46 protein-coding genes are annotated in these 45,100 nt (G+C 70.0%); 33 read left to right on the top strand and 13 right to left on the bottom strand.

Annotated elements, in window-relative coordinates; translation table 11 throughout:
- From infB to ON26_RS31695, 6 genes are all read left to right on the top strand, one after another.
- Positions 1-1,846, top strand: a 1,846-nt coding sequence (gene infB / locus ON26_RS18060) for a translation initiation factor IF-2 (RefSeq protein WP_218000598.1), incomplete at its 5' end; no start/stop codon positions are given.
- Positions 1,847-1,932: 86 nt separating this feature from the next.
- Positions 1,933-2,223, top strand: coding sequence for a DUF503 domain-containing protein (locus tag ON26_RS18055; RefSeq protein ID WP_040797336.1), 291 nt, complete (start codon positions 1,933-1,935; stop codon positions 2,221-2,223).
- 52 nt (positions 2,224-2,275) lie between these two features.
- Entirely contained in the window at positions 2,276-2,719 is a 444-nt protein-coding gene (gene rbfA / locus ON26_RS18050; protein WP_040797335.1) for a 30S ribosome-binding factor RbfA, read from the top strand.
- Positions 2,720-2,729: 10 nt separating this feature from the next.
- Positions 2,730-3,740, top strand: a complete 1,011-nt coding sequence (locus ON26_RS18045; RefSeq protein WP_040797334.1) for a DHH family phosphoesterase — start codon at positions 2,730-2,732, stop codon at positions 3,738-3,740.
- A gap of 93 nt (positions 3,741-3,833) precedes the next feature.
- Positions 3,834-5,177 carry an MATE family efflux transporter gene (locus ON26_RS18040; protein WP_040797366.1) on the top strand — a complete coding sequence of 448 codons (1,344 nt, stop codon included), beginning with the start codon at positions 3,834-3,836 and terminating at the stop codon, positions 5,175-5,177.
- A gap of 171 nt (positions 5,178-5,348) precedes the next feature.
- Positions 5,349-6,266 (top strand): cupin-like domain-containing protein, encoded by a 918-nt coding sequence (locus tag ON26_RS31695; protein ID WP_051027193.1) that lies wholly within the window; start codon positions 5,349-5,351, stop codon positions 6,264-6,266.
- A 28-nt stretch (positions 6,267-6,294) separates the two neighbouring features.
- Here the strand turns inward: ON26_RS31695 and grpE are convergent, their stop codons facing one another.
- Positions 6,295-6,927, bottom strand: a complete 633-nt coding sequence (grpE, locus tag ON26_RS18030; RefSeq protein WP_083884175.1) for a nucleotide exchange factor GrpE — start codon at positions 6,925-6,927, stop codon at positions 6,295-6,297.
- Between the two features lie 101 nt (positions 6,928-7,028).
- On the opposite strand from grpE, the gene ON26_RS18025 reads away from it, so the two are divergent.
- The gene (locus ON26_RS18025; protein WP_040797333.1) at positions 7,029-8,711 is read left to right on the top strand and encodes an Hsp70 family protein; all 1,683 of its coding nucleotides are present in this window, start codon (positions 7,029-7,031) and stop codon (positions 8,709-8,711) included.
- Positions 8,712-8,716: 5 nt separating this feature from the next.
- Positions 8,717-11,389, top strand: a complete 2,673-nt coding sequence (locus ON26_RS18020; RefSeq protein WP_051027192.1) for a SaeA-related protein — start codon at positions 8,717-8,719, stop codon at positions 11,387-11,389.
- Between the two features lie 66 nt (positions 11,390-11,455).
- Here the strand turns inward: ON26_RS18020 and ON26_RS18015 are convergent, their stop codons facing one another.
- Both ON26_RS18015 and ON26_RS18010 read right to left on the bottom strand, forming a co-directional pair.
- Positions 11,456-12,040, bottom strand: a complete 585-nt coding sequence (locus ON26_RS18015) for a TetR/AcrR family transcriptional regulator (RefSeq protein WP_040797362.1) — start codon at positions 12,038-12,040, stop codon at positions 11,456-11,458.
- 46 nt (positions 12,041-12,086) lie between these two features.
- On the bottom strand, positions 12,087-13,046 hold the full coding sequence (locus ON26_RS18010) for an oxygenase MpaB family protein (protein ID WP_040797332.1): 960 nt from the start codon (positions 13,044-13,046) through the stop codon (positions 12,087-12,089).
- 156 nt (positions 13,047-13,202) lie between these two features.
- Here ON26_RS18010 and ON26_RS18005 point away from each other — a divergent pair, with 156 nt between their 5' ends.
- From ON26_RS18005 to truB, 3 genes are read left to right on the top strand one after another with little or no spacing between them, the layout of a single operon-like run.
- On the top strand, positions 13,203-14,159 hold the full coding sequence (locus ON26_RS18005) for a metallophosphoesterase family protein (RefSeq protein ID WP_085999041.1): 957 nt from the start codon (positions 13,203-13,205) through the stop codon (positions 14,157-14,159).
- A gap of 46 nt (positions 14,160-14,205) precedes the next feature.
- On the top strand, positions 14,206-14,892 hold the full coding sequence (gene npt / locus ON26_RS18000) for a 4'-phosphopantetheinyl transferase Npt (RefSeq protein WP_040797330.1): 687 nt from the start codon (positions 14,206-14,208) through the stop codon (positions 14,890-14,892).
- Positions 14,892-15,830, top strand: a complete 939-nt coding sequence (gene truB, locus ON26_RS17995; protein WP_040797329.1) for a tRNA pseudouridine(55) synthase TruB — start codon at positions 14,892-14,894, stop codon at positions 15,828-15,830. The genes npt and truB overlap by 1 nt, the downstream gene beginning before the upstream one ends.
- Positions 15,831-15,840: 10 nt before the next feature.
- Here truB and ON26_RS17990 read toward each other — a convergent pair whose 3' ends face one another.
- Complete coding sequence (locus ON26_RS17990; protein ID WP_040797361.1) at positions 15,841-16,644, bottom strand: metal-dependent transcriptional regulator; 804 nt, start codon at positions 16,642-16,644, stop codon at positions 15,841-15,843.
- 132 nt (positions 16,645-16,776) lie between these two features.
- Here ON26_RS17990 and ON26_RS17985 point away from each other — a divergent pair, with 132 nt between their 5' ends.
- The 5 genes from ON26_RS17985 to ON26_RS17965 all read left to right on the top strand — a co-directional run bounded on the left by ON26_RS17985 (position 16,777) and on the right by ON26_RS17965 (position 22,759).
- The gene (locus tag ON26_RS17985; protein WP_040797328.1) at positions 16,777-17,736 is read left to right on the top strand and encodes a bifunctional riboflavin kinase/FAD synthetase; all 960 of its coding nucleotides are present in this window, start codon (positions 16,777-16,779) and stop codon (positions 17,734-17,736) included.
- A 135-nt stretch (positions 17,737-17,871) separates the two neighbouring features.
- Positions 17,872-18,141: a 30S ribosomal protein S15 gene (rpsO, locus tag ON26_RS17980; protein ID WP_040797327.1), complete on the top strand. Its 270-nt coding sequence runs from the start codon at positions 17,872-17,874 to the stop codon at positions 18,139-18,141.
- Between the two features lie 390 nt (positions 18,142-18,531).
- A complete protein-coding gene (locus ON26_RS17975) occupies positions 18,532-20,811 on the top strand; it encodes a polyribonucleotide nucleotidyltransferase (RefSeq protein WP_040797326.1) in 2,280 nt (759 codons plus the stop codon).
- A 62-nt stretch (positions 20,812-20,873) separates the two neighbouring features.
- On the top strand, positions 20,874-22,187 hold the full coding sequence (locus tag ON26_RS17970; protein WP_040797360.1) for a M16 family metallopeptidase: 1,314 nt from the start codon (positions 20,874-20,876) through the stop codon (positions 22,185-22,187).
- Positions 22,188-22,330: 143 nt separating this feature from the next.
- A complete protein-coding gene (locus ON26_RS17965) occupies positions 22,331-22,759 on the top strand; it encodes a hypothetical protein (RefSeq protein ID WP_157171931.1) in 429 nt (142 codons plus the stop codon).
- Positions 22,760-22,779: 20 nt separating this feature from the next.
- Here the strand turns inward: ON26_RS17965 and ON26_RS17960 are convergent, their stop codons facing one another.
- The gene (locus tag ON26_RS17960; RefSeq protein ID WP_040797324.1) at positions 22,780-23,103 is read right to left on the bottom strand and encodes an ArsR/SmtB family transcription factor; all 324 of its coding nucleotides are present in this window, start codon (positions 23,101-23,103) and stop codon (positions 22,780-22,782) included.
- An 85-nt stretch (positions 23,104-23,188) separates the two neighbouring features.
- On the opposite strand from ON26_RS17960, the gene ON26_RS17955 reads away from it, so the two are divergent.
- From ON26_RS17955 to ON26_RS17915, 9 genes are all read left to right on the top strand, one after another.
- Positions 23,189-24,388: an MFS transporter gene (locus tag ON26_RS17955; protein ID WP_040797323.1), complete on the top strand. Its 1,200-nt coding sequence runs from the start codon at positions 23,189-23,191 to the stop codon at positions 24,386-24,388.
- Between the two features lie 103 nt (positions 24,389-24,491).
- Positions 24,492-25,598 carry an alcohol dehydrogenase catalytic domain-containing protein gene (locus ON26_RS17950; protein ID WP_040797322.1) on the top strand — a complete coding sequence of 369 codons (1,107 nt, stop codon included), beginning with the start codon at positions 24,492-24,494 and terminating at the stop codon, positions 25,596-25,598.
- A 122-nt stretch (positions 25,599-25,720) separates the two neighbouring features.
- Complete coding sequence (gene dapB / locus ON26_RS17945) at positions 25,721-26,467, top strand: 4-hydroxy-tetrahydrodipicolinate reductase (RefSeq protein ID WP_040797321.1); 747 nt, start codon at positions 25,721-25,723, stop codon at positions 26,465-26,467.
- 58 nt (positions 26,468-26,525) lie between these two features.
- Entirely contained in the window at positions 26,526-27,023 is a 498-nt protein-coding gene (locus ON26_RS17940; protein ID WP_051027191.1) for a hypothetical protein, read from the top strand.
- Positions 27,024-27,028: 5 nt separating this feature from the next.
- A complete protein-coding gene (locus ON26_RS17935) occupies positions 27,029-27,481 on the top strand; it encodes a flavodoxin family protein (protein WP_040797320.1) in 453 nt (150 codons plus the stop codon).
- 95 nt (positions 27,482-27,576) lie between these two features.
- A complete protein-coding gene (locus tag ON26_RS17930; protein WP_040797319.1) occupies positions 27,577-28,254 on the top strand; it encodes a DNA-binding response regulator in 678 nt (225 codons plus the stop codon).
- Positions 28,218-29,609: a sensor histidine kinase gene (locus tag ON26_RS17925; RefSeq protein WP_174375411.1), complete on the top strand. Its 1,392-nt coding sequence runs from the start codon at positions 28,218-28,220 to the stop codon at positions 29,607-29,609. Before ON26_RS17930 ends, ON26_RS17925 begins: the two co-directional genes overlap by 37 nt.
- Positions 29,606-30,622 (top strand): DUF8320 family protein, encoded by a 1,017-nt coding sequence (locus ON26_RS17920; protein ID WP_040797318.1) that lies wholly within the window; start codon positions 29,606-29,608, stop codon positions 30,620-30,622. Before ON26_RS17925 ends, ON26_RS17920 begins: the two co-directional genes overlap by 4 nt.
- A 75-nt stretch (positions 30,623-30,697) precedes the next feature.
- Positions 30,698-31,942 carry a winged helix-turn-helix domain-containing protein gene (locus ON26_RS17915; protein WP_040797317.1) on the top strand — a complete coding sequence of 415 codons (1,245 nt, stop codon included), beginning with the start codon at positions 30,698-30,700 and terminating at the stop codon, positions 31,940-31,942.
- Here the strand turns inward: ON26_RS17915 and ON26_RS17910 are convergent.
- Positions 31,906-32,391, bottom strand: a complete 486-nt coding sequence (locus tag ON26_RS17910) for a toxin-antitoxin system HicB family antitoxin (RefSeq protein WP_040797316.1) — start codon at positions 32,389-32,391, stop codon at positions 31,906-31,908. The genes ON26_RS17915 and ON26_RS17910 overlap by 37 nt on opposite strands.
- 147 nt (positions 32,392-32,538) lie before the next feature.
- Here ON26_RS17910 and dapA point away from each other — a divergent pair, with 147 nt between their 5' ends.
- Both dapA and ON26_RS17900 read left to right on the top strand, forming a co-directional pair.
- Positions 32,539-33,447 carry a 4-hydroxy-tetrahydrodipicolinate synthase gene (gene dapA, locus ON26_RS17905; protein ID WP_040797315.1) on the top strand — a complete coding sequence of 303 codons (909 nt, stop codon included), beginning with the start codon at positions 32,539-32,541 and terminating at the stop codon, positions 33,445-33,447.
- Positions 33,444-35,516 (top strand): ribonuclease J, encoded by a 2,073-nt coding sequence (locus ON26_RS17900; RefSeq protein ID WP_040797314.1) that lies wholly within the window; start codon positions 33,444-33,446, stop codon positions 35,514-35,516. Before dapA ends, ON26_RS17900 begins: the two co-directional genes overlap by 4 nt.
- A gap of 105 nt (positions 35,517-35,621) precedes the next feature.
- Here the strand turns inward: ON26_RS17900 and ON26_RS17895 are convergent, their stop codons facing one another.
- Together ON26_RS17895 and ON26_RS17890 are read right to left on the bottom strand one after the other, a co-directional pair.
- A complete protein-coding gene (locus ON26_RS17895; RefSeq protein WP_051027190.1) occupies positions 35,622-36,185 on the bottom strand; it encodes a WKL family lipoprotein in 564 nt (187 codons plus the stop codon).
- A gap of 85 nt (positions 36,186-36,270) precedes the next feature.
- On the bottom strand, positions 36,271-36,591 hold the full coding sequence (locus ON26_RS17890) for a DUF4189 domain-containing protein (protein WP_218000597.1): 321 nt from the start codon (positions 36,589-36,591) through the stop codon (positions 36,271-36,273).
- A gap of 192 nt (positions 36,592-36,783) precedes the next feature.
- Between ON26_RS17890 and ON26_RS17885 the strand changes: the two genes are divergently transcribed.
- Positions 36,784-37,407 carry a TIGR03085 family metal-binding protein gene (locus ON26_RS17885; RefSeq protein WP_040797312.1) on the top strand — a complete coding sequence of 208 codons (624 nt, stop codon included), beginning with the start codon at positions 36,784-36,786 and terminating at the stop codon, positions 37,405-37,407.
- Between the two features lie 134 nt (positions 37,408-37,541).
- On the opposite strand, the gene ON26_RS34625 is transcribed toward ON26_RS17885, so the two are convergent.
- Positions 37,542-37,760, bottom strand: a complete 219-nt coding sequence (locus ON26_RS34625) for a hypothetical protein (RefSeq protein WP_040797311.1) — start codon at positions 37,758-37,760, stop codon at positions 37,542-37,544.
- A 46-nt stretch (positions 37,761-37,806) separates the two neighbouring features.
- On the opposite strand from ON26_RS34625, the gene ON26_RS17875 reads away from it, so the two are divergent.
- Positions 37,807-40,209, top strand: coding sequence for an FtsK/SpoIIIE family DNA translocase (locus ON26_RS17875; protein ID WP_040797310.1), 2,403 nt, complete (start codon positions 37,807-37,809; stop codon positions 40,207-40,209).
- A gap of 19 nt (positions 40,210-40,228) precedes the next feature.
- Here the strand turns inward: ON26_RS17875 and ON26_RS17870 are convergent, their stop codons facing one another.
- The gene (locus ON26_RS17870; protein WP_040797309.1) at positions 40,229-40,912 is read right to left on the bottom strand and encodes a GAP family protein; all 684 of its coding nucleotides are present in this window, start codon (positions 40,910-40,912) and stop codon (positions 40,229-40,231) included.
- A 211-nt stretch (positions 40,913-41,123) separates the two neighbouring features.
- On the opposite strand from ON26_RS17870, the gene ON26_RS17865 reads away from it, so the two are divergent.
- Complete coding sequence (locus ON26_RS17865; RefSeq protein ID WP_040797308.1) at positions 41,124-42,140, top strand: TerC family protein; 1,017 nt, start codon at positions 41,124-41,126, stop codon at positions 42,138-42,140.
- A gap of 71 nt (positions 42,141-42,211) precedes the next feature.
- On the opposite strand, the gene ON26_RS17860 is transcribed toward ON26_RS17865, so the two are convergent.
- Together ON26_RS17860 and ON26_RS17855 are read right to left on the bottom strand one after the other, a co-directional pair.
- Positions 42,212-42,496 (bottom strand): YciI family protein, encoded by a 285-nt coding sequence (locus ON26_RS17860; protein ID WP_040797307.1) that lies wholly within the window; start codon positions 42,494-42,496, stop codon positions 42,212-42,214.
- Between the two features lie 78 nt (positions 42,497-42,574).
- Positions 42,575-43,141, bottom strand: coding sequence for an amino-acid N-acetyltransferase (locus ON26_RS17855; protein ID WP_085999037.1), 567 nt, complete (start codon positions 43,139-43,141; stop codon positions 42,575-42,577).
- Positions 43,142-43,308: 167 nt separating this feature from the next.
- Here ON26_RS17855 and pgsA point away from each other — a divergent pair, with 167 nt between their 5' ends.
- Together pgsA and ON26_RS17845 are read left to right on the top strand one after the other, a co-directional pair.
- Entirely contained in the window at positions 43,309-43,971 is a 663-nt protein-coding gene (pgsA, locus tag ON26_RS17850) for a CDP-diacylglycerol--glycerol-3-phosphate 3-phosphatidyltransferase (protein WP_051027198.1), read from the top strand.
- Positions 43,968-44,459 (top strand): CinA family protein, encoded by a 492-nt coding sequence (locus ON26_RS17845; protein ID WP_040797355.1) that lies wholly within the window; start codon positions 43,968-43,970, stop codon positions 44,457-44,459. The genes pgsA and ON26_RS17845 overlap by 4 nt, the downstream gene beginning before the upstream one ends.
- 9 nt (positions 44,460-44,468) lie before the next feature.
- Here ON26_RS17845 and ON26_RS34225 read toward each other — a convergent pair whose 3' ends face one another.
- Positions 44,469-44,609 (bottom strand): hypothetical protein, encoded by a 141-nt coding sequence (locus ON26_RS34225; protein ID WP_157171930.1) that lies wholly within the window; start codon positions 44,607-44,609, stop codon positions 44,469-44,471.
- Between ON26_RS34225 and ON26_RS17840 the strand changes: the two genes are divergently transcribed.
- Positions 44,587-45,021, top strand: a complete 435-nt coding sequence (locus ON26_RS17840) for a helix-turn-helix domain-containing protein (RefSeq protein ID WP_040797354.1) — start codon at positions 44,587-44,589, stop codon at positions 45,019-45,021. The two genes, ON26_RS34225 and ON26_RS17840, sit on opposite strands and share 23 nt — an antisense overlap.
- The last annotated feature ends 79 nt before the right edge of the window (positions 45,022-45,100 follow it).

Raw genomic sequence — 45,100 nt, 5'->3', positions numbered from 1 at the left:
GGAATACGACTCGATGCAGGCCCCGTCGGTCGGCGGCGTTCGGCTGCCGCGCGGCAACGGCGAGGTCATCCGCCTCGCTCGCGGCGCGTCGCTGTCGGACTTCGCGGAGAAGATCGACGCGAACCCGGCCGCTCTCGTGCAGGCGCTGTTCAACCTCGGCGAGATGGTCACCGCGACCCAGTCGGTCAACGACGAGACCCTCGAGCTGCTCGGCGGCGAGATGAACTACGTCGTCCAGGTCGTCAGCCCGGAGGACGAGGACCGCGAGCTCCTGGAGAGCTTCGACCTCACCTACGGCGAGGACGAGGGCGACGAGGAGGACCTGCAGATCCGTCCGCCGGTGGTCACCGTCATGGGTCACGTCGACCACGGCAAGACCCGCCTGCTCGACACGATCCGCAAGGCCAACGTCCGCGAGGGCGAGGCCGGTGGCATCACCCAGCACATCGGCGCCTACCAGGTGCTCACCCACCTCGGTGACGACGATCGCCTGATCACCTTCATCGACACCCCGGGTCACGAGGCGTTCACCGCCATGCGTGCCCGTGGCGCGAAGGCCACCGACATCGCGATCCTGGTGGTCGCCGCCGACGACGGCGTCATGCCGCAGACGGTGGAGGCCATCAACCACGCGCAGGCGGCCGATGTGCCGATCGTCGTGGCGGTCAACAAGATCGACAAGGAAGGCGCGAACCCGGAGAAGATCCGCCAGCAGCTCACCGAATACGGGCTGGTGGCCGAGGAATACGGTGGCGACACCATGTTCGTCGACATCTCCGCCAAGCAGGGCACCAATATCGAGGCGCTGCTGGAAGCGGTCCTGCTGACCGCCGACGCGGCACTGGACCTGCGCGCCAACCCGAACATGGATGCCCAGGGCGTGGCCATCGAAGCCCACCTCGACCGCGGTCGCGGTCCGGTGGCGACGGTGCTCATCCAGCGCGGCACCCTGCGGGTCGGCGACTCGATCGTGGCGGGCGACGCCTACGGTCGCGTGCGCCGCATGGTCGACGAGCACGGCGACGACGTCGAGGCGGCCCTGCCGTCGCGGCCCGTCCAGGTGGTCGGCTTCACCTCGGTGCCCGGCGCCGGCGACAACCTGCTGGTCGTCGACGAGGACCGCATCGCCCGCCAGATCGCCGACCGGCGCAATGCGCGCAAGCGCAACGCCCTGGCCGCGCGCAGCCGCAAGCGGATCAGCCTGGAAGATCTGGATGCCGCGCTGAAGGAGACTTCGGAGCTCAACCTGATCCTCAAGGGCGACAACTCCGGTACCGTCGAGGCCCTCGAAGAGGCCCTCATGGGTATCGAGGTCGGCGACGAGGTGCGTCTGCGCGTCATCGACCGCGGTGTCGGTGGCGTCACCGAGACCAACGTCAACCTGGCCTCGGCGTCGAACGCGATCATCATCGGGTTCAACGTGCGCGCCGAGGGCAAGGCGACCGAGCTGGCCAACCGCGAAGGCGTGGACATCCGGTACTACTCGGTGATCTACCAGGCCATCGACGAGATCGAGAAGGCCCTCAAGGGCATGCTCAAGCCGATCTACGAAGAGGTCGAGTTGGGTCGCGCCGAGATCCGTGCCATCTTCCGCTCCTCGAAGGTCGGCAATATCGCCGGCTGCATGGTGCTGTCGGGTTCGGTCAAGCGCAATGCCAAGGCCCGCCTGCTGCGCGACAACGTGGTGGTGGCCGAGACGGTCACGATCTCCTCGCTCAAGCGCGAGAAGGACGACGCCACCGAGGTCCGCGAAGGCTACGAGTGCGGTATGACGTTGACCTACAACGACATCAAGGAAGGCGACATCATCGAGGCCTACGAGCTGCGCGAGAAGCCGCGCGACTGACGCCTCGACCGACCATGCCGCGCGGTGCGCGCCCCTGACCGGGTGCGCACCGCGCGGTGCGGTCGCCGGCACTGGAAGGTGTATGGGTGTACCTGGGTGCACTGGAGTTCGACATTCTGCTCGGCGACGTGCACTCCTTGAAGGAGAAGCGTTCGGTCATCCGGCCGGTGCTCGCCGAGCTGCAACGATTCGGTGTGAGTACCACCGAGGGCGGGGACCACGACAGGTATCGGCGCACCTTACTCGGGGTGGCGATGGTCAGCCCTGATATGAATCACCTCAGCGCGGTACTCGACAAATGCGAGCGGCATGTCGCCGCTCGTCCGGAATTGGAGTTGCTGGCAGTACGCCGCCGGGTCTTCGGCCCGGAGGACTAGCCGGCCGATTTTTCAACGATAGTCTTTTCATCGATAGTGAGGAGGAAAAGCCATGGTGGACCAAGCCAGGGCACGCCGACTCGCGAAGCGGATCTCCTCGATCGTGGCGACCGCGATCGAGTACGAAGTCAAGGACCCGCGGCTGCGTTTCGTGACGATCACCGACGCCAAGGTCACCGGTGATCTGCGCGAGGCCACGGTGTACTACACGGTGATGGGCGAGACCATCGACGCCGAGCCCGATTACGCGGCCGCGGCCGCCGGGCTGGAGAAGGCCAAGGGCGTGCTGCGCTCGAAGGTGGGCGCGGGTACCGGCGTGAAGTTCACCCCCACACTGGCTTTCGTGCTCGACCGGGTGCCCGACGCCGCGCGCGAGATGGAAGAGCTGCTCGCGCGGGCCCGCGCCTCCGACGAGGCGGCCGCGCGTGCGGCCGCCAACGCGAAACCCGCGGGCGATGCCGACCCCTACAAGGTCGATCGCGACGAGGACGAGTGACACTGCGCGCATGACGATCAGCGCCGACGGTCCTATCGACACCGAGTTGCGCGCGGCGGTAGCGGCATTGGACGCCGCGAAGACGGTTGCCGTGGTCAGCCACGTACAACCCGACGCCGACACCATCGGCAGCGGACTCGCGCTTGGGCTGGTGTTGCGCAGGCGTGGGGTGGATGTGCGGGTGTCGTTCGCCGATCCGGTCGAGTTGCCCGCGTCCATGCGCACCCTGCCGGGGGTGGATCTGCTGGTGCCGCCGGCGCAGGTGCCCCGTGAAGCGGATGTGGTGGTCGCGGTCGACTGCGCGAGCGCGAGCCGCATGGGTGTTCTCATCGAGCTGCTGACACGGGCACGGACCTCGATCGTGATCGACCATCACCGATCCAACACCTGCTTCGGTGCGATCAACGTGGTCGATGCCGGCGCGGAGTCCACCGCGGGGCTGATCGCCCGGGTGCTCGACGCCTGGGGCGAACCCATCGACGCCGAGGTGGCGCACTGCCTGTATGCCGGGCTGGTCACCGACACCGGATCGTTCCGCTGGGTACGACCCGGCACGCACGCGCTTGCCGAACGGTTGCTTGCCACCGGAATCGACGGCGCAGAGATCACCCGCGGACTACTCGACACCCATCCGTTCGCCTGGCTGCCCATGCTCTCCCGAGTGCTGGCGACCGCCAGGCTGGAGCCGCAGGTCCGCGACGGCGTCGGGCTGGCCTATGTGGTCATCGGTCGTGACGATGTGCTGGGCGTGCGCCCGGAAGAGGTCGAGAGCGTCGTCGACATCGTGCGCACGGCCGCCGAGGCCGGGATCGCGGCGGTGTTCAAGGAATCACGCACCGTCGAGAACCGCTGGACGGTCTCGCTGCGTTCGCGCAATTCCGGTCCAGGCGCCGACGACGGCGTGGATGTCGCCGAGGTGGCGACCGTGCTCGGAGGAGGCGGGCATCGCTTCGCCGCCGGGTACGCGACCGAGGGACATCCGCAGGACATCGTCGCGGCGCTGCTGGAAGCGCTCGGCTGAGCGAGGGCGTACTCGACCGTGAACTCGCCGCAAGGACCGTCGTCCGGGGAGCCTTCCTCGGCGACCGCACCGAAGCACAGTCGCGAGGACGCGATCGCCGACCCGGCCGCCGCGGGGCCGCGCCGCATTCTCGGCCTGGCCGTGCCGACGCTGGGCGTGCTCGTGGCCGAGCCGCTCTACCTGTTGTTCGATCTGGCGGTGGTCGGTCGTCTCGGGGCGCTCGCACTCGCGGGACTCGCGGTCGGCGGATTGATTCTCGCGCAGGTGAGCACGCAGCTGACCTTCCTGTCCTACGGCACCACCGCGCGTTCCGCGCGCAGGCACGGTGCCGGCGATCGGAACGGGGCCGTGGCGGAGGGCGTTCAGGCGACCTGGCTGGCGATCGGCGCAGGACTGTCGATCCTGGCGGTGATGCAGGCGGCGGCCCGCCCGGTGGCCGACGTGATCGCCGGTGGCGGCGCGGTGGCGGCCGAGGCGCTGCCCTGGCTGCGGATCGCGTTGTTCGGTGTGCCGCTGATCCTCATCGCCATGGCGGGCAACGGATGGATGCGCGGCGTGCAGCAGACACGCCGCCCGCTGGTCTTCGTGGTGGCGGGCCTGGGCTGCTCGGCGGTGCTGTGCCCGGTGCTGGTGCACGGGCTGTTGGGCGCCCCGCGAATGGAATTGGCGGGGTCGGCGGTGGCGAATGTCGCCGGGCAGGTGGTCACCGCCGCGCTGTTCCTCTCCGCGCTCGCGCGCGAACAGGTCGCGCGGGCACCGCACTGGCCGATGATGCGCGCCCAACTCGTGCTCGGCCGGGATCTGATCCTGCGCAGCCTGTCCTTTCAGGCATGTTTCGTCTCGGCCGCGGCGGTCGCGGCCCGGTTCGGCGCGGCTTCGGTGGCGGCACACCAATTGGTGCTGCAGCTGTGGAGCTTCCTCGCGCTCGCCCTGGACGCCCTTGCCATCGCCGCGCAGACTCTCGTCGGCGCGGCCTTGGGTGGCGGAGACGCGGCCGGAGCGAAGCGTCTTGCCGGTCGGGTCACCCGGTGGTCGGAAGTGTTCGCGCTGGTGCTGGCCGTGGTGTTCGCGGCGGGCTACGCGGTGATCCCCACGCTGTTCACCACGGACGCGGATGTGCTGGACCGGACTTCGGTGGCATGGTGGTTCTTCGTCGCCCTCATTCCCGTCGCCGGCGTCGTATTCGCGCTCGACGGGGTGCTGCTGGGCGCGGGCGACGCCGCCTTTCTGCGCAACGCCACGCTCGCGGCGGCGGTCGCCGGATTCCTGCCGGTCATCTGGTTGTCGTTGGCATTCGACTGGGGGATCGCCGGGATCTGGTCGGGCCTGGGCATTTTCATGGTGCTGCGGTTGGCCGCGGTCTGTGGGCGCACGGTGTCCGGCGGTTGGCTCCGGGTCGGCGCGGAGGTGCCCGCGAAGGCGGGCGCACGGTCCTGAATCACTGTGCGCGGCCGGTACCGCCGCGCCGCGCTATCGCGTCGCTTTGCCGATTCTCGCTGTACAGACACCATTTCTGTTGTATCGATTGAGACAGTCAGCAGCGATACCGTGAGGAGAAGACCGCGCTCGATCGGGCGCGGTGCGACGTGTCTACGCGGAAGTGGTGAGATGACGGACAAGGGGTACGACGAGCGGCCGTTGACATTGGCACCGATTCTCGGCGCCAGTTTCGCACTGTATGTGGCGCGTTCGGTGCGTGATCGGGTGCGGCCGCGCAAGGGCGGAACGGCGGGCAGGCCGGTTCCCGCGCATCCGGATCTGGAACTGGCCGAGGTCTTCGACCGCAAGACCCCGGTCGTCATCCGCGAGGTGGCGGGCGGCTGGCCGGTGTTCGAGGACTACCAGCCGCAGCGGCTGCGTGAGAAGTACCGCACCGAGAAGGTGTACGCGCTGACGAGCACCACGAATGTCTTCACCCAGGAGACCTCGCCGGTGGAGTTGCTCGAATACGGCGACGTGATCGACGCGGTCTTCGACACCCCGCGGCCGGACAAGAAGTACTACTCGCGTGCCGCCGCCAACCCGCGGCCGCTGGCCGAGCAGTTGCCCGCCACCGTCGGCAGCCGCACCCAGAGCACCGCGGCCAGCAGTGTGTGGATGGGACAGGCGGGCAATCTCACCCCGCTGCACAACGACCCCTGGCACGGCCTGCTCATCCAGCTGCACGGCCGCAAGCGGGTCCGGCTCTTTCCGCCGGACGAGTACCGCAATGTGTACGGCCGGGTGCCGCTGAAGGTCGACGACCCGTACACCGGACTGCCCGACGAGTTCGATCCGGACACCGCCGCACTGCCCCGTCTGCGCGAGGCCGAGTCCTACGACGTGGTCCTGGATTCCGGCGACGTCCTCTACATCCCGATGTTCTGGTGGCATCAGGTCGAATCGCTGGACGCCTCGATCTCCTATGTCGCGCGCTACAACCCGAACTACTTCGAGTTCATGCGCGCGGCGTTCTTCCCGATGGCGGCGCGCGGCGTGCTGCGCATCGTCGCGGGGATCACCGGGAAGTTCTTGCGGTCCTCATGATCCGCCGGTCCGCCGGCCGCCCGCGCCGCTAGGTCGCGGCGGGCCGGTGGCGGCGGACCACCACACTCGCCGGCCGGACCGAGCGGTCACCGACCTGTAGACCGGGCGCGAGCAGCGCGTCCACCGTGCGGTCCGCCGCGGCGTCGGTGGTGCTCACCACGTCGGTGGCCGACATCGTGCGCGCGTCGAAAGCGGCACCCGGAGCCGGGGCGACGAGAGCGGCGCCCCGGCCGGTGAGAAGTCGTTCCAACCGGCTCGCCAGCGCGGTGAACGCGCCGCGGTCGCGATCGGATTCGGCCGTGCGCGCGCAGGTGACCGTATCGCCGTGCAGGGCGAACAGTTCGGTGACCAACGGCAGATCGGCGCCCGCGCGGGCCCTGCGGTCGCGCGCCTTCGCCTCGTCGGCCAGCCGCTCGATCGTGGCGGCCTGCCGGGCGACGATGCGGGACAGATCCTCGACGCGCTCGGCCAGCTTCGCCAGGGCCGCCGCGGTGTCGTCCGTTGCGCGGGTGCCGGACTCCGGTTCTGCTCCGTTGCCGGGGACCACGTCGGTCCGGGGCTCGGGCGCGGTGTTGGTTCGGTTTTCGCTGTCGATGGTGGATTCCCCCTGTTCAGGAGTGCGGTCGCGCGCGTCTTCGGTGCGCTGCCCGGGTTCCGTCATGGGGGCACCATAGCCCGGCCGGGCGAATCGTCGCGGGGGCAGTGGAATTCGCGCGGTGAGGCCGTCGGGACTGTCGGCGGGTACTGCTAGCATCACCACACATGGGGGTCTACGGCATCGACCTGGGCACAACGAACTCGGCAATCGCGCGGATCGACGCCGACGGCCGGCCCGAAGTGCTGATCGGCATGAACGGGGAACCGACGGTTCCTTCTGTCGTGCTGTTCGCATCCGCATTCGATCATCTCGTCGGCGAGGGTGCCCGGCGCCAGGCCCGGCTTGACCCCGAGCACGTGTGCGCGCTGGTCAAGCGCCGCATGGGCGACGCGGACTGGCGCTTCACCGCGCACGGTCAGATGTGGTCCGCCCCCGCGGTCTCGGCGCTGATCCTCAAGAGCCTGGCCGCCGACGCGGAGTTCTCCGGTGGCGAACCGGTGCGGCGCGCGGTCATCACCGTGCCCGCCTACTTCGGCGACGAAGAGCGCAAGGCGACCATCCAGGCGGGCACCTATGCCGGCTTCGACGTCGCGGGCGTGCTGTCCGAGCCGATCGCCGCCGCCTTCTCCTACGGCTTCGGCAAGCTCGACGGCAGCATCGACATCGGCAAGTCCGGCGCCAGGGAGACGGTGCTCGTCTACGACCTCGGCGGCGGCACTTTCGACGCCACCGTCATAGAACTCGCCGACCGCCGCATCTCGGTGCTCGCCGTGGAAGGTGATCACCAACTCGGCGGGGCCGACTGGGACGAGCGCATCGCCCTGCAGTTGTCGCAGCGGTTCTGCGCCGAGCATCCCGACGCCGAGGACCCGCTGGACGATTCGGCCGGTTCCCAGATGTTGGTGCTCGCCGCCGAACGTGCCAAGCACGATCTCAGCGATGCCGAGAGCACCGAAGTGGTCGTCGCGCACGACGGCCGTCGCTCGGTGATCACCCTGACGCGCGCCGAACTCGAGGCGATGACCGGCTCGCTCATGCGCCGCACCGTCGACCTCACCCGCGACTGCCTGGCCGAGGCAGCCAAACGCGGTGTCGCGCAGGTCGACCGGTTGCTGCTGGTGGGCGGTTCGTCCCGGATGCCGATGGTGGCGCGTGCGCTGCTCGAGGAGTTCGGGCTGCACGGCGAGCTGCGTGATCCCGATCTGTCGGTGGCCAGGGGTGCGGCGCTCTACGGCGAGAAGCTGGAGATGGAGCGGCTCGTCGTCGCCGACCTGGTGACCAGGGGCAGGCTGCGTGACGGCGGCGCGCTGACCGAGGCCGCGCCCGTCGATCTCGACCAGGCGGTGGCCAGGGTGGCCGCCTCCTTCGGGCAGCCGGTGAGTGTGGTTCGCCGCATGCTCGAGATCCAGGTCGACACCGTGGTCTCGCGGGGTTTCGGTGTGCTGGCACTGGATTCGCACTACGGCCTGGCGGCGGCCTGGCTGGTGCATCGCAATCAGACATTGCCCGTGCGGGTGCGCCGCTCGTTCGGCACGGTGCGCGCCGACCAGGATCAGATCGAGCTCACCATCGTCGAGCAGCAGGGCCAAGCCGAGTCGATCCGGCCGGAGGACACCAAAGTGCTGGTGGAAGGCCGGATCCGCGGTATTCCGCCCGGCTACCCGGCGGGCAGCGAGGTGCGGGTGACCTTCGAGATGGGCTTCGACGGGGTTCTGCACGTCACCGCGCATCATGTGGACGCCGATATGCCGCTCGCCCTGTCGGCGCAGACCGGCGCCGCGCTGTCGCAGGCGGACGTCGCGCGCGAACTCGAGCAGTTGCAGCGCTCCCGGCGGCGCGACCTCTGACCGACATGCAGCCCTTCGATCCGAACGACTACCGCAAGCGGGTGCTGGCCGCGGTCGAGCGCCGCGGCGGCCTCGAGCACTCCGACGCCTTCGAGCTCTACGACGTGCCGCTCGAGCTGGCCGAGACGCTCACCGACGCCGAGGTGGCGGCCCGGGTGACCGAGGTGTGGGGGTTCTGGCAGCGCCAGCGCGATCATCCCAAGTACCGGGTGCTGGTCGGGCTGCTGGTGGACAACCACGAACGGTTGTCGTATCTGCTGCTCGACGGCTCCGCGCGCCGGGCCGAGGCCCTGCGGATCCGGCGCGAGCGCGAGGAGCGCGATGCGGAGCGGTTCGCGATGCTCGACGCGGCGATCGCCCGGTTGGTGGAGCGCCACGGCGGCGTCCCGGCGGGCAAGGTCGCCGGTCTGGAGGAGATCGGCGCGATGGGCGGGCTGAGTGCCGCCGAAGTGGCGGGTCGGCTGCGCAGGCATCGGGTCGTGGCCGATGCCTCGGCCGCCGGCCGGCCCGCGCCCACCCGGCTCACCGAGGAGCGCCGCGGGCAGATCCGCCGCCTGCTCGCGGAATGGGCCAGGCTCGTCGACGGCCCGCCCACCCCGACCCTGCTGGCCTTGATCGGGCTCGATACCACCCGAGCAGGGGATACCGAGGAGATCCGACTGCGCGCGGACGCCCTGCGCGCGCGGGCCAGGGAGCTGCCGCCGGGCCGTATGCGGGTGGTGCTCGACGAATTGCTGGTGCACGTCGCGGATCTGCTCGAGCCCGGCGCCGATGCGGCCGAGGAATATGTGGTCTCGGTGGTGTCCGATGTGGCCGAGCGGCTGCGGCCGAAGGTCAGGGCCGCGGTGCTCGTCGAGGACGAATTGGCGGGCGACGACTACGAATTCCTGCACGAGGAGGCCGTCGAGCTGGGCCTCGACTCGTCCGGTGCGGTCATGGTCCTGGAGGAACTGGCGCGGGAGCTCGGGGCCAGGGTGCGGCCGGGGATGCCACCGCCCCATGCTCCGCCCGGTCCTGCCCCTGCGCCGGTCGCGAGCCCGGCTCGGGCACGCCAGGAATGGATGGAGCCGCTGAAGGCCGCTCGCGCTGCCCTGCGTGCGGGCCGCCCGCAGGAGGCGGCCCGGCACATCGCCGACGCGCGCATGCTCGACGCCCATCGCGACGGCACCACCCAGATCCGTTCCGTCGCAGACGATGTCGAACGGGTACTGGCTGAGGCAGCGGCCTGGTGGCGCGCCGCGGCTACCGCCCGGGCGGCCACCCGGTACGCCGAAGTGCTCGACCTGGTCGACACGTTGCGCCGCACCGCCTCGGACGTCCCCCCGCCCACCGGCTACGACGTCGGTCTCGAGGCGCTCGGCGCGGAGGCCAAAAGGGCTGTAGCCGAAGCGGATCGGCTCGTCGGCGCCGCCGCGGCGGCCTCCCCGGTCGAGCGCGCCCGCCTGCTGAGCCAGGCGCTGGCCTGCTGCGCCGATCACGAATCGGCGACCCGCCAGCTGGCCGACACCCCGGTACCCACCCCCACCGGTGTCGCGACCAGGCGGCTGCCCAACGGCTCGGTCCTGGTGACCTGGTCGGCGCCGACGGCCGAACGCGCCGACTACCGCGTCACCTGCCTGCGTCCGGACGGTTCCTGGCGCGTCGTCGGGCGGACCCACGCCACCGAGATCGAAGACGGCGGCGCTCCCGAGGGCGACATCCCGGTATACGCCGTCGCCACGGCGATCGGCGGCCGCTATTCGGAACCGGCCCGCTCCGACGCCGTGCCCCGTCCGGCTGCCGCCCGGACCGAGGTCGCGTCCGGGCCGACGACCACCGCCCGCATCGACTACACCCGCCCGGCCACCCGCCGGGCGCGCCCCGCACCGGCGGACCAGGACGCTCCCGCCACGGCGTCGACCCCGGTGCCGCCGCAACAGACGTCGAGCCCGGCTCGACCCGTCGAGCGGGCCGCCACATCAACCGCGACCGATGGCCATGCGGCCCCTGGCTGGCACGGTGCGGCCGGCGGGCATGGTGCGGCCGGGGAGCGAGCTGCGGCGGGCAGGGACGGTGCGGCTGGTGGGCGTTATGCGGCCGGAGAGCACGCCGCAGCCTGCGGAGACAAGGCCACCGGTGGATACCCGGCCACCGGTGGGCCTTCGGTGACCGGTGCGCGCGAGGCGACCCACGGGCAGGCCACGACTGGAGAGCACGCATCGGCCGACGGACACGCCGCGCCCGCGGCGCGGGCGAACGCCGGCTGGGATACCGGTTTCGCGTCGGTCCCGATGCAGGACGGGCAGCGGGCTTCCGGGCCCGGGCAGACATCCAGCGGGGATCCGGGGACAGCAGGGCCGGATGTCCCTGCCGATCCGATGCCGGGCGGTATTCCCGTCGTCGCTCGTCTGGCCGAGCACGGCGGACTGCTGGTCTTCGACTGGCCCGCCGGGATCACCGAGGTGATGGTGGTGGTGCGGGCGGATCGGCCGCCGCTGACCCATGACGAGCCCGGCGTGCGCGCCTGGAAGGTCACGAACATGCGGTATCAGATCGACGGCGGCGTCACCATACCGGCGGAGCTGCCCCGGCCGTGCCATGTCGCGGTCGCCTCGTGCAGGCGTGAACCCGACGGCAGGCTGCTGGTCGCCCCCGGTGTGGCGCCGTCGGCGCGTATGCACTGGTCGCATACGGCCTAGCCTCCGGCGCCCGCGCCCTTGCGCCGACGAGGGCCCATCGCACGAGGGCAGCCGGCGGACCAGCGCTCACCAGACCAGACGGGCGAGATAGCGCTGCGCGAAGCGACGTACCGAGGCAGAGTCGGACAGGTCCACCCGGCCGCCGGGAGTGAGCAGCAACGAGGAGATGAGTCGCACCATGATCTCGGCGACCGTTTCGAGGTCCTCGTCGTCCATCGTCACGCCACTGCGCCGGAGTGTCCGCGCGACCAGCGCGCTCGACGTCACGACCGCGGTGGGCGTGCGGGCCGAAACGGCGAACACCACTTCGGGATCGCTGTCCAGCATGCGCATCAGCAGGTCGTTGTGCGAGATGGATTCGATTGCCGCCGTGAAGCATTCGATGACAGCGTCTTGGGCGCTGCGGCCGGTGGCGATGTTGGTCAGGGTCTTCATCAACTGCGCCGTGTCATCCTCGGCCAGTCGTTCCCACAGGGCTTCCTTGCTGGGAAAGATGCGGTAGAGCGTGCTGCGGCCGACACCCGCGCGGCGGGCGATGTCGTCGATATTCGACCGGCGCAGTCCGAACGCGGTGAACTCCGCTCTGGCCGCTTCGAGAATGCGCTCCTGCGCGCCCCGCGTCGGCGCCTCGGGCCGTGCGCTGCTCACCATGATCACCGATCGTAGTAGCCGACCCGGCTGCCGCCCGGGTGCCGCATCAGCGCGCAGGCGTCGTCGTCGGCGGCCGATTGTGGATCCGGCGCGGGTCGACCCCGTGGCGTTTCCACGCCCGGGCCGCCCACGGCAGATACAGCAGGCCCACCGGCAATCGGTTGAACAGTGGGTTGAGCGCGCGCATGAACGCCGCGAAGCGCTGGAATCGCCTCTCCTGCTCGTCGTCCCAGGCGAGATCGCAGGCTGCGCGCGCCTCGGGCGGCAGGGTGCCGATCCCGACCATGCGCAGGAAAGCGTTGGGCGCCGCGGTCAGTGCCCGCCACACGGGCGTCGGGATGGCGGCCGCCTGCTTCGGACGTGGCAGCCCTTTGCGCAGGTATCCGGTCCCGTAGCGCACCACCCGGGTCGGCGCGAACCGTGCGGTCATCGCGTCCCAGTAGCTCAGGAACTCCTCGTAGGTCCCGGGCTGGTTCCTGGAGCTGACCCCGTACAGCTCGTACCAGGTTCGCGACTCCTCGAAGATCTGTTTCTTCTCCTCGTAGGACAGGCGCCGGATGAAGGTGTCGGCCATGTAGATGACCTGATCGACGAATGTGGCGTGCGCCCAGTAGAAGAGCTCGGGATTGAGCGCGTGGTAGCGCGAACCGTCTGCGATGGTGCCCTTGATGGTCTTGTGGAAGTCGCGTACCCGGCGCCCGGTGCCGTAGGGGTCCTCGGAATAGACCGTCTCCATGATCGGCGGAATCGTGCGTGCCCCGCGACCGCGCAGGTCGGAGAAGATGACCGAGTGGTCCTCGACTCCCTGGGCGAGTTGCTCGATGCAGTTCTCCGTCGCGGCCGGGCGCTGGAAGCCGAACGCGGTGACGCGTATGTCGCCGTAGAACTTCCAGACGAGCGAGTCGGGCCCGAGCCGGGGCGCATCCGGCCGGAGCGCGTCGTCGACCGCGCCAGGCACGGCCTCCCGCACGCCGATATCGAACTTGGTGCCGTCGTAGGCGGGCATAGCGCTCCTGACACGATGGGACGAAATCGTCTTTATGTCCCACGCTAGCACCGCCGCGCCTGCCCGGCGGGTGATCGGCCTGCTCGGGCGCGCAGCCTGCACCGCACACGGTGGTGTCGGTGAGCCCGCGGCCATCGATGTGACAAGGTGGATCGGGTGATACCCAAGTTGATGGCGGTCAGCGACATTCACGTCGGCCACCAGGGAAATCGGCCGGTCGTCGAACAGATCCGTCCCGACTCGCCCGAGGACTGGCTGATCGTGGCCGGGGACGTGGGCGAGAAGACCGAAGAGGTCCGATGGGCGCTCGGGCTGCTGCGGGAGCGCTTCGCGAAGGTGATCTGGGTGCCGGGCAACCACGAATTGTGGACCACGGCAAAGGATCCGGTGCAGATGCACGGGGTGGCCCGCTACGACTACCTGGTGTCGATCTGCCGCGACCTCGATGTGGTGACGCCGGAGGACCCGTTCCCGGTGTGGCGCGGCGCGGGCAGCGAACAGTACGGCGGCGCGGTGACGTTGGTGCCGATGTTCCTGCTCTACGACTACTCGTTCCTGCCCGAGGGGGCGACCGGTAAGGCCGACGGCCTGGCCATCGCCCGCTCGCGCAATGTGGTGGCCACCGACGAGTTCCTGCTCTCGCCGGATCCCTACCTCACCCGCGACGCCTGGTGCCACGACCGCGTGCAGGTGACCAAGCGCAAGCTCGACGGGCTGCCCGAGGGCACGCCGGTGGTGCTGATCAACCACTTCCCGCTGGTGCGCGAACCCACGGACGTCCTGTTCTACCCGGAGTTCGCGCTGTGGTGCGGCACGGTGCAGACCGCCGACTGGCACACCCGCTACAACGTGGTCTGCTCGGTCTACGGCCACCTGCACATCCCGCGCACCTCCTATTACAACGGCGTCCGCTTCGAAGAGGTCTCGCTGGGTTACCCGCGGGAGTGGCAGCGCCGCGGCCTGCCCGACCGGCTGCTGCGCCAGATCCTGCCCGCCCCGGAGTACCCGCCGGGCTCGTTGAACAAGTGGGGCGGCCATTTCCGGCTGACTCCCGAGATGGAGACCGCCGCGGCCGAGATGCGCGCGAAGGCTCAGCGGCGCCGCGGCGTATGAGTGGGGCCGGGCCGGTGCGCGGCCCGCTGGACTAGGCTCGTCGGCGATGATCGAGAACATTCTGCCCAGCGGGATCGCCGCCGCCGAATTGCTGGACTTCCCCGACGACCTGCGCGCGCATCCGGCCGAGGAACACCTCATCGCCAACGCGGTCGACAAGCGCAGGCGCGATTTCATCGGGGCCAGGCACTGCGCGCGCCAGGCGCTCCTGGCGCTCGGCGAGGAGCCGGTGGCGATCGGCAAGGGGGAACGGGGCGCGCCGGTGTGGCCGCGCGGGATCGTCGGCAGTCTCACCCACTGCGACGGATACCGGGCCGCGGCGCTCGGGCACAAGATGCGCTTCCGTTCGGTCGGCATCGACGCCGAGCCGCACGGCGAGCTGCCCCCCGGTGTGCTCGATTCGGTGAGCCTGCCGCAGGAGCGGGAGTGGCTGCGCGCCACCGGCTCCGCGCTGCATCTGGACCGGCTGCTGTTCTGCGCCAAGGAAGCCACCTACAAGGCGTGGTTCCCGCTGACGACCCGCTGGCTCGGATTCGAGGACGCGCACATCACCTTCACCGTCGACGAAGTGACCGAGGCCGACGAATCGAACAAGGCGGCCGGATCGGGCACCTTCCGCTCCGAACTACTGGTTCCGGGCCAGGTCAACGATGGTGGTCTGCCGCTGACCTCGTTCGACGGGCGCTGGCTGATCACCGACGGGCTGATCCTGACCGCGATCGCGCACGTCTGATGGCGGCGTCGAACGCTCCCGTCCGCCGGGTCGACGTGCTCGGCGGACTGCTCATCGTCGACAAGGACGGCGGACTGACCAGCCACGACGTGGTCGCGCGCTGCCGCAAGATCCTCGGCACCCGCAAGATCGGGCACGCCGGCACCCTCGACCCGATGGCCACCGGCGTGCTGGTGCTCGGTGTCGAGCGGGCCACCAAGCTGCTCGGGCTGCTCACCCTCACCACCAAGGCCTACACCGCCACCATCCGGCTGGGCAGCGCCACCACCACCGACGATGCCGAAGGTGAGGTGCTGAGCACCGCGAGCGCGGGCCACCTCACCGACGCCGAGATCGCGGCCGGTGTGGCCGCGCTGACCGGTGACATCCAGCAGGTGCCCGCGACGGTGAGCGCCATCAAGGTGGACGGGGAACGCGCCTACGCCCGGCATCGCGCGGGCGAAGAGGTGAAACTTGCCGCCCGGCCGGTCACGGTCTCGCGCTTCGACGTCCTGGCCCGTCGCGACGTGCCCGATGCCGCGGCCGATCGGGATGCGGTCGACCTGGACGTGACGGTGGAGTGCTCCTCGGGCACCTATGTGCGCGCCCTGGCCCGCGATCTCGGCGCCGCACTCGGCGTCGGCGGGCACCTGACCGCGCTGCGGCGCACCCGGGTCGGCCCGTTCACCCTGGAGCACGCCCGCACCCTCGACGATCTCGCCGACGATCCCGGTCTCGACGTGGACATGGACGAGGCCGTGCGCATCGCTTTCCCGCATCGGACCATCGACGACGAACAGGCGCGGTCGCTGCGCGACGGCCGCTGGCTCGATCCGATCGGCATGAAGGGCGTGTACGCCGCGCTGACCGCCGACGGAACCGCTATCGCGTTGCTCGAGGAGAAGGGCAAGCGCGCCGCTCCGGTCTTCGTGGTGCGGCCCCGCGGCCTGGTGGACTGAGCGCCCCCGCTCAGGCGGTGCCCCCGCAGGTGGTGAGCCAGATGGCCTCGGCCGCGGGCTTGCCCAGATCGACCGCGCTGTCGGCCCCGCCGATCAGTACCGCGATGGTCCCGGCGTAGTCACGGCGCTCGACCACCTCGATGACGGTGTCCAGCGCGATACCGACCGAGTCGAAGTAGCGCAGCATGTCCGGATCGAAATCGGAGATCCGGGCCACCCGGCCGTGCTGGCCCGCCGCGAACTCGCTGAGCTGGCGCGCGGGCGGAGTCGGCACGTCGCCGTCGACCGAGGGGATCGGGTCGCCGTGCGGATCGCGGTCGGGGTAGCCGAGCTTGGCGTCGATGCGGGCCATCAGCAGTTCGGAGACGGCGTGCTCGAGTACCTCGGCCTCGTCGTGCACCTCGTCCCAGCCGTAGCCGAGCTCGTTGACCAGGAAGGTCTCCAGCAGCCGGTGCCTGCGCACCATCGCCACCGCGGCCCGGCTGCCCTGCGCGGTCAGCGTGATCGAGCCGTAGCGGGCATGCTCGACCAGGCCTTGATCGGCGAGCTTGCGCACGGCCTCGGACACGGTCGACGCCGAGACGCCGATGCGCTCGGCGAGCAGCTTGGTGGTCACCTTCTCTTCCTGGGACCACTCGCGGGCTGTCCAGATGACCTTCAGGTAGTCCTGCGCGACCGAGGTCAGATCCGGCGCGACCGTCGGAACACCTTCGACCGTGGCGTCCGTCGCGACCGTAGCGTTCACGGACGCGTCGTTCAGCTCGCGGCGGGTGGCGACATCTCGTTTACCGGGCACATCTGCGAGCTTAGGCATTCTGCCGCCGTTGCACACATCCCTGTGGGGAGTTCACCGGCCGTATACGGCACCGGAAGCATCGTGTGACTCGCCGTGTGAGATGACCTGGCCGGAATATTGTTCGCGCGCCGGTTTGCGTAGGCTTCGCGTGTGCAACGATGGCGAAGTCTCGAGGATGTGCCCGCGGACTGGGGCCGCTGCGTGCTCACGATCGGCGTTTTCGACGGCGTGCACCGTGGTCACGCGCAACTGATCAGCAGAGCGGTGAAATCGGCCGCGGCGCGCGGAGTTCCGTCGGTGCTGATGACCTTCGATCCGCACCCGATGGAAGTGGTGCGGCCCGGTTCCCACCCCGCCCAGCTGACCACGCTGACCCGCCGTGCCGAGCTGGTCGAAGAGCTCGGCATCGACGTGTTCTGCGTGATGCCCTTCACCCCCGACTTCATGAAGCTCACCCCCGGCCGCTACGTGCACGACCTGCTGGTCGAACGGCTGCACGTGGCCGAGGTGGTGGTCGGCGACAACTTCACCTTCGGCAAGAAGGCCGCGGGCACCGTGGCGACCATGCAGGAACTCGGGCAGCGCTTCGGCTTCGAGGTCGACGGGGTCAAGCTGGTCGGCGAGCACGCCGTCACCTTCTCCTCCACCTACATCCGCGCCTGCGTGGACGCCGGGGACATGCGCTCGGCCGCCGAGGCGCTCGGCCGCCCGCACCGGGTCGAGGGCGTGGTCGTGCACGGTGACGGCCGCGGTCGCGAACTCGGTTTCCCCACCGCCAATGTCGCGCCGCCGATGTTCGCGGCCATCCCCGCCGACGGCGTCTACGCCGGCTGGTTCACCGTGCTCGGCCCCGGACCGACCATCGGCACCGTGACGCCGGGCGAACGCGCGATGGCGGCCATCTCGGTGGGGACCAACCCCACCTTCTCCGGCCGCGCCCGCACCGTCGAGGCCTATGTCATCGACGGCAAGGCCGATCTGTACGGCCAGCACGTGGCCGTCGACTTCGTCGAGCACCTGCGCGGCATGGAGAAGTTCGACGGGCTCGACCAGCTGATCGAGGCCATGGGCCGCGACGTGGACAACGCGCGCCGCATCCTGGCCGAGTGAACCGGGCCCGGTCGGGGCCGGTGAGCCGGTTCCGGTAAGGTGGCTCCCCGGGTTTGCTGCGGTCCGCGGTGGCTGCCCGGCCGGGATCTCCCGACATCATTCGAGCGCGGAACTGAGAAACAGGACGGATGCCCCATGGCGCTGACCACCGAACAGAAGTCGGCCATCTTGGCCGAGTACGGCCTGCACGAGAAGGACACCGGTTCGCCGGAGGCGCAGATCGCGCTGCTGTCCAAGCGGATCGCCGACATCACCGAGCACCTGAAGCAGCACAAGCACGACCACCACACCCGCCACGGTCTGATGGCGCTGATCGGTCGCCGCAAGCGGCTGTCGAAGTACCTGGCCGACAAGGACATCCAGCGCTACCGCACGCTGATCGAGCGCCTGGGCCTGCGCCGCTGAACCTGCTCTGTGCGAGCCGGTAGGTCGATAGCCAACGGGGAGACGTACACTCTTCCCCGTTGGCTATTCGTGTTGGAGGGGCACATGTCCTTCCGGCAATAACAACATGTGCACAGCCGTAGGCACCCGTCGCGTGGCGTCGGTCTTCGGTAGTGGCCTTTCGAGCGGGTCTTCGCGATCTTTCGTGATCTTCGAGATCCCCGCCCGGCGGGCTTCGATCGATGACCGCCTCCGCGTCGCCGTTCCCAAGGGGGAACTGGCCGGGTGCGCGCGTCGTGGCCAGGAGGGTCACCGCGCGACCGTGCCGGATACGGCTGACGAAAGCCGGATCACCGGCGTCCGTTCGGGACGCGGGCGATCCGGCGAGACGAGAGGTTGAGAGAAGAAAAGATGACGCAGACAACGGAACGCAAGTCCTCGGCCGTCGAGGTCGAGCCGGGTGTCTTCGAGTCGGTCGCGCTGATCGACAACGGCAGCTACGGCACCCGCACCGTGCGCTTCGAGACCGGCCGTCTGGCCCGCCAGGCCGCCGGCTCGGTCGTGGCCTACCTGGACGACGAGACCATGCTGCTGTCGGCCACCACCGCGGGCCGCTCGCCCAAGGACCAGTTCGACTTCTTCCCGCTGACGGTGGACGTCGAGGAGCGGATGTACGCCGCGGGCCGCATCCCCGGCTCGTTCTTCCGTCGTGAGGGCCGTCCCTCCACCGACGCGATCCTGACCTGCCGCCTGATCGACCGTCCGCTGCGTCCGTCCTTCGTCGACGGCCTGCGCAACGAGATCCAGGTCGTCGTCACGGTGCTGAGCCTGGATCCGAACGATCTGTACGACGTGGTGGCCATCAACGCCGCCTCGGCGTCCACCCAGATCGCCGGCCTGCCGTTCTCCGGCCCGGTCGGCGGCGTGCGCGTCGCGCTGATCGAGGGTCAGTGGGTCGCGTTCCCGACCGTCGAGCAGCTCGAGGGCGCGGTCTTCGACATGGTCGTCGCCGGCCGGGTCGTCGAATCCGGTGACGTCGCGATCATGATGGTCGAGGCCGAGGCCACCGACAAGGTCATCGCGCTGGTCGAGGGCGGCGCGCAGGCGCCCACCGAGGCCGTCGTCGCCGAGGGGCTCGAGGCCGCCAAGCCGTTCATCGCCCGGCTCTGCCGCGCGCAGGCGGACCTGGCCGAGCTGGCTGCCAAGCCGACCGGCGAGTTCCCGCTGTTCCCGCCGTACGAGAGCGATGTGTTCGAGGCCGTCGAGGCCGCGGCCAAGGCCGACCTGGACCAGGCGCTCAGCATCGCCGACAAGCAGGCCCGTGAGGCGCGCACCGACGAGATCAAGCTCGCCGTGCTCGACGAGCTGGCCGAGAAGTTCGCCGGCCGTGAGAAGGAGCTGGGCGCGGCCTTCCGCTCGGTCACCAAGAAGCTGGTGCGCCAGCGCATCCTGACCGACGGCTTCCGCATCGACGGCCGCGGTCTGGCCGACATCCGCGCGCTCTCGGCCGAGGTGGCCGTGATCCCGCGGGCGCACGGTTCGGCGCTGTTCGAGCGCGGTGAGACCCAGATCATGGGCGTCACCACCCTGGACATGGTGAAGATGGCGCAGCAGGTCGACTCGCTCGGCCCGGAGACCAGCAAGCGCTACATGCACCACTACAACTTCCCGCCGTTCTCCACCGGTGAGACCGGTCGCGTCGGCTCGCCCAAGCGTCGCGAGATCGGCCACGGCGCGCTGGCCGAGCGGGCGCTGATCCCGGTGCTGCCCAGCCAGGAGGAGTTCCCCTACGCCATCCGTCAGGTCTCCGAGGCGCTGGGCTCCAACGGCTCCACCTCGATGGGCTCGGTGTGCGCCTCGACCCTGTCGCTGCTGAACGCGGGTGTCCCGCTGAAGGCGCCGGTCGCCGGTATCGCCATGGGCCTGGTGTCGGACACCATCACCAACGACAAGGGTGAGTCCGAGGTCCGCTACGTCGCGCTGACCGACATCCTCGGCGCCGAGGATGCCTTCGGCGACATGGACTTCAAGGTCGCGGGTACCCGCGACTTCGTCACCGCGCTGCAGCTGGACACCAAGCTCGACGGCATTCCCTCGCAGGTGCTGGCCGGTGCGCTGAGCCAGGCGCACGACGCCCGCACCACCATCCTGGACGTGATGGCCGAGGCCATCGCCACCCCGGACGAGATGAGCCCCTACGCCCCGCGCGTCACCGCGATCAAGATCCCGGTCGACAAGATCGGCGAGGTGATCGGGCCCAAGGGCAAGGTCATCAACCAGATCACCGAGGACACCGGCGCCAACATCTCCATCGAGGACGACGGCACCGTGTTCGTCGGCGCGACCGACGGCCCGTCGGCGCAGGCCGCGATCGACGCGATCAACGCCATCGCCAACCCGCAGCTGCCGAAGGTCGGCGAGCGCTTCCTGGGCACGGTCGTCAAGACCACCGCCTTCGGCGCGTTCGTCTCGCTGCTGCCGGGCCGCGACGGCTTGGTGCACATCTCCAAGCTGGGGCAGGGCAAGCGGGTGGCCAAGGTCGAGGACGTGGTGAACGTCGGCGACAAGTTGCGCGTGGAGATCGCCGACATCGACAACCGCGGCAAGATCTCGCTCGTGCCGGTCGAGGAAGCCGCCGAGGAGCCCGCCGCCGCTGATGCGGCGCATGCCGCGGACGCCGGAACCGAGTAGTACTTGTCTCTGTGAACACGAAGAAGACGACGACCCCCCTGCTCGCGCAGGGGGGTTCGTCGATGCAACGGGAGGTCGGCGGGACGGTGGACACCGGCGTGCGTCGAACCGTGCTGCCCGGCGGCCTGCGAGTGGTGACCGAGCATGTGCCCGGCGTGCGATCGGCATCCGTCGGGGTGTGGGTCGGCGTGGGGTCGCGTGACGAGGGCCGCACCGTCGCGGGCGCGGCGCACTTCCTCGAGCACCTGCTGTTCAAGGCGACGCCGACGCGCTCGGCGCTCGACATCGCGCAGGCGATGGACGCGGTCGGCGGCGAGCTCAACGCCTTCACCGCGAAGGAACAGACCTGCTACTACGCCCACGTCCTCGACGAGGATCTGCCGCTGGCGGTGGACATGGTCTCCGATGTGGTGCTCAACGGCCTGTGCCGGTCGGTCGACGTGGACGTGGAGCGGCAGGTGGTGCTCGAGGAGATCGCCATGCGCGACGACGACCCCGAGGATCTGGTCGGCGACGCCTTCCTGACCGCGCTGTTCGGCGATCATCCGATCGGGCGGCCGGTGATCGGATCGGTGGAATCCATCGAGTCGATGACCGCCGCTCAGTTGCGCGGCTTCCATCTGCGCCGGTACCGCCCGGATCGGATGGTCGTCGCGGTGGCGGGCAATGTCGAGCACGAGCACACCGTCGAACTGGTGCATCGCGCCTTCGCCAACCGGCTCGACCTGTCGGCGGAGCCCGCGCCGCGCCGGGAGGGCACCTTCCGCGGAAACGCCGTGCCGGAACTGCGGCGCAGCTACCGCGAGAGCGAACAGGCGCACCTGGTGTTCGGGGTGCGCGCGTTCGGTCGGCACGAGGGTGAGCGGCGCTGGCCGCTGTCGGTGCTCAACACCGTGGTCGGTGGCGGACTGAGTTCGCGGTTGTTCCAACGCATCCGGGAGGAGCGCGGCCTGGCCTACTCGGTGTATTCGAGTGTGGACACCTTCGCCGACACCGGCGCGTTCTCGGTCTACCTGGGTTGCCAGCCGGAGAATCTGGCGGAGGTGGCGTCGCTGGCGCGCGGAGTGCTCGAGGAGATCGCCGAGCACGGCGTCACCGATGCCGAATGCGCTCGCGCGAAGGGTTCGCTGCGCGGCGGGCTGGTGCTCGGCTTGGAGGATTCCGGATCGCGGATGAACCGGATCGGGCGCAGCGAACTCAGCTACGGCAACCACCGCAGCGTCTCCGAGACCCTCTCGCGTATCGATGCCGTGACCACCGAGGAGGTCGCGGCGATCGCCACGACGCTGCTGTCGCGGCCGTTCGCTGCCTCGGTCACGGGGCCGTACCGGCGCATCCGCGATCTGCCCGCCGCGGTACGTCGGTTGGTCGCCTGACACTTCCGCCGCGTGCCGCACGGGGCCGTGTCCCGCTGCCGCGCTACCGTGGCGAACGGTTCCGGGCACGGCGAAACCTGCTGTCGTGCTCCCTGTCCGGGCCGTCCGCGGAGGCGGCCCCCACTGGTAGACGAGGAGATCGGATGATCCGAATCGGACGAGTCGTTCGCGTGGCCGGTGCGCTCGCGGCCGTGGCCGCGCTGGCCGGTGCGTGTGGCAACGGCGCCGCCGACGACGATTCCACCGCATCGGGGGGAGCCGGGGAGGCGGCTCTGCGTACGGCTGCGCAGCAGTGGTCGCAGGCGATCGCCGACGGCGACTATCCGGCGGCCTACCAATTCCAGTCCGCTCGCTGCCGACTCACCCTCGGGCAGGACGCCTACGTCGAGGAGATGTCGCAGCGCTATGCGGGCCGGGATCTCGCCGGCTCCGAACCCGACATCTCTGTGACGGTCACCGGGGATACCGGGCAGGTGACCGTCCGTCATACCGGCGAGCAGGCGGACGAGGCCGACAGCGCGCCTGCCACCTGGAGATTCGTCGACGGAACGTGGCGCTACGACACGTGCTGAACCCGTCGCGGTGGGGCGTGTCAGCCCGGGTGGGCGCGGTTGGCCGCCGCGACGACCGAGGACAGCAGTCCGGGGAGCGCGGACTCCAGTTCCTCGGTGCGCAACCGCTGACAGGTGTTGCCCTCGACGACGACCCGTTCCACCAGGCCCGCCTTGTGCAGGATCTTGAAATGGTGGGTCGCGGTCGATTTGTTGATCACGTCGTAGAGCGCGCCGCACCGCACGGCGCCGCCGGCGTTGCTCAATCTGCGGACCATCTCCAGGCGCACCGGGTCCTGGAGCGCGCCCAGCACAGTCGGTAGTGCGGCGACGGGAGGTGCGGATTCGGGCTGCGCGTCGGTCATGCGATTCTCCCCGGTGGTTTGACGATCATCGAACCGATGTACTGTCTAGTTTGATCAATATCAAACTACCCGATCGGGGGCATCGATGACCGCAGCGCTCGACGACCGGCCTGCCATCCAGCGATGGGCGTACGGACTCGTGTTGGTCGCCACGGGCGTCGCGCTGGGCGTCTCCGGTGCGCCCGCGCCGTTGTACGGCCTCTATCAGCAGCAATGGCAGTTCTCGTCGTTGACCACGACGCTGGTGTTCGCCGTGTACGCGATCGCCGCGCTGATCGCCGTGCTGGTGTCGGGGCGGATCTCCGATGTCGTCGGCCGCAAGCCGGTGCTGATCGGCGCCTTCGCCGTCCTCGTCGCCGGACTCGCGGTCTTCCTGCTCGCCGACTCGGTGCCGATGCTGTTGCTGGCCAGGGCTTTACACGGGCTCGCGGTCGGCGCGATCGTGGTGGCGGGCGCGGCGGCGTTGCTGGACCTGCGTCCGCAGCACGGCGCGCGGTCCGGCAAGCTCAGCGGGATCGCGTTCAATGTCGGTATCGCCGTGGCGGTTCTGGGTTCGGCGGTGCTGGCCCAGTACGCGCCGCATCCGCTGCGCACGCCCTATGTCGTGATCACGGTGATCTGCCTGGCGATCGGCGCGGGTGTGCTCGCGCTGCGCGAACCGCACGGCACGCGCGTGGCAGGATCTATCCGGATCGCGAAACCGACTGTGCCGCAGGCGATCCGGTCCGACTTCTGGTTCTCCGCGATCGGCGCGATGGCGGCCTGGTCGGTGCTGGGCGTGTTGCTGTCGTTGTATCCATCGCTGGCCGCGCAGCAGACCGGCATCCACAATCTCGTCTTCGGCGGTGCGGTGGTCGCCTCGACCGCACTGGCCGCCGCCACCGTGCAAATGCTGGCAGGCGGTGTCCCGGCCCGCCGCGCGGCCATCGTGGGCGACACCGGTATGGCCGGCGCGCTGCTGCTCACCGTGCCCGCGCTCGCCACCCACAACTGGGTGGCGGTGCTCGGCGCGGGCATCGCGCTCGGCGCGACCTTCGGTCTCGGGTTCGGCGGCTCGCTGCGACACCTCTCCGAGGTGATTCCGGAGCATGTGCGCGGAGAGACCATGTCGGCCTTCTACCTGCTGGCCTACTCGGCCATGGCGCTGCCGACGGTGGCGGCCGGATGGGCCGCCACCACCTGGGGCCTCGAGCGCGTGTTCCCGTGGTTCGTCACGACGGTCGCGGTGGCCTGCCTGAGCGCGGCCGGGCTCGGCCTGCGCCGCAACCGCATCGACGCGGCATAGCGGTCCCGAAGCGCCACGCGTCCCGTCGGCGACGATGCGGCCGCGGGCGAGGCGGTGGACGCAGACCTCGTCGGCGGGCGGGCGGATGGGTAACGTGCAGGATATGAGGATTCGAGGCGCGGTCCTGGAGCGGATCGGCGCGGACGCCCCGTTCGCCGCGTCGCGGCCGATCAGCGTGAGCGATCTGGAACTGGCGGAGCCGGGGCCGGGAGAGCTGCTGGTGCGGGTCGAGGCGGCCGGGCTCTGCCACTCGGACCTGTCGGTGGTCGACGGGAACCGGGTGCGGCCGGTGCCGATGCTGCTCGGGCACGAGGCGGCGGGGCGGGTCGAGGCCGTCGGCTTCGGTGACAGCGATATCGCCGTCGGGCAGCGGGTCGTGATGACTTTTCTGCCGCGCTGCGGGGACTGCGCGGGCTGCGCCAGCGAGGGGCGGATGCCCTGTGTGCCGGGCAGTCTCGCCAACAACGAGGGGGTGCTGCTCAGCGGCGGCAGGCGGCTGCGCCGGGACGGCGAGCCGGTGCACCACCATCTCGGGGTCTCCGCGTTCGCCACGCACGCGGTGGTGGATCGCCGCTCGGTGGTGCCCGTGGACGACGATGTGCCGCCGGAGGTGGCCGCAGTCCTCGGCTGTGCGGTGCTCACCGGTGGGGGCGCGCTGCTGAATTCGGCGAAGCCGGGGCCGCGTGACCGGGTCATGGTGGTCGGTCTCGGCGGCGTCGGCATGGCGGCTGTGCTGGTCGCGGTGTCGCTCGGAGCGCGCGAGGTGATCGCGGTCGACACCGTGCCCGAAAAGCTCACGCTCGCACGGCAATTGGGTGCGACTGCCGCCTGCACCCCCGCCGAAGTGGCCGAAGGTGGCGTGCAGGCCGAGGTGGTCGTCGAGGCCGCCGGCAATGTGCGCGCCTTCGAGACCGCCGTCGCCGCCACCGCCGCGGGCGGCGTCACGGTCACCGTCGGCCTGCCCGCCCCGGACGCTCGCGCGAGCATCTCGCCCCTCGCGCTGGTCGCCCAGGGCCGTTCCGTCGTCGGCAGCTATCTGGGCTCGGCGGTGCCCCCGCGCGACATCCCCGAGTACGTCCGGATGTGGCGCGCGGGCCGGTTGCCGGTCGAACGCCTGGTGTCCGCGCGCATCGGACTGGACCGGATCAACGAGGCGATGGACGAACTCGCCGCCGGGCACGCCTTGCGCCAGGTGATCGTTTTCGACTGAGCCGCCGCGCCCCCGGACCGGTGGCCCGCGCCCGGAGCGAGAGCCGGGGGAGCGGGGCCCCGTTCGGCCCCGGCGGTCGCTCGATAGGCTTTGCTGCGACATCAGAGATACGAGGAGTTGCGGTGACCATTCGGGTCGGAGTGCTGGGAGCACGTGGGAAAGTCGGACAGGCGATCTGCGCGGCGGTACAGGCGGCGGACGACCTGGAACTGGTCGCCGAGGTCGACAAGGACGACGCGCTGGCGACCTTCACCGAGTCGGGCACCCAGGTGGTGGTCGACTTCACCCATCCCGACGTGGTGATGGGCAATCTGAAGTTCCTGGTGGAGAACGGCATCCACGCCGTCGTCGGCACCACCGGCTTCGACGCCGCCCGCCTGGAGGAGGTCCGCGGCTGGTTGTCGGCCAGCCCGAGCACCGGCGTGCTCATCGCCCCCAACTTCGCCATCGGTGCGGTGCTGTCGATGCGCTTCGCCGAGCAGGCGGCCCGCTTCTTCGACTCGGTCGAGGTCATCGAGTTGCACCACCCCAACAAGGCCGACGCCCCCTCGGGCACCGCCTACCGCACCGCCGGACTGATCGCCGAGGCCAGGCAGCGCGCCGGCGTCGGGCGCAGCCCCGACGCCACCACCACCGAACTCGAGGGCGCGCGCGGCGCCGATGTGGACGGCGTCCGGGTGCACTCGGTACGGCTGGCCGGACTCGTCGCCCACCAGGAGGTGCTCTTCGGCACCCAGGGCGAGACGCTGACCATCCGGCACGACTCGATCGACCGGTCCTCCTTCGCTCCCGGTGTCCTGCTCGGCGTGCGCGAGATCGCGAAGCGCCCCGGGCTCACGGTGGGCCTCGACCCGTTCCTCGATCTGTGAGCCCACGGAAACCGTCGAACCGGCATCGATCCCACCGCGCCCGCGCCGAGGGGCGCCGGTGAGCGCGGCGCGGGACTCGGGCGACGGCCGCCGTATCGCCAGGACTGTCGCGTTCATCGCGGTGCTGATCGTCGTGCTGGCGTTCTACTTCCTGCTGCTCGGCCGGATCGCCGTCGCGTTGCTCACCTCCGGCGAGCCGGCGGGCATCGCGATGGGCGTCGGTGTGCTGCTGCTGCCGATCGTCGGCGTGTGGGTGGTGGTGGCTTCCGTGCTCGCCGCGCTGGACCATCAGCGCCTGGCCCGGCGGATGCACGAAGAGGGCCTGGAACTGGACGTCTCCGAGCTGCCGCGGCGGCCGTCCGGGCGTATCGAACGCGAGGCGGCCGACGAGCTGTTCGCGCAGGTGAAGCGGGAATGGGAGGCCGACCCGGACAACTGGCGGGTTTCCTACCGGCTGGCCCGCGCCTACGACTACGCCGGTGACCGCTCCCGTGCCCGCGAGACCATGCGCCGTGCCGTCGCCCTGGAGCGGCTGGAACGCGAACAGGAGGGCTGAGCGCGATGGCGAGGCTGCTGATCGTCCACCACACCCCATCGCCGCACTGCCAGGAGATGTTCGAGGCGGTGCTGGCCGGTGCCACCGATCCCGAAATCGATGGGGTGGAGGTGGTCCGGCGTCCTGCGCTGACCTGTTCGCCCGCCGACTTCCTGGCGGCCGACGGCTACCTGCTCGGCACCCCGGTCAATCTGGGGTACATCTCGGGGGCGCTCAAGCACGCCTTCGACAGCGCCTATTACCAGATCCTGGATTCCACGCGGGGCAGGCCGTTCGGGGTCTGGCTGCACGGCAACGAGGGCACCGAGGGGGCCCAGCGCGCGCTCACCGCCATCACGACCGGGCTGGGATGGGAACAGGCGGTGAACACCGTCGTCGTGTCGGGTAAGCCGGGCAGGGCCGAGGTGGAGGCGTGCTGGAATCTCGGCGCCACCGTGGCCGCGACATTGATGGAGTGACCGACTGATCGAACATGTCTGTTCGTGAACCGTCATACTTCGAGTCGACAACATTCAGTAGGCGTCGGCAGGCATGTCGAGGTTGGGAGTGCGCAGTGAGTTCCGGTGTGGTGACGCGGTATCGGATCGCGTTGGTCGAAGATCACGAGTCCGTTGCGATCGGATTGTCCGCGATGCTCGCCGGGGAGCCCGACCTCGAAGTGGTGCACTCGGCGCGCACGGTGGCCGCGCTGCTCGAACGGACCGGGCCCGAGCTCGACCTGGATCTCGTCGTCCTCGATCTGCGGCTGGCCGACGGTTCCGCTCCCGAAGAGAATGTCCGGGCCCTGCGCGAACGCGGCGTCGAGGTGCTCGTGTTCACCGGCGCCGAGAATCCCTTCCTGGTGCGTTCGGCTGCCAAAGCCGGTGTGCTCGGGGTGCTGCGCAAGTCCGAGAGCTCGGAGACGGTGGTCGCGGCGGTACGCCGGGCCGCCTCCGGGGAACAGGTGGTGACCACCGACTGGGCGGCCGCCATCGACGGCGACCCGCAGCTGTCCGATGTCGGGCTGAGCCCGCGTCAGGAGGAGGTGCTCACGCTCTACGCTTCGGGGGAGAAGGCGTCGCGGGTGGCACGGATGACCGGCCTGTCCGAACAGACCGTCAACGATTATCTCGGCCGCATTCGCCAGAAGTACGCCGACGCCGGACGTCCCGCGCCCACCAAGACCGATCTCTACAAGCGCGCCGTCGAGGACGGATGGCTGCCGGTGCCCGAGCGCGCGCCGCGCGGATGAGCGCCCCCGCCGACATCCGCGCCGGCGGCCGGTCGCCGCTGTGGGAGTGGTTGTCGCGGCAGTGGGAGAATCGGCCGCTGGTCGGCATGCGCACCGAGCCCGCCGCCGATCGGATGGTGCGGCGGCTGGCCCTGACGGCCGGTTGCGCGGGTGTCATCGGTGCGGTGCTCGACCTGCCCAAGATGCTCGAGCAGCATGCCGTACTCGGCGGCTGGGCCACGGCGGCCTCGGTCGCCGCATTCGCGCTGTTCCCCGTTCTGGCGGCGGTGGCGGTGTTCGCTCCGGTCCGGGTCGTCCGGTCGATGGCCGGTGCGACCGCGGTGAGTTATCTGGCGGCAGCGACGCTGGTCTCGTCCAGTTTCGACCATACGGTTCCCGAGTCGATGGCGACCTGGATGTTCCGGGTCTTCTCCCTCGGCGTCATCGTGGCCTCGCTGGCCTGGCGCGCTTCCCTGGCGATCGCCTACATGCTGGCCGGCAATGTGGTGCTCGCGCTCGGAAGTCTGTCCGTCCTCGCCGAGCCTTCGGTGCAGTGGTTTCTCGGTGTGCTCTTCCGGTCCATCGGGTTGTGCGCGTTGTTCCTGTGGTGCTCGATCTACGCCCAGGCGGGCGCGGTCGCCGTGGACCGGGAAGCGGCCGCGGCCGGAACCCGCGCCGCCCGGGTGGCGGGTGCGGCCGCGCGCGACCGGGAACGCGCCAGGTTCGCCGCGCTGATCCACGACGCGGTGCTGTCGACCCTGCTCGACGCCTCGCGCGCGGGCACCGCATCGCCGGTCCTGCGCGACCAGGCCGCCCGCACTCTCGAGCAGCTGGACGCGCTGCGCCGCGGTACCGGCGGGCCCGAACGTTTCGATGACCAGACCGTGAGCATGTTCCTGACCGCAGCGGTCCGCGAGGCGGACTCGGACATCGCCGTCGAGGTGACCCGGGCGCCCGGCAGCGTGGCCCTGCAGATGCCGGTCGACGCGGCGGGCACGTTGACCGCAGCCACGGTCGAGGCGGTGCGCAATAGTCTGCGGCACGCGTCGGCGGGCGGGCGTGTGGTCCGGCGCGGGGTCGCCGTGACGATCGACGCGACCGAGGTGGAGGTGCGGGTCCGTGACGACGGCGCCGGATTCGACCCGCACAAGGTGCCGGTCGACCGGCTCGGCCTGACCGTGAGCATTCTCGGCCGGATGCGCAGCGTCCCCGGTGGCGAGGCCGAGATCGTCTCACGCCCCGGGCAGGGCACCGTGGTGACCTTGACCTGGACCGCCGGGCTCGCGCACGTCGACCCGGAGACACTGCTCGACCCGCCGGAGTCCGCCGAGCGGGCGCGACCGGCGGCTGCGTGCGCGGGTGAGGAGGGAGTGTGACGACCGAATCCGCCGCCGACGGTGGCCTGCGCGAACTGCTCCATCTGCGCGGGCGCGGGGCCTGGCGGTTCCTGGTGTTGTTGCAGGCGACCCTCGCCCTGTACACGTTTCACAATTTCGGCAGCATCCGGCTGATCCCCGGGCTGGTGTCGCTGATCCTGATCGCCGTGGCGGGGGCGATCGTGGTACTCATCGAACAGGAGCCGTTGCCGTGGCGTGCCACGCTGTTCGTGCTCGCGGCGGTACTCGTCGCCACCGTATTGAGCCGCAGCTTCCCCCGTGAAGGCGCGACGGTCACCCCGGCCACCATCTTCGCCGCGTCGTACGTGCTGGCCATTCTGGTGCTGTGCGGCCGGTTCTGGGTGGCCTGGGGCGGCGTCGCCGCCGTGGCGCTGGTGGTCTGGGTGACGGGTCTGATAGGCACCGACAGCCCGTTCCGACCCACCGACGTGCCGATGATGACGGTCGCCGTGGTGTCGGTGGCGGTCGCGATACTCGGGCCGACCCAGCGCTCGTTGCGCGTGCTGCGTACCGAGGCGACCATGCGGGCGGCCGCCGAGGCCACCATGGCGGCCGAGAACGCCGAACGCGATCGGCAGCTGGCCGAGTTGGACAAGGTCGCCCGCCCGATGCTCGAACGCATCGCCGGCGGCGGCGATCTGGCGTCGGCCGAGCGCCTGGAATGCCGGTTGCTCGAAGCCGAGTTGCGCGACCGGCTGCGCGCACCGCAACTGGCCACCGAGAAGATCGGGCGGGCGGCCCGCGTCGCCCGCGCCCGCGGCGTCGAGGTGGTGCTCCTCGACGACGGCGGTTTCGGGGGCGTCCCGCGTACGGTTCGCGAGCAGGTCTTCGAGCTGGCGGCCGCCGAACTCACCGCCGCGACGGGCGGGACCGTCACCATCCGGGTGCTTCCGCCCGGCCGCAGGCTGCTGGCCACTGTCCTGGTCGACGGCGACCAGGTCGACCGCCGCACCGACATCGACCGGGAAGGACAGACGACGGTCAGCGCCTGAGCCGGCGCGCAGTGCCGGTCGGGCATGGTTGTCGGTGGGGCATGGTTGTCGGTGGGGCATGGCAGAGTTCGCGCCATGCGGAGCATGAGCGCGGCCGCCGCCCGGCGCACGGCGTTGGCGGCCCAGGGATTCGGCAGGCGCACGACGCGATCGGCGCCGCCCAGCCGGCGGGCGATCCTCGATGTGCTCGCCAGAACTCAGCTGCTGCAACTGGATTCGGTCTCGGCGGTGGTGCGCGCACACTATGCGCCGGTGTTCAGCCGTATCGGCGCCTATGATCGCGCGCTGCTCGACGAGGCCGCCTGGAGTCACAGCGCCCGCCGGCCGCGCAGGCTCGTCGAGTACTGGGCGCACGAAGCCGCTTTGCTGCCGGTCGAGGACTGGCCGCTGATGCGCTGGCGGATGGAGAAGTACCGGCACGGACGCTGGACCAGCGCGCGTGGGGCGCTCGAGCGCAATCCGCGCCTCGGTGAGGACATCCTGGCCGTGGTGCGCGAGCAGGGGGCGTGCACGGCGAGCGAGGTGGAACGACATCTCGAACTGGACCGGCCGCGTCCGAAGGGCAGCTGGTGGAATCTCAGCGACACCAAGCTCATCTGTGAGCAGCTCTTCGCCGCGGGCGCGCTGACCACCGGTCACCGCGTCGGCTTCACCCGCTACTACGACCTCACCGAGCGAGTGATCGAACCCGCGCTGCTGGCCCGTGAGGTGCCCGAGGACGAGGCGGTGCGAGAACTCGTGCGCCGGGCTTCGGCGGCGCTCGGTGTGGCCACCGAGGCCGACCTGCGCGACTACTACCGGCTGCATCGTGCGCAAACCGTTCCCGCGGTCGCCGATCTCGTCGACGCGGGAGAGCTGGAGCCGGTATCGGTGGAGGGCTGGGACGCCCCCGCCTACCTGCGCGCCGACGCGGCCGTGCCGAGACAGCTGTCCGCCACCGCCCTGCTGTGCCCGTTCGACCCGGTGATCTTCTTCCGCCCGCGGGCTCTGCGGGTCTTCGACTTCCATTACCGCATCGAGATCTACACCCCGGCCGAACAACGCGTACACGGCTACTACGTCTTCGCCTTCCTGCTCGGCGACCGGCTGGCCGGACGCGTCGATCTGCGCGCCGAGCGGGCGAAGGGACGGCTGGTGGTACCCGGCGCGTTCGCCGAACCCGGCCACGATCCGGCCGAGGTGGCCCGTGCGCTGGCCGGATCGTTGCGCGAGATGGCCGACTGGCTCGAACTCGACGATGTCGTGATCGGTGACCGCGGCGATGTCGCTGCCGAGCTGGCGGCTCAGTCGACGCCGTCGGCGCCCTCGCGCTTGGTGTAGCCCTCGCGGCCGGTGTCGCGCCTGGCGCCGTAGCCGCGCATCTGCTCGCGCAGCGCGCCGTCCACCGCGCGCGAGAGCCAGGAGTTCAGCGAGACCCCGTTGGCTGCGGCGGCTTCCTCGGCCTTGGCCTTCATCTGCTCGACCAGGCGCAACGTGACCCGGCTGATGTCGCCGGTCATCTCCTCGAAGGTGGGGGGCTCGGCGCCGGTCTCCTTGCGCACGTCGACGGAGACGTCCGCGCCGTTGGTCGACAGGTGCACGGTCCGCTCGGGCAGGGCGGCGCCGATCTCGGCGGCGAGATCCCACAGCGCCTCCAGCAGCACCAGCCGGGCGGAATTCTCCGTGGCCGCGGCGAGAGCGGCGGCGGTGGCCTGGGTCTTCTCGTCACCCAGCGCGGCGGCGGAGATCAGGTTCTCGCGCAATTGCGCGGTATATCGCTCCAGATTCATGACACCAGTGTGATGTCATACGTGACGTCACGCAAGGAGATCAATGACATCACTGCGACATCATCGAAGCCCTGCCGGTTCCGGGCGCGGCGCGTAGGGTGGTCACGATGTCGAGGGCCGAACGGGCACCGGGTAGCCTTTCTGACCATGACGAACGGTGAATCGACGCCCACGGAGCTGCGTGCATCCGGCACGGTGGGTGTCGCGATGGTGACCCCCTTCAGCGCTGACGGCAAGCTGGATGTCGATGCCGGGGTCTCCCTGGCCGCGCACCTCGTCGACCGGGGCGTCGACCTGCTCGCCATCTCCGGCACCACCGGCGAATCGCCGACCACCACCGAGTCGGAGAAATACGATCTGCTGCACGCCGTCGTCGACGCCGTCGGCGACCGCGCCACCGTCATCGCGGGCGCGGGCACCTACGACACCGCGCACTCGATCGAGCTGGCGCGCAACGCCCAGCGCGCGGGCGCGCACGGCCTGCTCGTCGTCACCCCGTACTACTCCCGGCCCAGCCAGGACGGGCTCATCGCGCACTTCACCGCGGTGGCCGACGCGACCGACCTACCGGTCACGCTCTACGACATTCCACCCAGATCGATCATTCCGATCGGTCCCGACGCCCTGCGCGTCCTCGCCGAACACCCGCGCATCGTCGCGGTCAAGGACGCCAAGGGCGATCTCAACTCCGGCGCCGACATCATCGCCAACACCTCGCTGGACTACTACTCCGGCGACGACTGCCTCAATCTGCCGTGGCTGTCCATCGGCGCCGTCGGATTCATCAGTGTCATCGGACATCTCGTGCCCGAGCGGCTGCGCGAGATGTACGAGGCCTTCACCTCCGGCGATGTGGTGCGCGCTCGCGACATCAACGCGAGTCTGGTGCCGCTCAATGCCGCGATGGCCCGTCTGGGCGGCGTGTCGATGACCAAGGCGGGCTTGCGCCTGCTCGGCATCGATGTCGGCGAGCCCAGGCTGCCGCAGCTCATGCCCAATTCCGCGCAACTCGATCAGCTGTCCGCCGACCTGCGGACAGCGGGGGTACTCGTATGACATCACCGCGCCGTCCTCGTCGCACCGCAAGCCGTCCGGCGGGTGCGCCCGCACCGGTGGAGAAGCAGCCCGCTGCCCCCGCCGAGCAGGCCGCACCGGCTGCGGAAGCCGTCTCGCAGCCATCCGCCGCGAGTTCCGGTGCCGACAGGTCCGGTCGCGGCGCGACCGCCGCCGAATCCGCCGAGAAGTCCACGGACGCGGCCGGATCCGTCGAGGCGGTCGCCTCGGAGACCCGCCGCGAAAGCGGCGGGAAGGCCGGCTCGACCGGCAGGGGCGCTGCCGAGCCGGCCAAGGGTGCCGGCGAGGCCAAGCGCGGCGACGGCGGCAGGCGCTCCGGACGCAGGCAGGGCCGCGGTCGCGAGCAGCAGGCACCCGCCCCGGTGATCGCCGCGCAGGACCGGCTCGGCGCCCCGCCGAAGGCGCCCAAGAACGGCCTACGGGTGTTCGCGCTCGGCGGCATCGGCGAAATCGGCCGCAACATGACGGTTTTCGAGTACGGCGGCAAGCTGCTCATCGTCGACTGCGGCGTGCTGTTCCCCGAGGATCAACAGCCGGGCGTCGACCTGATTTTGCCCGATTTCCGGCCCATCGAGGACCGGATGGACGACATCGTCGCCATCGTGCTCACGCACGGACACGAGGACCACATCGGCGCGGTGCCCTTCCTGCTGCGCAATCGCCCCGACATCCCGGTGCTCGGCGCCAAATTCACCCTCGCGCTGGTGGCGGCCAAGTGCCGCGAGCACCGCCTGCACCCCAAGCTCACCGAGGTCACCGAGGGCGAGACCACCGTCCACGGTCCGTTCGAATGCGAGTACTTCGCGGTCAACCACTCCATCCCGGACGCGCTGGCCGTGGCCATCCGCACCCCGGCGGGCGTGGCCCTGCACACCGGTGACATCAAGCTCGACCAGCTGCCGCTGGACGGCAGGCTCACCGACCTGGCCGGCTTCTCCCGGCTCGGCGACGAGGGCGTCGACCTGTTCCTGGTCGACTCCACCAACGCCGAGGTCCCCGGCTTCGTCACCCCCGAGCGCGAGATCGGCGGCGTGCTCGACACCGTCATCGGCAAGGCGCGCGGCCGGGTCATCGTGGCCTCCTTCGCCAGCCATGTGCACCGCATCCAGCAGGTCGTCGACGTGGCCCAGAAGTACGGGCGCCGAATCTGTTTCGTCGGCCGGTCGATGGTCCGCAACATGCAGATCGCCCAGGATCTGGGTTATCTGACCGTGCCCGAGAGCGTGGTGGTCGATCTCGATGTCGCCGCCACCCTGCCCGGCGAACGGCTGGTGCTGATCTCCACCGGCTCCCAGGGCGAGCCGCTCTCGGCGCTGTCGCGGATGGCGCGGGGCGATCACCGCCAGATCAACATTCGCCCCGACGATCTCGTTGTGCTGGCGTCCTCCCTGATCCCCGGCAACGAGAACTCGGTCTTCGCGGTGGTCAACGGGCTGGCCAGGCTCGGCGCCTCGGTCATCACCCAGCAGAACGCGAAGGTGCACGTCTCCGGGCACGCGTCCGCGGGCGAACTTCTCTACCTCTACAACGCGGTGCGACCCACCAATGCCATGCCGGTGCACGGCGAATGGCGGCACCTGCGCGCGAACGCCGCGCTGGCCGTGGCGACCGGCGTGCCCGAGGAGCGGGTCGTGCTGGCCGAGGACGGCGTGGTCGTCGACCTGGTGGACGGGATCGCCGAGATCGTCGGGCGGGTGCCGGTCGGCCACGTCTACGTCGACGGGCTCTCGGTCGGCGATGTCGGCGAGTCGACGCTGTCGGATCGTCTCGTGCTGGGCGAAGGCGGCTTCATCTCGATCACCGTCGCGATCGACGAGACCACCGGAAAAGCGGTCAGCGCACCGGAATTGAGCGGGCGCGGCTTCTCCGACGATCCGACCGCGCTGACCGACGCCGCCGAACTGGTGGAAGCGGAACTGCAGCGGCTGGCGAGCGAGGGCGTCACCGAGACCCATCGCATCGCGCAGAGCGTGCGGCGCGTGGTGGGGCGCTGGGTGGCCGATACCTATCGCCGCCGCCCGATGATCGTGCCCACCGTCATCGGCGTCTGAGCCGTCTCGATCGATCAGGCTGTACCGATCGGCGAAGGGCCGGAAGGAATGCGATTCCTCCCGGCCCTTCGTCGTCACCGCGGGCGGATTCTCATCCGCGCCGGCTCACTGTGCCTGGCAGGCGGCTGAATCGAGCTTCGCCGAGCGCACGATATCGCAGGTGAAATCATGCGATACCTTCCATGTGTCGCCCTCGGCCACGAACTCCACGTAGGCACCCTCCACCGGACGGCCGTCGATGGTCACGTTCGCGCCGGCCTTCAGCGTGCCGTCGACGGGCTCGCCGACGTCGGTGATCTCCACCTTCACGTTGTTCGTCTCGGCCGCCTCCACCAGCTTGTCGACCAGTTGCGGATCCCGCTCGGCGTCCTGGATCCATGCGGTCTTCTCCTCGGCGGGGACCGAGGAGTCGAACGCGCGGGTGAGGCGGTCGTTGAGTTCGGCGGCGGTGGGTGCGGGCAGGTTCGGCGGCGTGGTGGAAGTCGGCGCCTGGCCTTCCACCGCGGCATCCTCTTCGACGCCTGCCTCGAACCGGCCGGCGGGTGCGGTGGTCGCCGCGGTGGACGAGTAGTCCGCGGTGCTGTCGCTGTCGGAGCTGCAGGCGCCGAGGGCGAAGGCCGCGGCGGTCACGGCGATGGCCAGCGTCGTCCGGAAAATGCGGTTGTTCACGTGTTCCCCTGGATGGAAGTCTGTCGCGCGCCGGTGCGACGCGCCGGAATGGTCTGTCCGCCGAGCCGACGGACCTGTGGTGCGGCTACAGCGAGTAGCCCGCAGTGCAACGCCAGTCCACGACCCAGCCGCTCGACGAGAGCCGGCTCAAGGCAGCCGTGCGAGCGGCCGAGTAGCTGGACCGCGCGGCCGCACTCCACTGGGTGGACGAGCTGGCCAGCACGCCACAGCCGTTCGACCAGGAGACCAGGACGCGGCAGTCGGAACCGCAGACTTCCGAGGCGGCCTGCTCGGCCTCGTCGTAGCTGCCGTAGTTGTTGGCGATGCCGTACGCGCCGGAGCGCGAGGTGGCGATCGCCCCGTAGTAACCGTAGGCAGCCTGCGCAGGCGCCGCGGCCCCCAGCATCGACGCGACTGTCGCAACCATCACCGCTGCGGCGGCGAAGAACTTCTTCAAGACATCTCCCCTTCGATGAATGGTCCATGACCCGATGGACGCCCTGACAAGCTACCCAGCAGCAGTCGCGAAAAGCCAACTTATGAGCGATTCCGCGGCGCGGGGATGTCCCCGGGCGCGATCATCGGATAGGTTCGGCATGTGAGCATGGCGCAGCGTGAACGGCGGAGTCTGGTCGAGGCGATGGTCGCGGCCGGTCCGGACGCACCGACTCTGTGCGGCACCTGGACGGTGCGAGATCTGGCCGCGCACCTGATCGTTCGGGAACGCAGGCCCGACGCCGCGCCGGGCATCCTGCTGCGGCCGCTGGCCGGGCGCCTGGAGTCGGTGCAGGCGAAGGTGGCGGTCAAGCCGTTCGAGGATCTGGTCGAACTGGTGCGCACCGGTCCGCCCTGGTGGTCGCCGCTCAAGCCGGTGGACGCGGTGGCCAATCTCAGCGAGATGTTCGTCCATCACGAGGACGTGCGCCGGGCCGAGTCCGGCTGGGAGCCGCGTGAGCTGGCCGCCGAGGACGAGGACCGGCTGTGGAAGCTTCTGCGCCGGATGGGCAGGATGGCCTACCGGAAGTCCCCGGTGCCGCTCACCCTCGCGACCCCGGACGGGCGCAGCGTGGCCGTCGTCTCCGGTGACGGCCCGGGGGTGACGCTCACCGGGAAGCCCTCGGAACTGTTGCTGCACGCGTTCGGTCGCGAGGAGGTGCGGATCGCGACGGCCGGTGAGGACGAGGCGGTCCGTGCGGTGCTCGCGCTGGACCGGTCCATCTGAAGCCCGATCCGCTTCGTCCGTGACCGCGGCCGAGGACGCGTCTGCCGCGTGAATCATGGCGTTTCGGCGGGCAGGACGCGCTCGCCCGACGCGCGGGACAGGTGTTGCGGATGGTCCGGATGGGGCGTTTGCGGCTAGCCTGGGGGCATGGCAGGTAAGTCCCGCAGCACCACGACCAGTCGGGCGCGGGCGGGATCGGCCCGGGGGAGGACCACGGCGGCGCGTTCCCGCGCGCCGCGCGAGACGGCAACGCCCCGGGCGAGCGCCGGGCGTTCGGCCACCCCGCGCACGAACAGGACCCCGCGCGCCCGCACCACACCGGCACGCAGGCCCGCGCGCGCCCGTTCGGACACCGCGCCGCTGGCCGTCCTCAGTCGAGGAATCAGTGGTGGCTGGACCATGCTGGCGCGTGGCGTCGGCGCCACCACCCGGACGTTGAGCCGGGCCGGCGAGATCGAGCACGGTCATCGCCGGGACGGTATCGCGCTGGCGCTGCTCGCCCTGAGCGCAGTCGTCGCCGCCGCGGTCTGGCTCTCGGCGGGCGGTCCGATCGGTGGCTGGGTCGAAGGCGTCATCCGGTGGATCTCCGGCTCGGCCTCGGCCGCGCTGCCCTTCGTCGCCTCCGGCATCGCGGTGGTGCTGATGCGCACCGAGGCGCGCCCGGAGGTCCGGCCGCGGCTGGTGCTCGGTGGTGTGCTGATCGGATTGCCCGCGTTGGGGATCTGGCATCTGGCCGCGGGAGCGCCGACCGACGCGCACGAGCGGGCGCACGCCGCGGGCTTCGTCGGCTATGTGCTCGGCGGGCCGCTCGCCGACGGCCTGACCGCCTGGCTCGCGGTGCCGATCCTGTTGCTGGCCATGGTTTTCGGGCTCTTGCTGATCACCGGCACCACTGTTCGCGAGGTGCCGCACCGGTTGCGTGAATTGTTCGGCACCGCCGCGGGTGGCGACGAATACGGTCACGACGGCTACGGCGCCGATGGATACGGTGCCGAGGGCTACGACGACGGTTTCGATCCTGTCGGTTACGACCCGGGCGGACCGTCGGGCGGTCGTTCCCGGCGTCGTGGGCGCACCCCTCAGGAGAACTACCCGGCCGACGAATTCGCCGGATCCGACGCCGTCACCGAGATGCTCGGCGACGTCATGCCCGGTGAACCTCCGCTGCGCGAGCCCAAGCAGATCGTCGCCGCGCCGCCCGCCGAGGTGACGCCGAAACCGCGCAAGCGGCCCGCGCCCAAGGCGGCCGACCAGACTCCGCCGCCGCCTCCGGAACCGGAGTTCGTCGCCGACCGGGTGATCGAGGGCGATTACACGCTGCCGCCGATGAACCTGCTCACCGACGGCGATCCGCCCAAGAAGCGCAGTGCAGCCAACGAATCGATGATCGAGGCGATCACCGAGGTGCTGGTGCAGTTCAAGATCGACGCCGCGGTCACCGGTTTCGTGCGCGGACCGACGGTCACCCGCTACGAGGTGGAACTCGGTCCCGGCGTGAAGGTCGAGAAGATCACCGCGCTGACCCGCAATATCGCCTACGCCGTTGCGACCGAGAACGTGCGTCTGCTCGCTCCGATCCCGGGTAAGTCCGCGGTCGGTATCGAGGTGCCCAACGCCGATCGCGAACTGGTTCGCCTGGCCGACGTGCTCAAGGCGCCCTCGACCCGTAACGATCACCATCCGCTGGTGATCGGCCTGGGCAAGAACATCGAGGGTGAATTCGTCTCGGCCAATCTGGCGAAGATGCCGCACCTGCTCGTCGCGGGCTCCACCGGTTCGGGCAAGTCGAGTTTCGTGAACTCGATGCTGGTCTCGCTGTTGCAGCGGGCCACGCCCGAGGAGGTGCGGATGATCCTCATCGATCCGAAGATGGTCGAACTGACGCCCTACGAGGGCATCCCGCATCTGATCACGCCCATCATCACGCAGCCGAAGAAGGCGGCCGCCGCGCTGGCCTGGCTGGTGGAGGAGATGGAGCAGCGCTATCAGGACATGCAGGCCAACAAGGTCCGCCATATCGACGACTTCAACAAGAAGGTGAAGTCGGGCCTGATCACCGCGCCGCTGGGCAGCGAACGGGTCTACCGCCCCTACCCGTACATCCTCGCCATCGTCGACGAGCTCGCCGACCTGATGATGACCGCGCCGCGTGACGTGGAGGACGCGATCGTGCGCATCACCCAGAAGGCGCGCGCCGCGGGCATCCACCTCGTGCTGGCCACCCAGCGCCCCTCGGTCGACGTCGTCACCGGCTTGATCAAAACCAACGTGCCCTCGCGCCTGGCGTTCGCGACCTCTTCGCTCACCGACTCCCGGGTCATCCTGGACCAGCCGGGTGCCGAGAAGCTGATCGGCATGGGCGACGGGCTGTTCCTGCCGATGGGCGCGGGCAAGCCGACCCGCCTGCAGGGCGCCTTCATCAGCGACGAAGAGATCCACGCCGTCGTCGACTTCACCAAGAACCAGGCCGAGCCGGATTATCAGGAAGGCGTCACCGCGGCCAAGGCCGGGGAGAAGAAGGACGTCGACCCCGATATCGGTGACGATCTGGATCTGCTGTTGCAGGCGGTCGAGTTGGTGGTCACCTCGCAGTTCGGCTCGACCTCGATGCTGCAGCGCAAGCTGCGGGTCGGCTTCGCCAAGGCCGGGCGGCTCATGGACCTGATGGAGACCAGGGGCGTCGTCGGTCCGAGCGAGGGCTCCAAGGCGCGCGACGTGCTGGTCAAGCCCGACGAACTCGACGGCCTGCTGTTCTCGATCCGCGGCGGCGGCCCCGAGGGCGGCGCGGAATCCGCCGACTGACACAGGTCGCCGATCGACCTCACCAGAGGTCGGCCGGGTGCATGATCGCGTCGCCGACCAGGGCGATGCCCGCCAGGGCGAACAGGATGCGCACCGAGGGCGGCCCGAACCGGGTGACGGCCCGGGTGATGCGTCGGTACGCCCGCCGCGCGCTGACCGTTCGCCGAGTCGCCAGTACCAGGAGCAGCATCGGCGGTAGCAGCGCGATCATGCCGTAGGCCACGAGGATCGCCGGCCACACTGTTGCCGACGCGTGATACGCGGACAGCATCGCCAGTGCCGCCAGATACGGCACAGAGGTGGTCGACTGGATGATCCCGATCGCCACTCCCGCCAGCGCCAGCACCGCGGGTCTGCTGCGCAATTCGATGGCCCAGGCGGGCGGCGTGCTGCGCTGTCCGGTCGCGGGTAGTGCTGCGAGCACCAGCAGCACCGTCCCGGCGAGCAGTTCGCCACGGAATCGGATGGCCGGGGTGAGGCGGAAGTCGAACAGGTCGGTGAGCCAGCCGATGCCGAGCACCGTGCAGACACCGAACACCACGGTGGCGACGAACACGCCCACGAGAAAGCCCAGGCCGGCGGGCACCGGCGAGCGCCTGCGCAACCTGCTGTCGTAGATCACCGCGGCGGTGACGCCCACCAGCAATAGATCGAGGGAATCGAGAAACGCGAAACCGGCGAGCGCGGGCAGCAGAGTCAACATGGCGGTTCGAAGATACGCGGGCCGGTCCGACTGTCGTATCGGGGTGATCATGCTCACCAGGACGGGTGCCCGATGCTCCGGCTTTCCGTCGCCGCTATCGCCATGACCAGCGCAAACCGCTCGGTGTGGCAGGATGAGACCAGTTGCGGACCTGGGCGGTATCGGACAATTCGGGCATGATGGCGGGCATGACCGACGAACGGAGTTCAGGATGCAGGTGAGCACGCTCGAGTGGGTGATCACCGTCGTGGTGGTTCTCGGACTGTTCGTCTTCGACTTCTTCGCCCACGTCCGGACTCCGCACGAACCCAGCTTCCGCGAATCGGGCTTCTGGTCGGCGGTCTACATCGGACTGGCGCTGGTTTTCGGCGGCTACGTCGCGTGGAAATGGGGATCGACCTACGCGGGGGAGTACTACGCCGGCTTCGTCACCGAGAAGGCGCTCTCGGTGGACAACTTGTTCGTCTTCCTCATCATCATGAGCACCTTCGCGGTGCCGCGGATCTACCAGCAGAAAGTTCTCTTGATCGGCATCGTGCTCGCGCTGCTGATGCGCGGCGCCTTCATCGCCGTCGGCGCGGCCGCGATCAACGCGTTCAGCTGGGTGTTCTACCTGTTCGGCCTGTTCCTGGTCTACACCGCGATCAAGCTGCTGCGCGAGAGCGGGCACGAGGTGGAGGTCGAGGAGAAGCGCGACAGCCGGATCGTCGCGCTCGCCAAGAAGGTGCTGCCCACCACCGACGAGTACGACGGCGATCGGCTGGTCACCCGGATCGACGGCAAACGGGTTGTCACCCCGTTGCTGCTGGCACTGGTCGCGATCGGCTTCACCGACCTGCTCTTCGCCCTCGACTCGATTCCGGCGATCTACGGTCTCACCGAACAGCCCTACCTGGTGTTCGCCGCCAACGCGTTCGCGCTGATGGGCCTGCGCCAGCTGTACTTCCTCATCGGCGGTCTGCTGGACCGGCTGGTCTACCTGTCCTACGGCCTGGCCGCGATCCTCGCCTTCATCGGCGTGAAGTTGGTGCTGCACGCACTGCACGAGAACACGCTGCCGTTCGTCAACGGTGGTGAGCCCGTCGGGGTGCCGGAGATCTCCACGCCGTTCTCGCTGGCGGTGATCCTCGGCGTGCTCGTCGTGGCCACCGTGGCCAGCCTCGTCAAGACGCGCAGCAGGGACCGGGCGGTGGCCGCGTCGGAAGCGTCCGACAAGAACGGGAACTGAGCGGAAGACGACGGCCGGGCGGTTCCCGCCGCCCGGCTCATGGGTTCGGGCGCGTGACGGCCGACCGGTCCTCAGGAAGCGAAGGCGCCCAGGACCGGCAGCCATTCGTCGACGCGCACCGCGTCGATCAGCTGTTCCCGCGCGAACGGGTCGTTGCCGAGCAGTTCGCGCAGGCTCGCCTCGTCCTCGGTGCGGAACAGCAGCAGCGCGCCCGATCCGTCGGTGTACGGGCCGGTGGACAGTACCGTCCCGGCGGCCACCAGCTCGCTCAGCCAGGCGCGGTGCCGGGGGCGGTGGGTGTCGCGCGCGGGCACGGTGGCCTCGGAGTAGGTGTACTGGACGGCGAAGGTCGGCACGGAAGTCGCTCCTGATCGATCGATGGGGTGCGGGCCGCGCGGTGCGGCTCGGCGGTTCGGCGACGGCTCAGCGGTCCGTCAGAGGTTCAGCAACATCCTGGTGTTGCCGAGCGTGTTCGGTTTCACATAGCTGAGGTCGAGGAACTCGGCGACGCCGGTGTCGTAGGAGCGGCACATCTCGGCGTACACCTCCGCGGTGACGGGCGTGCCGTCGATCTCGGCGAATCCGTGCCTGCCGAAGAACTCCACCTCGAAGGTCAGCACGAACAACCTGCGCAACTCCAGCTCCCTGGCCACCGCGATCAGCTGCCGCACGATCAGGCCGCCGACGCCGCGGCCCTTCACCGCCGGGTCGACGGCGACCGTGCGCACCTCGCCCAGATCGGCCCAGAGCACGTGCAATGCGCCACAGCCGACCACTCGGCCGTCCACCTCGGCGACCCAGAATTCCTGCACCGCCTCGTACAGGGTGACCAGACTCTTCTCCAGCAGGATGCGACCGGCGTAGACGTCGACGAGGCGCTTGATCTCGGCGACGTCGGAGGTTCGGGCGCGGCGCACGAGGGGCTGGGCGCCGGCTGTGGCAGAGGTCGCGCCGGGATGCGCGTCGCTGGTCGAACCACCTGAGGGTCCCCGAGAGGTCATGGGGTGCACAGTAGTCGTCCGGGTTACCGATAGTCTGATCGTGTGCCGCACATCCTGTCGTTCCGCCCACCGCATCACGTCGGGGCAGCGCAACCGCAGGTCCACGGCTCGGCGGCGCCCTCGCGCGGAAGCGAGGTCCGCGCGTGATCGATAGTCACGGCGGCGATCTGGCACCTCCGGAGACGGCCAGATCGCTCCCCGCGCCCGCCCCGGCCCCGGCGCCGGACCGTCCGCACTTCGTCGCCGCTTCCTCCGACACCCCCGCGCCGCTGCTCAACATCGCCAACGTGCTGACCATGCTGCGGATCGCGATCGTCCCGCTGTTCCTGCTGGCGCTGTTCGCCGAGGGCGGCCACGACACCGGATGGCGGATCGGTGCGGCGGCGCTGTTCGGCCTGGCCGCCATCACCGACCGGTTCGACGGTCAGCTCGCCCGCAAGTACGGCCTGGTCACCGACTTCGGCAAGCTCGCCGATCCGATCGCGGACAAGGCGCTCATCGGGGCATCGCTCATCGGGCTGTCGGCGCTCGGCGACCTGCCGTGGTGGATCACCCTCGTGATCATCGGCAGGGAGATCGGTGTCACCCTCTTGCGCTTGATCGTGGTCAGGCGCGGCGTCATCCCCGCCGGTCGCGGCGGCAAGCTGAAGACGCTGGTGCAGTCGGTGGCGATCGCGGTGCTGCTGCTGCCGTTGTCGGGCGCATTCGAGACCCTCGGGATGACCCTGATGTACCTGGCGCTGGTGCTCACCGTGGTCACCGGGCTCGATTATGTGGGCCAGGCCGCACGGGTGTGGTTCGCCGGCTCGCCCCGGACGCGCGGCGCATGAGCGACCCGCTGACCGGCGGTGCCCCGGTCGCCGAACTCGTGCACGCGCTGAGCACGGCCGGGCAGACCGTCGCGACCGCCGAATCGCTCACCGCGGGCCTGCTGACCGCCACCCTGGCCGGTGTGCCCGGCGCCAGCGCGGTACTGCGCGGCGGACTGGTGGTCTACGCCACCGACCTCAAGCACACTCTCGCCGGAGTCGGCGAAGAACTTCTCGCCACGGCGGGACCGGTCTCCGCGGGCGCCGCCGAGCAGCTCGCGGTCGGCGCCCGCACCCGCTGCGTGGCGGACTGGGGTGTCGGTCTCACCGGCGTCGCCGGGCCCGACACCCAGGACGGCCACCCGGTCGGAACGGTGTTCCTGGGCGTGTCCGGGCCATGGCACACCGAAGTGATGCGGTTGCGGCTCTCCGGCGACAGGTGGACCATCAGACACACCGCGACACAGTCGGCGGTACGGGAACTGCTCCGGTGCGTCCAGGGCGGCTGATTCGCCGCATCACGGATCCAGCTCCCGGGAACCACCGGGCGTCTCGGGACGTTGTGCCAGAAAGAGCGGTGCGCGCCAGGCGAGGTCGCCGACGCGGCGCACGGTGATCGGAGCGAAGGAGATCGAGATGACGCTGCTGCGAGAGGCCATCGGCGACAGTCTGCGGCGTGCACGTCTCGCCCAGCACCGAACCCTGCGCGAGGTCTCCACCTCGGCCCGCGTGAGCCTGGGATATCTGTCCGAGGTGGAGCGGGGCCGCAAGGAAGCGTCGAGCGAATTGCTCGCCGCCATCTGCCAGGCGCTGGACGTCCCGCTGTCGCGAGTTCTGTGGGACGTGAGCACGGTCATGGCGGGCGGTGACGCCGCACCCGCACCCGCGGCCGTCGCCCCCGAACCCGTGGTTCCCGACGGTCCCGCGCCGACGGCGCACGAGGTTCCCGACGCCGGCGCGGCGGCCGTGGCGATGTCGGCCACCGCGGTCCGGCCCCAGATCGACGAGGACACCCGCATCGTCATCCCCGCCCCGACCGCGGACATGCTGGTGCTGGTCAAGAGCAACTGACGATCGCCGTGGTGGCGCTGCGGCCTCCTACGCTGGGGAAGGCTGCCGAAAGCGGCTAGATTCTGTAGTAAGCGTCGGT

This window comes from Nocardia higoensis NBRC 100133 (assembly GCF_000308595.1).
GTDB lineage: Bacteria > Actinomycetota > Actinomycetes > Mycobacteriales > Mycobacteriaceae > Nocardia > Nocardia higoensis.
This window is presented reverse-complemented; position numbering and strand designations above follow the sequence as displayed.

Excerpts from the sequence above, each read along its gene's own strand:
- rbfA (WP_040797335.1), top strand. The coding sequence starts at position 2,276 with ATGGTGGACCAAGCCAGGGCACGCCGACTCGCGAAGCGGATCTCCTCG.
- ON26_RS18045 (WP_040797334.1), top strand. The coding sequence starts at position 2,730 with ATGACGATCAGCGCCGACGGTCCTATCGACACCGAGTTGCGCGCGGCG.
- ON26_RS31695 (WP_051027193.1), top strand. The coding sequence starts at position 5,349 with ATGACGGACAAGGGGTACGACGAGCGGCCGTTGACATTGGCACCGATT.
- grpE (WP_083884175.1), bottom strand. The coding sequence starts at position 6,927 with ATGACGGAACCCGGGCAGCGCACCGAAGACGCGCGCGACCGCACTCCT.
- ON26_RS18025 (WP_040797333.1), top strand. The coding sequence starts at position 7,029 with ATGGGGGTCTACGGCATCGACCTGGGCACAACGAACTCGGCAATCGCG.
- ON26_RS18020 (WP_051027192.1), top strand. The coding sequence starts at position 8,717 with ATGCAGCCCTTCGATCCGAACGACTACCGCAAGCGGGTGCTGGCCGCG.
- ON26_RS18015 (WP_040797362.1), bottom strand. The coding sequence starts at position 12,040 with ATGGTGAGCAGCGCACGGCCCGAGGCGCCGACGCGGGGCGCGCAGGAG.
- ON26_RS18010 (WP_040797332.1), bottom strand. The coding sequence starts at position 13,046 with ATGCCCGCCTACGACGGCACCAAGTTCGATATCGGCGTGCGGGAGGCC.
- npt (WP_040797330.1), top strand. The coding sequence starts at position 14,206 with ATGATCGAGAACATTCTGCCCAGCGGGATCGCCGCCGCCGAATTGCTG.
- truB (WP_040797329.1), top strand. The coding sequence starts at position 14,892 with ATGGCGGCGTCGAACGCTCCCGTCCGCCGGGTCGACGTGCTCGGCGGA.
- ON26_RS17990 (WP_040797361.1), bottom strand. The coding sequence starts at position 16,644 with ATGCCTAAGCTCGCAGATGTGCCCGGTAAACGAGATGTCGCCACCCGC.
- rpsO (WP_040797327.1), top strand. The coding sequence starts at position 17,872 with ATGGCGCTGACCACCGAACAGAAGTCGGCCATCTTGGCCGAGTACGGC.
- ON26_RS17975 (WP_040797326.1), top strand. The coding sequence starts at position 18,532 with ATGACGCAGACAACGGAACGCAAGTCCTCGGCCGTCGAGGTCGAGCCG.
- ON26_RS17970 (WP_040797360.1), top strand. The coding sequence starts at position 20,874 with ATGCAACGGGAGGTCGGCGGGACGGTGGACACCGGCGTGCGTCGAACC.
- ON26_RS17965 (WP_157171931.1), top strand. The coding sequence starts at position 22,331 with ATGATCCGAATCGGACGAGTCGTTCGCGTGGCCGGTGCGCTCGCGGCC.
- ON26_RS17960 (WP_040797324.1), bottom strand. The coding sequence starts at position 23,103 with ATGACCGACGCGCAGCCCGAATCCGCACCTCCCGTCGCCGCACTACCG.
- ON26_RS17955 (WP_040797323.1), top strand. The coding sequence starts at position 23,189 with ATGACCGCAGCGCTCGACGACCGGCCTGCCATCCAGCGATGGGCGTAC.
- ON26_RS17950 (WP_040797322.1), top strand. The coding sequence starts at position 24,492 with ATGAGGATTCGAGGCGCGGTCCTGGAGCGGATCGGCGCGGACGCCCCG.
- ON26_RS17935 (WP_040797320.1), top strand. The coding sequence starts at position 27,029 with ATGGCGAGGCTGCTGATCGTCCACCACACCCCATCGCCGCACTGCCAG.
- ON26_RS17925 (WP_174375411.1), top strand. The coding sequence starts at position 28,218 with ATGGCTGCCGGTGCCCGAGCGCGCGCCGCGCGGATGAGCGCCCCCGCC.
- ON26_RS17915 (WP_040797317.1), top strand. The coding sequence starts at position 30,698 with ATGCGGAGCATGAGCGCGGCCGCCGCCCGGCGCACGGCGTTGGCGGCC.
- ON26_RS17910 (WP_040797316.1), bottom strand. The coding sequence starts at position 32,391 with ATGAATCTGGAGCGATATACCGCGCAATTGCGCGAGAACCTGATCTCC.
- dapA (WP_040797315.1), top strand. The coding sequence starts at position 32,539 with ATGACGAACGGTGAATCGACGCCCACGGAGCTGCGTGCATCCGGCACG.
- ON26_RS17900 (WP_040797314.1), top strand. The coding sequence starts at position 33,444 with ATGACATCACCGCGCCGTCCTCGTCGCACCGCAAGCCGTCCGGCGGGT.
- ON26_RS17890 (WP_218000597.1), bottom strand. The coding sequence starts at position 36,591 with ATGCTGGGGGCCGCGGCGCCTGCGCAGGCTGCCTACGGTTACTACGGG.
- ON26_RS17875 (WP_040797310.1), top strand. The coding sequence starts at position 37,807 with ATGCTGGCGCGTGGCGTCGGCGCCACCACCCGGACGTTGAGCCGGGCC.
- ON26_RS17870 (WP_040797309.1), bottom strand. The coding sequence starts at position 40,912 with ATGTTGACTCTGCTGCCCGCGCTCGCCGGTTTCGCGTTTCTCGATTCC.
- ON26_RS17865 (WP_040797308.1), top strand. The coding sequence starts at position 41,124 with ATGCAGGTGAGCACGCTCGAGTGGGTGATCACCGTCGTGGTGGTTCTC.
- ON26_RS17855 (WP_085999037.1), bottom strand. The coding sequence starts at position 43,141 with ATGACCTCTCGGGGACCCTCAGGTGGTTCGACCAGCGACGCGCATCCC.
- ON26_RS17845 (WP_040797355.1), top strand. The coding sequence starts at position 43,968 with ATGAGCGACCCGCTGACCGGCGGTGCCCCGGTCGCCGAACTCGTGCAC.
- ON26_RS17840 (WP_040797354.1), top strand. The coding sequence starts at position 44,587 with ATGACGCTGCTGCGAGAGGCCATCGGCGACAGTCTGCGGCGTGCACGT.
- ON26_RS34225 (WP_157171930.1), bottom strand. The coding sequence starts at position 44,609 with ATGGCCTCTCGCAGCAGCGTCATCTCGATCTCCTTCGCTCCGATCACC.